General features: G+C 61.1%; 54 protein-coding genes (2 of these 54 only partly in view). 16 read left to right on the top strand and 38 right to left on the bottom strand.

Annotated elements, in window-relative coordinates; translation table 11 throughout:
• Positions 1-158 carry the 5' portion of a siroheme synthase CysG gene (gene cysG, locus ACQKP1_RS10115; RefSeq protein WP_427275123.1) on the bottom strand. The gene continues 1,285 nt to the left of window position 1, outside the view, so the window shows 158 of its 1,443 coding nt (coding positions 1-158); its start codon is at positions 156-158; its stop codon lies beyond the left edge, outside the window.
• A gap of 269 nt (positions 159-427) precedes the next feature.
• On the opposite strand from cysG, the gene ACQKP1_RS10110 reads away from it, so the two are divergent.
• From ACQKP1_RS10110 to ACQKP1_RS10100, 3 genes are read left to right on the top strand one after another with little or no spacing between them, the layout of a single operon-like run.
• Positions 428-1,015, top strand: coding sequence for a deaminase (locus ACQKP1_RS10110; protein WP_427275122.1), 588 nt, complete (start codon positions 428-430; stop codon positions 1,013-1,015).
• Between the two features lie 19 nt (positions 1,016-1,034).
• Positions 1,035-1,868: a nucleoside triphosphate pyrophosphohydrolase gene (gene mazG, locus ACQKP1_RS10105; protein WP_427275121.1), complete on the top strand. Its 834-nt coding sequence runs from the start codon at positions 1,035-1,037 to the stop codon at positions 1,866-1,868.
• 6 nt (positions 1,869-1,874) lie between these two features.
• On the top strand, positions 1,875-3,092 hold the full coding sequence (locus tag ACQKP1_RS10100; protein ID WP_427275120.1) for an FAD-dependent oxidoreductase: 1,218 nt from the start codon (positions 1,875-1,877) through the stop codon (positions 3,090-3,092).
• On the opposite strand, the gene bchJ is transcribed toward ACQKP1_RS10100, so the two are convergent.
• The 11 genes from bchJ to dusB form a co-directional block, all read right to left on the bottom strand.
• Positions 2,992-3,753, bottom strand: coding sequence for a bacteriochlorophyll 4-vinyl reductase (gene bchJ / locus ACQKP1_RS10095; RefSeq protein WP_427275119.1), 762 nt, complete (start codon positions 3,751-3,753; stop codon positions 2,992-2,994). The genes ACQKP1_RS10100 and bchJ overlap by 101 nt on opposite strands.
• Positions 3,740-5,365: a magnesium-protoporphyrin IX monomethyl ester anaerobic oxidative cyclase gene (gene bchE / locus ACQKP1_RS10090; protein ID WP_427275118.1), complete on the bottom strand. Its 1,626-nt coding sequence runs from the start codon at positions 5,363-5,365 to the stop codon at positions 3,740-3,742. Before bchE ends, bchJ begins: the two co-directional genes overlap by 14 nt.
• 84 nt (positions 5,366-5,449) lie before the next feature.
• Positions 5,450-6,784 (bottom strand): GTPase HflX, encoded by a 1,335-nt coding sequence (gene hflX / locus ACQKP1_RS10085; RefSeq protein WP_427275117.1) that lies wholly within the window; start codon positions 6,782-6,784, stop codon positions 5,450-5,452.
• Positions 6,785-6,851: 67 nt separating this feature from the next.
• A complete protein-coding gene (hfq, locus tag ACQKP1_RS10080; protein ID WP_006728386.1) occupies positions 6,852-7,103 on the bottom strand; it encodes an RNA chaperone Hfq in 252 nt (83 codons plus the stop codon).
• Between the two features lie 111 nt (positions 7,104-7,214).
• Positions 7,215-8,078, bottom strand: a complete 864-nt coding sequence (locus tag ACQKP1_RS10075) for a D-amino-acid transaminase (RefSeq protein WP_427275116.1) — start codon at positions 8,076-8,078, stop codon at positions 7,215-7,217.
• A gap of 13 nt (positions 8,079-8,091) precedes the next feature.
• Positions 8,092-9,468, bottom strand: a complete 1,377-nt coding sequence (trkA, locus tag ACQKP1_RS10070; RefSeq protein ID WP_203016069.1) for a Trk system potassium transporter TrkA — start codon at positions 9,466-9,468, stop codon at positions 8,092-8,094.
• A gap of 49 nt (positions 9,469-9,517) precedes the next feature.
• A complete protein-coding gene (locus ACQKP1_RS10065) occupies positions 9,518-10,882 on the bottom strand; it encodes a sigma-54-dependent transcriptional regulator (RefSeq protein ID WP_427275115.1) in 1,365 nt (454 codons plus the stop codon).
• A complete protein-coding gene (locus ACQKP1_RS10060) occupies positions 10,872-13,139 on the bottom strand; it encodes a sensor histidine kinase NtrY-like (protein WP_203016065.1) in 2,268 nt (755 codons plus the stop codon). Before ACQKP1_RS10060 ends, ACQKP1_RS10065 begins: the two co-directional genes overlap by 11 nt.
• Positions 13,140-13,319: 180 nt before the next feature.
• Positions 13,320-14,771: a nitrogen regulation protein NR(I) gene (gene ntrC / locus ACQKP1_RS10055; RefSeq protein WP_203016063.1), complete on the bottom strand. Its 1,452-nt coding sequence runs from the start codon at positions 14,769-14,771 to the stop codon at positions 13,320-13,322.
• A complete protein-coding gene (locus ACQKP1_RS10050; protein ID WP_427275114.1) occupies positions 14,771-15,904 on the bottom strand; it encodes a two-component system sensor histidine kinase NtrB in 1,134 nt (377 codons plus the stop codon). Before ACQKP1_RS10050 ends, ntrC begins: the two co-directional genes overlap by 1 nt.
• Positions 15,901-16,917 carry a tRNA dihydrouridine synthase DusB gene (gene dusB, locus ACQKP1_RS10045; RefSeq protein WP_427276433.1) on the bottom strand — a complete coding sequence of 339 codons (1,017 nt, stop codon included), beginning with the start codon at positions 16,915-16,917 and terminating at the stop codon, positions 15,901-15,903. The genes ACQKP1_RS10050 and dusB overlap by 4 nt, the downstream gene beginning before the upstream one ends.
• A gap of 158 nt (positions 16,918-17,075) precedes the next feature.
• On the opposite strand from dusB, the gene ACQKP1_RS10040 reads away from it, so the two are divergent.
• Together ACQKP1_RS10040 and ACQKP1_RS10035 are read left to right on the top strand one after the other, a co-directional pair.
• The gene (locus ACQKP1_RS10040; RefSeq protein ID WP_427275113.1) at positions 17,076-18,284 is read left to right on the top strand and encodes a bifunctional 2-C-methyl-D-erythritol 4-phosphate cytidylyltransferase/2-C-methyl-D-erythritol 2,4-cyclodiphosphate synthase; all 1,209 of its coding nucleotides are present in this window, start codon (positions 17,076-17,078) and stop codon (positions 18,282-18,284) included.
• Complete coding sequence (locus ACQKP1_RS10035) at positions 18,284-18,790, top strand: CinA family protein (protein ID WP_427275112.1); 507 nt, start codon at positions 18,284-18,286, stop codon at positions 18,788-18,790. The genes ACQKP1_RS10040 and ACQKP1_RS10035 overlap by 1 nt, the downstream gene beginning before the upstream one ends.
• On the opposite strand, the gene ACQKP1_RS10030 is transcribed toward ACQKP1_RS10035, so the two are convergent.
• The 15 genes from ACQKP1_RS10030 to ACQKP1_RS09960 form a co-directional block, all read right to left on the bottom strand.
• Positions 18,775-19,227, bottom strand: a complete 453-nt coding sequence (locus ACQKP1_RS10030) for a type II toxin-antitoxin system RatA family toxin (RefSeq protein ID WP_006728396.1) — start codon at positions 19,225-19,227, stop codon at positions 18,775-18,777. The two genes, ACQKP1_RS10035 and ACQKP1_RS10030, sit on opposite strands and share 16 nt — an antisense overlap.
• 9 nt (positions 19,228-19,236) lie before the next feature.
• Positions 19,237-19,806: an AAA family ATPase gene (locus ACQKP1_RS10025; protein ID WP_427275111.1), complete on the bottom strand. Its 570-nt coding sequence runs from the start codon at positions 19,804-19,806 to the stop codon at positions 19,237-19,239.
• 71 nt (positions 19,807-19,877) lie between these two features.
• Positions 19,878-20,870: a lipoyl synthase gene (gene lipA, locus ACQKP1_RS10020; protein WP_203016046.1), complete on the bottom strand. Its 993-nt coding sequence runs from the start codon at positions 20,868-20,870 to the stop codon at positions 19,878-19,880.
• Between the two features lie 38 nt (positions 20,871-20,908).
• Positions 20,909-21,163: a GlsB/YeaQ/YmgE family stress response membrane protein gene (locus ACQKP1_RS10015; RefSeq protein WP_040300877.1), complete on the bottom strand. Its 255-nt coding sequence runs from the start codon at positions 21,161-21,163 to the stop codon at positions 20,909-20,911.
• A 76-nt stretch (positions 21,164-21,239) separates the two neighbouring features.
• The gene (gene lpdA, locus ACQKP1_RS10010) at positions 21,240-22,685 is read right to left on the bottom strand and encodes a dihydrolipoyl dehydrogenase (RefSeq protein ID WP_427275110.1); all 1,446 of its coding nucleotides are present in this window, start codon (positions 22,683-22,685) and stop codon (positions 21,240-21,242) included.
• Between the two features lie 74 nt (positions 22,686-22,759).
• Complete coding sequence (locus tag ACQKP1_RS10005; protein ID WP_203016034.1) at positions 22,760-23,026, bottom strand: YdcH family protein; 267 nt, start codon at positions 23,024-23,026, stop codon at positions 22,760-22,762.
• 109 nt (positions 23,027-23,135) lie between these two features.
• Entirely contained in the window at positions 23,136-23,774 is a 639-nt protein-coding gene (locus ACQKP1_RS10000; protein WP_427275109.1) for an SGNH/GDSL hydrolase family protein, read from the bottom strand.
• Between the two features lie 16 nt (positions 23,775-23,790).
• Complete coding sequence (locus tag ACQKP1_RS09995; protein ID WP_427275108.1) at positions 23,791-25,128, bottom strand: pyruvate dehydrogenase complex dihydrolipoamide acetyltransferase; 1,338 nt, start codon at positions 25,126-25,128, stop codon at positions 23,791-23,793.
• Positions 25,129-25,140: 12 nt separating this feature from the next.
• Positions 25,141-26,547: a pyruvate dehydrogenase complex E1 component subunit beta gene (locus ACQKP1_RS09990; RefSeq protein WP_427275107.1), complete on the bottom strand. Its 1,407-nt coding sequence runs from the start codon at positions 26,545-26,547 to the stop codon at positions 25,141-25,143.
• A gap of 15 nt (positions 26,548-26,562) precedes the next feature.
• Entirely contained in the window at positions 26,563-27,609 is a 1,047-nt protein-coding gene (gene pdhA, locus ACQKP1_RS09985) for a pyruvate dehydrogenase (acetyl-transferring) E1 component subunit alpha (RefSeq protein WP_006728405.1), read from the bottom strand.
• Positions 27,610-27,758: 149 nt separating this feature from the next.
• A complete protein-coding gene (locus ACQKP1_RS09980; RefSeq protein WP_203016026.1) occupies positions 27,759-28,076 on the bottom strand; it encodes an FtsB family cell division protein in 318 nt (105 codons plus the stop codon).
• Positions 28,077-28,214: 138 nt separating this feature from the next.
• A complete protein-coding gene (gene eno / locus ACQKP1_RS09975) occupies positions 28,215-29,489 on the bottom strand; it encodes a phosphopyruvate hydratase (protein WP_006728407.1) in 1,275 nt (424 codons plus the stop codon).
• 213 nt (positions 29,490-29,702) lie between these two features.
• Positions 29,703-30,551, bottom strand: coding sequence for a 3-deoxy-8-phosphooctulonate synthase (kdsA, locus tag ACQKP1_RS09970; protein ID WP_427275106.1), 849 nt, complete (start codon positions 30,549-30,551; stop codon positions 29,703-29,705).
• Positions 30,548-31,441, bottom strand: coding sequence for a VOC family protein (locus tag ACQKP1_RS09965; RefSeq protein ID WP_427275105.1), 894 nt, complete (start codon positions 31,439-31,441; stop codon positions 30,548-30,550). Before ACQKP1_RS09965 ends, kdsA begins: the two co-directional genes overlap by 4 nt.
• 20 nt (positions 31,442-31,461) lie before the next feature.
• A complete protein-coding gene (locus ACQKP1_RS09960) occupies positions 31,462-32,010 on the bottom strand; it encodes a DUF1003 domain-containing protein (RefSeq protein WP_427275104.1) in 549 nt (182 codons plus the stop codon).
• A gap of 208 nt (positions 32,011-32,218) precedes the next feature.
• Between ACQKP1_RS09960 and lexA the strand changes: the two genes are divergently transcribed.
• Positions 32,219-32,935, top strand: coding sequence for a transcriptional repressor LexA (gene lexA, locus ACQKP1_RS09955; RefSeq protein ID WP_054148058.1), 717 nt, complete (start codon positions 32,219-32,221; stop codon positions 32,933-32,935).
• On the opposite strand, the gene ACQKP1_RS09950 is transcribed toward lexA, so the two are convergent.
• The gene (locus tag ACQKP1_RS09950) at positions 32,929-35,298 is read right to left on the bottom strand and encodes a ComEC/Rec2 family competence protein (protein WP_427275103.1); all 2,370 of its coding nucleotides are present in this window, start codon (positions 35,296-35,298) and stop codon (positions 32,929-32,931) included. The two genes, lexA and ACQKP1_RS09950, sit on opposite strands and share 7 nt — an antisense overlap.
• 371 nt (positions 35,299-35,669) lie before the next feature.
• Between ACQKP1_RS09950 and gltA the strand changes: the two genes are divergently transcribed.
• The 6 genes from gltA (at position 35,670) to ACQKP1_RS09920 (ending at position 42,650) form a co-directional block, all read left to right on the top strand.
• Complete coding sequence (gene gltA, locus ACQKP1_RS09945) at positions 35,670-36,959, top strand: citrate synthase (RefSeq protein ID WP_054148057.1); 1,290 nt, start codon at positions 35,670-35,672, stop codon at positions 36,957-36,959.
• 219 nt (positions 36,960-37,178) lie between these two features.
• Positions 37,179-39,068: a peptidylprolyl isomerase gene (locus ACQKP1_RS09940; RefSeq protein ID WP_203016015.1), complete on the top strand. Its 1,890-nt coding sequence runs from the start codon at positions 37,179-37,181 to the stop codon at positions 39,066-39,068.
• 25 nt (positions 39,069-39,093) lie between these two features.
• Positions 39,094-40,110 (top strand): anthranilate phosphoribosyltransferase, encoded by a 1,017-nt coding sequence (gene trpD, locus ACQKP1_RS09935; RefSeq protein WP_427275102.1) that lies wholly within the window; start codon positions 39,094-39,096, stop codon positions 40,108-40,110.
• Between the two features lie 16 nt (positions 40,111-40,126).
• Positions 40,127-40,942, top strand: coding sequence for an indole-3-glycerol phosphate synthase TrpC (gene trpC, locus ACQKP1_RS09930; RefSeq protein WP_427275101.1), 816 nt, complete (start codon positions 40,127-40,129; stop codon positions 40,940-40,942).
• A complete protein-coding gene (gene moaC / locus ACQKP1_RS09925; RefSeq protein WP_203016009.1) occupies positions 40,939-41,436 on the top strand; it encodes a cyclic pyranopterin monophosphate synthase MoaC in 498 nt (165 codons plus the stop codon). The genes trpC and moaC overlap by 4 nt, the downstream gene beginning before the upstream one ends.
• Positions 41,433-42,650 (top strand): molybdopterin molybdotransferase MoeA, encoded by a 1,218-nt coding sequence (locus ACQKP1_RS09920; protein ID WP_427276432.1) that lies wholly within the window; start codon positions 41,433-41,435, stop codon positions 42,648-42,650. Before moaC ends, ACQKP1_RS09920 begins: the two co-directional genes overlap by 4 nt.
• Positions 42,651-42,662: 12 nt before the next feature.
• Here the strand turns inward: ACQKP1_RS09920 and ACQKP1_RS09915 are convergent, their stop codons facing one another.
• The 5 genes from ACQKP1_RS09915 to ACQKP1_RS09895 all read right to left on the bottom strand — a co-directional run bounded on the left by ACQKP1_RS09915 (position 42,663) and on the right by ACQKP1_RS09895 (position 47,259).
• A complete protein-coding gene (locus ACQKP1_RS09915) occupies positions 42,663-43,190 on the bottom strand; it encodes a hypothetical protein (protein ID WP_427275100.1) in 528 nt (175 codons plus the stop codon).
• 19 nt (positions 43,191-43,209) lie between these two features.
• Positions 43,210-44,847: a CTP synthase gene (locus ACQKP1_RS09910; protein ID WP_083872989.1), complete on the bottom strand. Its 1,638-nt coding sequence runs from the start codon at positions 44,845-44,847 to the stop codon at positions 43,210-43,212.
• Positions 44,848-44,980: 133 nt separating this feature from the next.
• Positions 44,981-45,361 (bottom strand): preprotein translocase subunit SecG, encoded by a 381-nt coding sequence (secG, locus tag ACQKP1_RS09905; protein ID WP_076396349.1) that lies wholly within the window; start codon positions 45,359-45,361, stop codon positions 44,981-44,983.
• A gap of 108 nt (positions 45,362-45,469) precedes the next feature.
• A complete protein-coding gene (tpiA, locus tag ACQKP1_RS09900) occupies positions 45,470-46,240 on the bottom strand; it encodes a triose-phosphate isomerase (protein WP_427275099.1) in 771 nt (256 codons plus the stop codon).
• A gap of 143 nt (positions 46,241-46,383) precedes the next feature.
• The gene (locus ACQKP1_RS09895) at positions 46,384-47,259 is read right to left on the bottom strand and encodes an alpha/beta fold hydrolase (protein ID WP_427276431.1); all 876 of its coding nucleotides are present in this window, start codon (positions 47,257-47,259) and stop codon (positions 46,384-46,386) included.
• 223 nt (positions 47,260-47,482) lie between these two features.
• Here ACQKP1_RS09895 and parE point away from each other — a divergent pair, with 223 nt between their 5' ends.
• The 3 genes from parE to ACQKP1_RS09880 all read left to right on the top strand — a co-directional run bounded on the left by parE (position 47,483) and on the right by ACQKP1_RS09880 (position 51,384).
• Positions 47,483-49,537: a DNA topoisomerase IV subunit B gene (gene parE / locus ACQKP1_RS09890; protein ID WP_427275098.1), complete on the top strand. Its 2,055-nt coding sequence runs from the start codon at positions 47,483-47,485 to the stop codon at positions 49,535-49,537.
• A 58-nt stretch (positions 49,538-49,595) separates the two neighbouring features.
• Positions 49,596-50,834: an AI-2E family transporter gene (locus ACQKP1_RS09885; RefSeq protein ID WP_427275097.1), complete on the top strand. Its 1,239-nt coding sequence runs from the start codon at positions 49,596-49,598 to the stop codon at positions 50,832-50,834.
• A gap of 136 nt (positions 50,835-50,970) precedes the next feature.
• Positions 50,971-51,384 (top strand): hypothetical protein, encoded by a 414-nt coding sequence (locus tag ACQKP1_RS09880; RefSeq protein WP_427275096.1) that lies wholly within the window; start codon positions 50,971-50,973, stop codon positions 51,382-51,384.
• 4 nt (positions 51,385-51,388) lie between these two features.
• Here the strand turns inward: ACQKP1_RS09880 and ACQKP1_RS09875 are convergent, their stop codons facing one another.
• The 3 genes from ACQKP1_RS09875 to ACQKP1_RS09865 form a co-directional block, all read right to left on the bottom strand.
• On the bottom strand, positions 51,389-52,567 hold the full coding sequence (locus ACQKP1_RS09875) for a DUF2336 domain-containing protein (protein WP_427275095.1): 1,179 nt from the start codon (positions 52,565-52,567) through the stop codon (positions 51,389-51,391).
• Positions 52,568-52,673: 106 nt separating this feature from the next.
• Complete coding sequence (locus ACQKP1_RS09870; protein WP_427275094.1) at positions 52,674-53,282, bottom strand: flavin reductase family protein; 609 nt, start codon at positions 53,280-53,282, stop codon at positions 52,674-52,676.
• Positions 53,282-53,866, bottom strand: a complete 585-nt coding sequence (locus tag ACQKP1_RS09865) for a nitroreductase family protein (RefSeq protein ID WP_427275093.1) — start codon at positions 53,864-53,866, stop codon at positions 53,282-53,284. Before ACQKP1_RS09865 ends, ACQKP1_RS09870 begins: the two co-directional genes overlap by 1 nt.
• A 110-nt stretch (positions 53,867-53,976) precedes the next feature.
• Here ACQKP1_RS09865 and ACQKP1_RS09860 point away from each other — a divergent pair, with 110 nt between their 5' ends.
• The gene (locus ACQKP1_RS09860; RefSeq protein ID WP_427275092.1) at positions 53,977-54,930 is read left to right on the top strand and encodes a hypothetical protein; all 954 of its coding nucleotides are present in this window, start codon (positions 53,977-53,979) and stop codon (positions 54,928-54,930) included.
• A 6-nt stretch (positions 54,931-54,936) separates the two neighbouring features.
• Here the strand turns inward: ACQKP1_RS09860 and ACQKP1_RS09855 are convergent, their stop codons facing one another.
• Together ACQKP1_RS09855 and thrS are read right to left on the bottom strand one after the other, a co-directional pair.
• Positions 54,937-55,776, bottom strand: a complete 840-nt coding sequence (locus tag ACQKP1_RS09855; protein ID WP_427275091.1) for a lysophospholipid acyltransferase family protein — start codon at positions 55,774-55,776, stop codon at positions 54,937-54,939.
• A gap of 102 nt (positions 55,777-55,878) precedes the next feature.
• A protein-coding gene (gene thrS / locus ACQKP1_RS09850) for a threonine--tRNA ligase (protein WP_427275090.1) crosses the window boundary here: on the bottom strand, positions 55,879-56,637 show its 3' end. It continues 1,239 nt past the right edge of the window; 759 of the gene's 1,998 nt are visible here — the last part of the coding sequence; the start codon falls outside the window, past its right edge; its stop codon occupies positions 55,879-55,881.

Genomic DNA, 56,637 nt, shown 5'->3' with positions numbered 1-56,637 from the left:
TCCGGGGCATCAGCATAGGCGATGATGCGGGCTTCGGTGTTCTTCAGCAGGCGCGCCTTGGCATAGGCCTCGTCACCGTTTCCGAAGACGGCGGCGACCTTACCCTCGACCTTGAAGAAGGCCGGGAAGACCGAAAGCTGTTTGTCCTGCTGTGCCATGAATCATCCGTTCAAAGTAAGCCTCATCATCGCGTTTCGGCTTTGAGAATTGAAGAAACAGGAATCCCTTCGCCCCCGCACTGAGGTATTTCTGTCCTAGTCTCCTCGCCCTTGCGAGCAAAATGCACCGTTGTGTTCAAAGTCTGACGCGATCGCTCTCGCCCTCGCCTAAATGGCTGGGAAAACCGAAGTGGGTGCATCATTTCCCTTTCGGCCGCTGCTCGGCAAGCGCTAAGATTGCATTGCACAAGACTGCGGAGCGCGCCACCTTGACCACACCCGAACTTACCCGTCGCCTTCTCGACGTGATCGAACATGACATCCTGCCGCTGACTGCCAAAGGCGTCGCTGCCGGCAACAAGGTTTTCGGCGCCGCGATCCTCCGCAAGTCGGACCTGTCCCTCGTGCTCGCCGAGACCAACAACGAGCTGGAAAACCCACTCTGGCACGGCGAGGTTCATACATTGAAGCGCTTCTACGAGCAGGGCGAGCGACCTGATACCAGGGACCTGATCTTTCTGTCGACCCATGAACCCTGCACGATGTGCATGTCGGCGATCACCTGGGCCGGTTTCGACAATTTCTACTATTTCTTCAGCCACGAGGACAGCCGCGACGCCTTTGCCATCCCCCATGATCTCAAGATTCTGAAGGAGGTCTTCGGCCTGGAGCCCGGCGGCTATCGGCGGCAGAACGCCTTCTGGCTGAGCCATGCGATGATCGAAATGGTGGCCTCCGCCAGCGATGCCGATCGCCCCGCACTCTTCGAACAGGTGAGCCGCATCAAGGCCCGGTATGACCTGTTGTCGGACACCTACCAGTCGTCCAAGGGCGACAACGACATTCCGCTCAACTGAGCGAGTATACGGGATTACAATGGAAGCTTCCACCGACATCAACCGCCTGCTCGAGATCATGGCGGCGCTGCGCCAGCCCGAGACCGGCTGCCCCTGGGACATCGTCCAGACCTTCGAGACGATCAAGCCCTATACGATCGAGGAGGCGTATGAAGTCGCTGACGCGATTGAGCGCAAGGATCCGGACGATCTCTGCGAGGAGTTGGGCGATCTGTTGTTACAGGTGGTCTTTCATGCCCGTATTGCTGAAGATGAAGGCCTGTTCTCTTTCGGAGACGTGGTCGAATCCATCACGTGCAAAATGATCCGGCGGCATCCGCATGTGTTTGCGCGATCCGATGCCGACACGCCTGACGCTGTGAAGGCGCAGTGGGACAAGATCAAGCAGGAAGAGAAAGCTGAACGTCTCGCACGCCGCGCGGCCCGTGGATCCGCTGCCGATCCCGACACCGGCTATCTCGGCTCGGTACAGCGGTCGTTTCCGGCGCTCACAGAAGCGTTAAAGCTGCAAGAGCGTGCCGCCAAGGTCGGGTTCGACTGGTCGGAGGCCACGCCCATCCTCGACAAGATCGAGGAGGAAATCGGCGAATTGCGTGAGGCGCTGGCCGAAAACAAACCTGACAAGGTCAAGGACGAACTCGGCGACTTGATCTTTGCCCTTGTCAATATCGGTCGGCATGTGGGGACGGAACCGGAACAGGCACTGCGCGGCACAAACACGAAGTTCCGTAATCGTTTCAGACATATAGAAACTTCTCTTCATGCATCAGGCGAAACGCTGGAAGCGGCTTCACTGGAACGGATGGAAGAACTCTGGCAGGCCGCCAAGAGCCTCACGCGACCTATCGGCTGAACCAGCATGAAGCTCCATGGATTCGATGTGGCCATTGCAGGCGCGGGTGTAGGTGGACTTGCGCTCGGCACGATGCTGGCCCGGTTCGGCGCCTCTGTGACACTCTACGACCAGATGGATGCGCCACGTCCGGTGGGCTCCGGCTTCGTGCTGCAGCCGACGGGAGCTCAGGTCCTTTCGGCCATGGGGCTTCTCGATCTTGTCGCCGCGCGCGGGCGACGGATCGATCGGATGGTCGGACGCCTGAAGGACGGCGGCAAGCCGGTGCTCGACGTGCGCTACCGGTCGGGCGAATTCGGGATCGCTGTCCAGCGGGTGGCGCTGTTCGACACCTTGTTCGAAGCGGCTCGCACCGCCGGTGTGGCTTTCGAGGCATCGGCGCGGATCAGCGGTATTGAGCCGGGGCCTCGTGCTCGTCTCGTCTTCCAAGATGGTTCGCGGTCATTGCCGGCAGACCTTGTGATCGATGCCATGGGCGCCAATTCCCCGATCGGCAGTCGGCCTGATACCGAACTCAGTTATGGGGCGCTCTGGGCAACGGTGCCCTTCCCCGATGGCGGGCCATTCCAGGAGAACTTGCTCGAACAACGCTATGACCGTGCCTCGCGGATGGCCGGTGTGCTGCCGGTCGGGACCGCCCGCGAAGGGGCGCCCACCATGGCGACCTTCTTCTGGAGCCTGCGCACCGCGGATCATCCCGAATGGGTCAAGGCTGGCCGCGACGCTTGGCTGGAGGCGGTGGCCAAGCTCTGGCCGAAGGCGCTTCCGCTTGCGGCCGTCGCGGAGCCGGTTCATGCGCGCTATCGCCACCAGACGCGTCCGCCGGTGATCGGGCGCCATGCGCTGAAGATCGGTGATGCGTGGCATGCGACCAGCCCACAACTCGGCCAGGGCGCAAACATGGCGCTGCTCGACGCTGCATCGCTCGTCTCCGCGCTGGTTCACGCACAGGATGTGGAAAAAGCCATCGCGCGGCATTTGCGGCAAAGGCAGATGCATGTGCGCAGCTACCAGTTTCTCAGTCGGGTGCTGACACCCTTCTACCAATCGGACAGCCGTCTCCTGCCTGCGTTTCGCGATCACCTGATCGCGCCCGTGACGACCTTGCCGGGCGTGCGATCCATCATCTCGACGCTTGTGACGGGCGATCTTCTCGATCCGGTCGGTCAGCTGCGGCTCTCCGAGACATTCGGGCAGGACACCGTGAGCCGGTCGCAGCCGTAATCGTCCATTCGCAACAGTCATCGCCCCTGGCTTGGCAGCGAGGGTGTAGCACCGAAACTTGGGTTGCGGTCAAGGTTCCGAAGAGGCGTTCGAAGACGGCTCCATGCCAGGGGCAGCCGGGCGTTGCCAAGGGGTTATTCTTGATCGCCAGGTGAATGACCGGTTGGCGCCAGCCACGGACCTCGGCTGAGAACCGGCCGCTCCCGGCAAACGTCCAGGCGTGAGCCGAGATGGCAAGGACAAGCAGGCGAGAAGAGACGGCGGTTGGCAGGTGTGGCAACAGGCGGCGTGCCGGTTTTGGGATGCGATTGGCCAGCAGATAGTGGCCGGTACGGTGTCCGGCTTCCGCCAGGACGTGGGTGGCATCCTGATCCGACAAGGTGTCGCAAAGCATGGCGAAGAGCCGCTGCGGCTCTCGTTCATCCAGCATCGTGCCGGGTGGATTGGCGTAGCGATGGCCGATGCCGGCGCGGTCGAAGATCATGCGCGCCGTCTCTTCGCCAAACAGCGCCGCGAGCGCCTGTCCCGTCTGGATCAGGCTGTTAGGCCCGATCCGGGCGCCGTTGCCGTCAGAGATCGGCGTGCCGCTGCGGGCAAGTTCCGTCTCTCCATCAGAGCCCTCAGCTTCCCTTCCCGAAAGGCGGGCCTCAGACGTGGGCATCGTGGCTCTCCGGCCCTCCGCCGCAGGCAAGCACGGGTGTCCGCGCTTCTTCCGCGGCACCAGCCTTGCGGGCGCGCAGCTGGCTTGCGCGGTCGGAGGCCGCCTGCCAGTCGGCCATCTGGGCTGGTGCGATCTTGCGGCTCATGTCGAAGCCGAAATCGACCTTGTCCTTCGATTGCGGCCCCCAGTAATTGTGCTTGCCGAGATCGTAGAACTTGCGCTCGAAGCCAGCCTTCATGAAGGCCTTGAGGCAACCCAGCAGATAGCGGCGGCGAAAACCCTTGCCGCGCCAGGGGTAATGAAAGAGCGCCTTGATCATGTAGAAGCGGCGGTAATTGTTCATCACTCGGTCGAGCAGTTCGGCCCGGTCCATGGCATCTGGCTTCATGATCGGCGTGACGAAATTGTATTTCGAGAAGTCGAAGATCTCGACCTTGTCGCCCAATTCCTGAAACAGCGGCGAGAAGGGCCAGGGGGTGTACATGGCCCAGTTGGCGAGATCCGGGTTCCAGTCGCGCGCCATGCGATAGGTCTCTTCCAGCGTCTCCGCCGTCTCGTTCTCCAGCCCGACGATGAACTGCGCCTCGGTGAAGATGTCGGCTTCACGGAGCAGACGGATCGCCTTCTTGTTCTCAGCGACCTTAGTTTCCTTGTTGAAGCGGTCGAGCTTCAGCTGTGCAGCGGCTTCCGTGCCGAGCGAGACATGCACGAGGCCCGCCTTCCGGTAGAGTGCCAGATATTCCTCGTCTCTGATAATGTCGGTGACGCGGGTGTTGATACCCCATTTGACCTTGTCCGGTAGACCACGGGCGATGAGCTCCTCGCAGAAGGCGATGAACTTCTTTCGGTTGATGGTGGGTTCCTCGTCGGCCAGGATGAAGAAGCCGACCTGGTGGTCGTTGACCAGCTTTTCGATCTCGTCGACCACCTTTTTCGGATCGCGGATGCGATAGTCGCGCCAAAACTTCCACTGCGAGCAGAAGGAGCAGGTGAAGGGGCAGCCACGCGCCATATTGGGAATCGCGACCCTGACGCCGAGGGGCACGTAGATGTATTTTTCCCATTCGAGCAGCGTCCAGTCCGGCTCGACGGCATCGAAATTCTTGACGGTGGGTGCAGCAGGTGTGGCGATGATCTTGCCGTCGTCGGTGATATAGGCGAGGCCCTTGATCCCTGCCCTCGCCTTCTTCCAGTTGCCGGCGGCAAAGGCGCGGGCGAGTTCGACGATGATCTCCTCGCCTTCGCCACGAACGATGACGTCGATATGGGGCGCCTCGGTCAGCACCTGCTGGTACATGAAAGTGGCATGGATGCCGCCGAGGACACGGAGCGCCTGTGGGCAGACCTCCTTGGCGATCTCCAGGCAGCGCTCGGCCATGTAGATCGACGGGGTAATTGCGGTGCAGCCGATCAAATCCGGCTGTAGACTGCGCAATTCCTCGCGCAGCCGATCCTCGGTCATGTCGTTGGTCATGGCATCAAGGAAATGGATGTCAGTGAAGCCTGCGGACTTCAGCGCGCCGCCGAGATAGGCGACCCAGGCTGGTGGCCAGTTGCCGGCAATCTCGGCGCCGCCGGAATGATAGTTCGGATGAATGAAGACGACGCGCATGACCACCTCCCATGTGTGTAAACAAAAGTTGACACACATGGTCGAGCGATCAGTTGACCTGGATCAAGCGGTGAAGACGCGCTTTCAGCGCTCCCAGTCTTCCCTGACGGGGGGCTTCAGGCCGCCGAGCTTCCGCTCCAACTCGTTGGCCTGCCGATCGGTCAGGCGCACGTCGAGGCTGACGGAGCCGTCCTCGTGATCTTCACGGCCATCGACGATGCCGTTTTCATAGAGCCAGGAAATCACCGCATGCTTGTCGCTGGGAATGGTGATTGTCGCTTCGGTCAGCACGCCCGAGAGGCGCTGCGAGATGACGTCGAGAAGGGTGTCGACGCCCTCGCCCGTGACGGCGGAGACCGGCAGGACGTTTTCGCGACCCGCCGCCTTCTGCAGAAGGCCGTCGTGGTTCTCAGGGTCGAGACGATCGATCTTGTTCCAGACTTCGAGGATGCGCTCGGCGCGTTCCTTGTCGTCAATGCCGAGATCGTCGAGGATGCGCAGGACATCTGCCGACTGGGCGCCGTTATCCGGATCCGACATGTCACGGACATGCAGCACCAGATCGGCTTCCAGCACCTCTTCGAGTGTCGCGCGGAAGGCGGCAACGAGGTGCGTCGGCAGGTCGGAGATGAAACCGACGGTGTCCGACATGATCACGGTTCGACCATGCGGCAGCTTCATGCGTCGCAGCGTCGGATCGAGCGTTGCAAACAGCATGTCTTCGGCCAGAACACCCGCACCGGTGATGCGGTTGAACAGTGTCGACTTGCCGGCATTGGTGTAGCCAACCAGGGCCACGATCGGATGCGGCACCTTGCGGCGCTTGGCGCGGTGCAACTGGCGGGTACGAACAACCTGCTCAAGCTCGCGCTCGAGCTTGATGATCTTCTCCTGCAGCTGGCGGCGGTCGGCTTCGATCTGGGTTTCACCCGGACCACCCATGAAGCCCGCACCACCGCGCTGACGCTCAAGGTGGGTCCAGGACCGCACGAGACGGCCCTTCTGGTAGTTCAGGTGGGCGAGTTCGACCTGCAGCGTGCCTTCCTTGGTGGAGGCGCGACGACCAAAAATTTCGAGGATGAGGCCGGTGCGGTCGATGACCTTGGCGCCCCATTCCTTTTCGAGATTGCGTTGCTGAACCGGAGTGAGCGGATGATCGACAATGACGAGACCGGCATCATGCTCGTCGAGCAGTGCCTTGACCTCAGCGATCTTGCCGGACCCCATCAGCGTTGCCGGACGCGGCTGGTTGATCTGGACGATCAGACCCTGAACGATGGTGAGATCAATGGCGCGGGCAAGGCCGATCGCCTCTTCGAGACGCGCTTCGTTGGAGCGGCTCGGTGCCGGTGGAGCGCCTTCGGGCAGCGGTTGCGCCTTGGCTTGCTTCAGGACCGGCACGAGCACAAGCGCCCGCATGTCATCCCGGCCCTTTTCGTCCTCCGGGATGATTGAATCGTTTGTTGTATCGCGGCTGGTTATGATCTCAGTCCTGTCCGGAGGAGGCTTCGTCGTTCTCGAACATCGTCATCGGCTGGCCGGGCATGATGGTCGAGATGGCGTGCTTGTAGACGAGCTGGGAATGGCCGTCGCGACGCAGGAGAACGCAGAAATTGTCAAAGGATGTCACAACACCGGTGAGCTTCACGCCGTTGATCAGGAAGATCGTCAGCGAAATCTTCTGCTTTCTTACGGTGTTGAGGAAGAGATCCTGCAGGTTCTGAGAACGTTCCGCCATGGCGCCGCTTCTTTCTTTCTTGCCGGTGCTTTGCGACCGGTGTGATTATTGTTTGGTAACTGATCAGCGCAGGGAAAATGCCCCTCGTCCCTTCGCCGAAAAAACGTGGTATCAAATCACCGTCTTCTCCGCAACGTCGAAAAAGGTCGAACGGATGCGCTCGGCCATGGCGCCGGGATGGCCGTTTCCGATCGGCTGGCCGTCGACTTCGACGATCGGAAAACAGATACTGGTGGCGGCGGTGATGAAGACCTCGCGCGCGGTGAGCATTTCCTCGCGGGAAAATTCTCGCTCCTCGACGCGGATGCCAAGCTTTTCGGTCACGTCCATCAAGCCGGTACGGGTAATTCCGCGAAGGATGCCGTGTTCTGCGGGTCGGGTGACAAGCACCCCATCCTTGTCGACGATCCAGACATTGGTCGCCGCCCCTTCCGTCACCATACCGCGCGAATCGACATAGATCGCTTCCTGCGCACCCTTCTCCTTGGCCGCCTGACGGGCCATGGCATTTGGCAAAAGGCCGACAGTCTTGATGTCGACGCGATCCCAACGGTTGTCCGGCAGAGTGATTGCCTTCAGTCCCGTCTCGTTCTTCTTCGCGATGACAGAGGGATCGGTGATCTTGGCTGTGATCACCAGGCTCGGCGGCGTGTCGGCTGAGGGGTAGACATGGTCGCGCCGGGCCACACCGCGCGTCACCTGGAGATAGAAGAGACCATTCTTCACACGATTGCGGCGTGCCACTTCACGGATGACCTGGGTCAGGGCCGCGCGGCTCATCGGGGTCTTCATCTGGAGTTCGGACAACGAACGGTCAAGGCGATCGAGATGCCGGGTGAGATCGACGATCACACCATGGCGGATTTCGCAGACCTCGTAGACCCCATCGGCGAATTGGTAGCCGCGATCCTCGATGTGCACCGCCGCGTCGGCATGAGGCAGGTAACGGCCATTGACATAGGCGATGCGTGGCATGGGATTGGGACCTTCAGAAATACTGGATCGAAACGCGGAAGAGCTGCTCGACATGGCGCACGGCGTCGGCGGCTGCGAACATGACCACGCGATCCTTGGCCTTGATTTTGGTTTCACCATCCGGGCGGATCACGGTCTTGTCGCGCAGGATTGCGCCCACGCGCAGGCCGGGCGGAAGCTCGAGTTCACGGAAAGGTTTGCCGACGAGCGGCGAGGTCTCAAGCGCCTCGGCCTCAATCACCTCGGCCTTGCCCTTCTGGACCGCATAGACGGCGCGGATACGGCCCTTGCGCACATGTTGGAGTACGCGCGAGATCGTCACGGCACGCGGGTTGATATGGGCATCGATGCCGATCGAGGTGGCCAGATCATGAAAGGACGGGCTGTTGATCAGCGCCATACCCGACTTGCAGCCCAGGCGCTTGGCCATGGCGGCACTCAGGATGTTCGTCTGGTCATTGTTGGTGAGCGTCACCATCAGGTCGGCATCCTGGATGTCGGCCTGCTGAAGGATGTTCTGGTCGAGCGCCGATCCGTGCAGCACAATGCCGTCCTGCAGCTGATCGGATACGGATAGCGCGCGCTCGCGGTCGTTCTCGATGATCTTCAGACGCGTCTTTGGCTGCATCTGCTCGATGGACTTGGCGACGTAGTAGCCGATGTTACCGCCACCGGCGATGACGATACGAGCGGCTTCCTGTTCCTCATGGCCGAAGAGGCCAAGGGTTCGACGGGCATGGTCCCGCTGGCAGATGACATAGGCGAGGTCGCCTACCTGCAGGTGGTCCTGCGAGCGAACGACATGCAGGCGGCCATTGCGCCAGATGGCGCAGACGGTGGCCATGAGATCGGGAAAGAGTTCACTCAGCTGATTGAGTGGCGTGTCGACAACAGGGCAGTCTTCCATGCACTCGATGGCGAGCATCGCAATATGGTCGTCGGCGAAACGGACGATATCGGTGGCGCCGGGGAAGGAAATCCGGCGCAGGACCATCTTGCCGACCTCGATCTCGGGCGAGATCGTGACGTCGATCGGCAGATTATCGCGACTGAACAGATCCGAGTATTCGGGACGCAAATAGTTTTGCGAGCGAATACGGGCAATCTTGGTCGGCACGTTGAAGAGCGAATGCGCGACCTGGCAGGCCGTCATGTTGATCTCGTCATAAAGCGTGACGGCGATCAGCATTTCTGCCTGGTCGGCACCTGCGCGCGCCAGCACGTCCGGATGGGCGCCGTGCCCGACATAACCGCTGACATCGAGCGTCTCGGTGATGTGCGAGACGAGCGACGCCGAAGTGTCGATTACCGAGACGTCGTTGCCTTCCTGGGAGAGGCGTTCGGCGATACCGTAACCGACCTGGCCCGCGCCGCAGATGATGACTTTCATGGCAAGCTTCCTGCCCCAGGTTCGCGTCTACCGGATTCGTTTCGCCCGCTTATACGCCAAGCGATTTCAGTTTGCGATGGAGGGCCGAGCGTTCCATGCCGACGAATTCCGCGGTCCGTGAAATATTGCCGCCAAAGCGGTTGATCTGGGCAATCAGATAGTCACGTTCGAACATCTCGCGCGCTTCGCGCAACGGCAGGGTCATGATGTGGGTATCATTGCGCGCGGACACCTTCGGCAGCATGTCGGAGAGATCCTGCGGCAGCATTTCGGCGCTGATCGGCGAGTCGGGACTGTCGCCCTGCGCCAGAATCATCAACCGCTCGATGTTGTTGCGCAGCTGGCGGATATTGCCCGGCCAGTCATTGGCCTGCAGAACCGCCATCGCGTCGTCGCCGATCTTGCGCTGGCGGATGCCGGCCTGCTCGGAAACCTGACGCATGAACATGTCGACGAGGAAGGGGATATCCTCGCGGCGCTCGGCAAGTGCCGGCACCTTGACCGGGACCACGGCCAGACGATGGAACAGATCCTCGCGGAACCGGCCTTCGGCAATCAGGCTTTCCAGATTGTAGGCGCTCGACGAGATGATGCGCACATCGACCTTGACGCGCTTGGATCCGCCGACACGCTCGAACTGCTGTTCGACGAGCACGCGCAGGATCTTGTTCTGCGTCTCGCGTGGCATTTCGCCGATTTCATCAAGATAGAGAATACCGCGATGGGCCTCTTCAAGCGCACCGATCCGGCGCGGTTGGCCCGGCGTGCCCTCGGTGCCGAACAGTGCCATCTCCATGCGATCAGGCGTGATCGCCGCCGCGTTCAGCGAAATGAACGGTCCGCCCGAGCGGGCCGAGCGCTTGTGAATCATGCGTGCGACGAGTTCCTTGCCCGAACCGGAAGGGCCGAAGATCATGATGCGGCTGTTGGTCGGCGCAATCTTTTCGATCGTCTGGCGCAATTGCGAGACGGCGACTGAAGTACCGATCAGTTCGATCGCGTCACCCGTGCGGCGCTTCAATTCGGAGACCTCGCGTTTCAGCTTGGAGTTCTCCAGCGCGCGCTCGGCGATCAGGATCAGGCGGTCGGCCTTGAAGGGCTTCTCTATGAAGTCGAAGGCGCCCCGCTTGATGGCGGAGACGGCGGTTTCGATGTTGCCGTGGCCGGAGATCATCACGACCGGCAGTTCCGGATGGCGGGTCTTGATCTCGTCGAGCAGCGACAGGCCGTCGAGGCGGCTGCCCTGCATCCAGATATCGAGGAAGACCAGCCGTGGCACGCGATCCGAAATGGCGGCCAGCGCGCTATCGGCGTCATGCGCCGTCCGGGTTTCATGCCCTTCGTCGCTCAGAATGCCGGAGACGATCTCGCGAATGTCTTCTTCGTCGTCGACTACGAGAATATCAGAGGCCATGGACCTTTTCCTTATCGCTTTCAGTCTCGATGGCGGCAGTGTCTGCGCGCGGCAGGATGATGCGGATCATCGCGCCCCTGCCCCGGTCGAAATCGGCCGGTGCGTCGTGCAGCTCTAGCTGCCCGCCATGCTCTTCAATAATCTTCTTCACGATGGCGAGGCCGAGGCCGGTGCCCTTCTCGCGCATCGTCATGTAAGGTTCGAGAATCCGGTGGCGGTTCTCGCTCGGCAGCCCACGGCCGTTGTCGATGACATCGACAATGAACCGGTCCTGGTCACCGTCGAAGGCGGACCTGACGAGGATCTTGCCGCCCTCGCCAAGTTCGTCCTTCGGCACGGCTTCGATCGCTTCCACGGCGTTCTTGACGATGTTGCCGACCGCCTGCGCCAGCATGCGTGCATCAAAGTTTCCTTCGAGCGGCTCATCGCCGAAATCACGCTGGAATTCGATTTCAGCACTGCCTATTTCGCGCAGGAAGACGGCGTCCGTCAGGATTTCGCGCAGGTCGGAACGCTGCTTCGTCGGCTTCGGCATGCGGGCAAAGGCCGAGAACTCGTCGACCATGCGGCCGATGTCTTCGACCTGGCGGACGATGGTATCGGTGCACTGGTTGAAGACGGCCTTGTCATCCTCGGCAATCTGCTTGCCGTAACGACGCTTGAGGCGTTCGGCCGACAGCTGGATCGGTGTCAGCGGGTTCTTGATTTCATGTGCGATACGCCGGGCAACGTCGGCCCAGGCGGTCGAACGCTGGGCCACGACCAGATCGGTGATTTCGTCGAGGGTGATGACATAGGAATCAACCGAGCCGCGTGTCTCCTCGCGCGTGACCTGCACATTGAGCGTCCGCTCCTTGCCGCCGCGGATCATGTTGATCTGCTCGCGGTAACCACCGCGATGGCGGACGGCTGCTTCTGCGAGAACACGATCCACTTCTGGCGCCACCAGGGCGAGTTTCTGTCCGATCAACTGCTCGGCCGGCAATGCCAGGAAATACTCGGCCGATGGGTTGACGATGGTGATGATGCCATCGTCCTCGACGCCGATGACGGCGGCCGTGACACCGGACAATACGGCCTCGATGAAGCGGCGACGGTCGTCGACCTCGTCCTTGGCCTCAAGGATCTCGTCACGCTGCGAGCGGATCTGCGAGACCATCTTGTTGAAGGTCCGCGACAGGCTGCCGACGTCGCCATCGGCGGCGCGTACCGGCACGATGACGTTGAGGTTCCCCGAGGCGATGCTGTCGGCCGCGCCGATCAACAGCCGGATCGGTCTTACGATCCGGTCGGCAACCGCGATTGCCGTCCAGATCGCTGCGAGCAGAACGATCAGCGCAAAGCCGAGATAGAGAATGGCAAAAGCGATCTGCAGCGTCGTTCGGCCATCTTCCATCGACTGGTATTCGGCGGTGTTCTCCTCCATCAAGCGCATGGCCTGCATGACCTTCGGATCGACGGCGCGTATCGTATAGAGGAAGGTGCCGGAGATACTGTCCAGCTTGATGATGGCGCCGACGAGGTTCGTGATGCCAGGCGGGATCAGCGTCGGCTGGCCGGAAGCAGCGCTGCCAAGGGCATCGCGCGGAATGGCCGGAAGTGGCTTGTCCGTATCGATATCTGCCTGGCTGATTGCCGATCCGTCCTCGCGCACCAGAAAGGCGCCCAGCATGCCGCGGCCCCGGGCCTGACGCGTCATCAGATCCACGAAGCCCTGGCGATCAAGATAGAAGAGGGAGCGATTGCGCTCCAGATCGTTGGCCATCGAGATCGTCTGACCCTGCAGATAGCTTGCGCTTTCCAACATATAGGCCTGGGCGACATTCATCGACGAGGAGACGATCGACTGCGTTCTGATCGAAAACCAACGGTCGAGACCGACATTAAGGGTGATTGACGCGAAAATCGCGACCAGGATCGCCGGCGTGATCGCGATGATCGAGAACAGGGCGACGATTCGAACGTGCAGACGCGCAGCGGCACGGCCTCGGTTGCGCGCCTTGAAGAGACGCATCACTTCGCGCCCGATCAGGAACATAAGCCCGACGATAAACAGCGAATTGATGACGGCAGAAGCAACGAGGACCTCTGAGGTCGGCTCGATCGACGTGAGGCCCAGCAAAATCGGCAAGGTCAGAGACGCACACAGGAGCGCGCCGCCAGCCAATAAAAGGCCCGGCAGTGCGAAGGATGCGCGCCGATCTTGCGCTAGCGCGCTGTCGACGTCCGCTGCGGAGGCAGTCCTCACGCGTGCCATCATCTTCCCCCGGATCCGCGTAACCGGATCTCGTTAATGCGGCGATCTCTCGATCGCGGCAAATTGTATGCTGCAAAACTCCGACGAACCTGGCTCACGCCAACAGCGGGTCAGGCCACGAAGCAACGTGGCTTTTGAGCAACGCATTGTGGCGAAATTGCAACGGCGGCTTGGGCCTTGTCAAGCCGAGCGGGAACTGCGGTAAACCGACACACCGAGTTCGCGGATCTTCTTGCGCAGCGTGTTGCGGTTCAGGCCGAGCAGATCGGCCGCCTTGATCTGATTGCCACGGGTGGCGGTCAGGGCGGCGAGGATCAGCGGATACTCCATCTCGGTCAGAACGCGGTCGTATAGACCTGAGGGCGGAAGCGCATCGCCGAAGGATGCGAAATAGGTCCGCATGTTTTCTTCGACAGCCTGGGAGATCGTCATCGTGCCCGAGGGCATCCCGACTTTGGCGATCGGGCTGTCGGCGACATCAGCGCGCAGTTCCTGCTCGACGATTTCACGGGCAATCACGTCCTGTGGGTAGAGCGCCATCAGGCGGCGTACCACGTTCTCCAGCTCGCGCACGTTGCCGGGCCAGGCATAGGCCTTCATCACCTCCAGCGCCTCGTGGTCGAAACGCTTGGAATCGAGGCCTTCTTTTTCGCCCTGCTGGATGAAATGTCGGACCAGATCGGGGATATCTTCGGCGCGATCGCGAAGCGGCGGCAGGCGAAGCGGCACGACATTCAGTCGGTAATACAGGTCTTCGCGGAAGAGCCCCTGATTGATCGACTGTTTCAGGTCCTTGTTGGTTGCCGCGACGATACGGACATCAGTGCGTATCGGGGTGCGGCCGCCAACGGTCGTGTACTCGCCCTGCTGCAGCACGCGGAGCAGACGGGTCTGTGCATCCATCGGCATATCACCGATTTCATCGAGGAAGAGCGTGCCGCCTTCGGCCTGTTCGAACCGTCCGGTGGAACGGTTCTGCGCGCCGGTGAAGGCGCCCTTCTCGTGGCCGAAGAGCTCCGATTCGATCAGGTCCCGCGGGATGGCCGCCATATTGATGGCGACGAAAGGACCGTTCCGGCGCTTGCCGTAGTCGTGCAGTGCCTTGGCGACCAGCTCCTTGCCGGTACCCGATTCGCCGGTGATCATCAGCGTCAGGTCCGTCTGCATCAGACGCGCAAGTACGCGGTATATTTCCTGCATGGCTGCCGAACGACCGACCAGCGGCATGCCATCCTGCGTGTCGTCGTCGAGACGGGCGGGTCGCTTTTTCGGTTCCGACAGCGCGCGACCGATGATGGCGATCAGTTCGGTGAGATCGAAGGGCTTGGGCAGGTAATCATAGGCGCCCTTCTCGGACGCCTTGATCGCGGTCATGAAGGTGTTCTGGGCGCTCATGACCAGCACCGGCAGATCCGGCCGCGCCTTCTTGATGCGCGGCAAAAGATCGAAAGCGTTTTCGTCGGGCATGATGACATCGGTGACAACGAGGTCGCCCTCGCCCGCAGAAATCCAGCGCCAAAGGGTCGCCGCATTGGAGGTGATCCTGACATCGTAACCCGCGCGGCTCAGCGCCTGGTTCAGGACCGTGCGGATCGCAGCATCGTCATCTGCAACAAGGATCGTCGCTGTCATCAGTTCGTTCCCGTGGATTTTGGCAAAGGCGCATCTTCGAGCGCCGTCTCTTTCGACATGGGCATCAGGACCCGGAAGGTGGTACGGCTCGCCTGGCTGTCACATTCGACGATCCCGCCATGGGCACCGATGATCTTGGCGACGAGCGCCAGACCGAGACCCGAGCCATTCGTCTTCGTCGTGATGAAGGGGTCGAAGAGATGCGGGAGCAGGTCGGATGGCACGCCGGGGCCATTGTCATGGACGCAGAATTCGAGCGGCAGGGAGATCTTTTCGCGGGAGCCGGCGACCGAGAGGCGAATGCCGGGGCGATAGGCCGTTGTCAGCTGGATTTCGCCGTCGGAGCGCTCGCCGATGGCCTCCGATGCATTCTTCACCAGGTTTAGGTAGACCTGCACCAGCTGGTCCCTATTTGCGTAGACCGGCGGCAGCGACGGGTCATAATTCTCGGTGATCCTGATGTTGCGGGCAAAGCCTGCTTTCGCCACCGCCTTCACCTGATCGAGCACCGAATGGATGTTGATCGACTGACGGTCGACCGGCCGCTCGTCGGAAAAGACCTCCATGCGATCGACCAACGAGACGATACGATCCGTCTCGTCGCAGATCAGGCGGGTCAGCGCCCGATCTTCATCGGTGACGGCTGTCTCCAGCAATTGCGCAGCACCGCGGATGCCGGAGAGCGGGTTCTTGATCTCATGCGCCAGCATGGAGGCAAGGCCGGTGACGGATCGGGCCGCTGCGCGATGGGTCAGCTGCCGGTCGATCTTGTCCGCCATCGAGCGTTCCTGGAAAACGACCACGACATTGCCGGGCTGGCTGAGGACCGGTGCCACATAGAGGTCGACGAGCTTTTCCTGGCCGAGACGCGGCGAACTCAAATCGACGCGGTATTCGTTGACCGGCGCGCGGCGTTCGCGCACCTGTTCGATCAGCGACAGCAGCGGACTGCCGAAAGGGATGAATGTCGAAATACGGTAGCGGGCGAGATGGGTGGCGCTCGCGCCAAAAAAGGCCTCGGCCTCCCAGTTGGCGAAAGCGATATGCCCATTGGCATCCACCATCACCACCGGGTTCTGGATGGCGTTGAGCACGGCCATGGCAAGGCCACCGCTCTTGTCATTCGCCGTCATGCGGCCTCCTGTCTGGCGCGTACGCCATCGTTCTCCGAGAGTGCCCGCTGCAAGGCCCCGACAACGAAGCCCTGATCTTTCGATGTCATGATGGATGCCTTCGCCTCCGGTGCGAGACCCGGCGCATGGCGATCGAGATACCAGCCGAGGTGCTTGCGGGCGTGGCGCACGCCGACTTCGGCACCATAGTGATCCAGCATCGCACGATAGTGGTCCACGACGACATCCGACATCTCAGATGCAGCGGGGCCCGCATGACCTGCGAGAACGCCGGCATGCCATGGGCGGCCCTGGCAGCCGCGACCGATCATGACGGCATCGGCGCCGGAGCGGCGCAGGATCTCATGGGCATCCTCGACGGTTTCGACGTCGCCATTGGCGATCAGCGGAATCCGGATGGCGTCACGGACGGCGGCGATCGCATCCCAATTCGCCTTGCCTTCGTAGAACTGCATTCGGGTGCGGCCATGCACGGTAATTAATTGTACGCCGGCGGCTTCGGCGCGTGCAGCAATATCGGGTGCATTGATCGAGGTGTCGTCCCAACCGAGGCGCATCTTGACCGTCACCGGAATCTTCACCGCCTTGACGGTCGCCTCGATCAGAGACAGGGCGTGGTCCGGTTCGCGCATCAGGGCGGAGCCGGCATAACCACCGATCACCTTCTTGGCCGGGCAGCCCATGTTAATGTCGATGATATCGGCGCCATTGGCCTCGGCGATCACAGCGGCTTCGGCAAGCCATTTCGCCTCACGTCCGGCAAGCTGCACCATATGCGGGGTGAGCCCTGCCCCTTTCAGCCGTGACCAGCTTTCGGCTGCGTTGAAGACCAGTTCGCGGCTCGCCACCATTTCGGTGACCACGAGGCCGGCGCCGAAGCGGAAGGCGAGCTGGCGGAACGGCAGGTCCGTGACGCCCGACATCGGCGCAAGCACGACACGGTTCCGAACGGGAACCGGGCCAATGCTGAAGGGCGTGTCCAACGCGACGGAATTCAAATGATTATCTTTCAGGCATAGAGCGCATTTGCACTATTTTTAGCCAGCGTTCTCTGGCTTGCCAAGAGGCAAAGCTCACCGTTCGACAAAAATTCGTGCAAATGCTGGAAAAGCCGATGGCGAGCCGATAGAGCACGGTTGCGAAGAAAATGTGTCATGGACCAGGCGAGGCAATGGAGCAAGAGCGGAGCGGAACAATCGGGATCGTCGTGGTTGCCGCTGGCCGAGGTGAACGCGCCGGCGCTTCCGTCGAAGGGCCGAAGCAATACAGGCGCATTGGCGGCAAACCTGTCATCTGGCATACGCTGAAACGCTTTCTCGACTGGCCCAGGAGCGGCCCTATCGTCCTCGTCATCCACCCGGAGGATCATGGGTTGCTGGAAACCGCCCTTGTCGATCTCTCTTCCCGGGATTCTTTGATCGTGGTCGAGGGCGGCGCCACCCGCCAGGCTTCAGTGCTCAACGGGTTGAAGGCCCTGCACGATCGGGGCGTTCGGCATGTGATGATCCAGGACGGTGTGCGTCCCTTTGTCGACGAGGCTCTTCTGGACCGGATCGCACTCGAACTCGATGCGGGAAAACCGGCCGTGCTGCCCGCCATACCCGTCTCGGACACGATCAAACGGGGCGACACCTCGGGCGTCGTCACAGCCACCGTGCCCCGCAACGATCTTTACGCTGCGCAGACACCACAGAGCTTCCACTACGAGACTATCCTGGCCGCCCACGAGCGCGCCGCGACCGAGCAAGCAGTGGACTTCACCGACGACGCCTCGATCGCCGAATGGGCGGGCATACCTGTCCAGCTCGTCGCGGGCTCGATCGACAATGTCAAACTGACCGTAAAGAAAGATATCGCCATGGCCGACGAGAAACTGAAGGCTAGCGCCCTCCCCGACGTTCGCACTGGAAACGGCTATGATGTGCATCAGCTCGAGCCCGGCGACGGTGTCACGCTCTGCGGCATCTTCATTCCGCATGATCAGAAGTTGAAGGGCCATTCCGATGCCGATGTCGCGCTACATGCCCTGACAGACGCACTGCTTGCCACCTGCGGTGCCGGCGATATCGGTGATCACTTTCCGCCTTCGGACATGCAATGGAAGGGCGCTCCATCGCGCATCTTCCTTGAACACGCAGCAAGGGTCGTGCGCGGTGCCGGCGGCACGATCATGAATGCGGATATTTCGCTAATTGCCGAAGAGCCTAAGATCGGGCCGCATCGTCAGGCGATGCGGGAGAAGCTCGCCGAGATCCTCGACATCTCGCTTGATCGCTGCTCGGTGAAGGCGACGACCAACGAGAAGATCGGCTTTGTCGGCCGTGGGGAAGGCATCGCCGCAATCGCAACGGCAACCGTCGTCTTCCGGGGAGCGGACTGATGGGGATCTATCCGGCGGATATCGAGCAGCAGGCCGCAACGGTCATCGCGGCCTATCGGGATCTCGGCTGGATGATTGCGACGGCCGAATCCTGCACCGGTGGCCTGATCGCCGGTGCGCTGACGGAGATTGCCGGCTCTTCAGCGGTCGTCGATCGTGGCTTCGTCACCTATACGAACCAGGCAAAGATGGAATTGATCGGCGTTTCGAGTGTAACGCTTGCAGCTTTCGGGGCCGTCTCGAAGGAGACAGCATTGCAGATGGCGCAAGGCGCACTGATCCGTTCAGACGCCCATGTGGCGGTCGCCGTGACCGGCATTGCTGGCCCGGGTGGCGGATCGGCTGACAAGCCTGTCGGATCGGTGCATGTGGCGCTTCGGAGCCGCAGCGGGCATATCGATCACCGGGAGATGCGCTACGGCGATATCGGCCGCGATCAGGTGCGGCTCGCAACCGTCAGGACAGCACTCGCCATGCTGGCTGGCGCCGCTCAGACGCCTGCGTAAATCTTGTCGGCGCGCGCCTCGAAGGCTTCCGAAAACATGCGGAAGGCGCGGTCGAACATCGAGCCCATCAGCGCGCCCAGGATGCGGTTCTTGAACTCGTAGTCGATGTAGAAATGAACCGAGCAGGCGCCCTCGCCGGCTTCTTCGAACCGCCAGCGATTATCGAGATACCGAAACGGACCTTCGATGTATTTGACATCGATGGCGCGCTCGGCTGCCGTCAGCAGAACCTGCGTCGTGAAGGTCTCGCGGATCGCCTTGTAGCCCACGGTCATGTCGGCGAGCAGCAGTTCCTTGCCGTCGCGTTCGCGGCGCGAGCGAATGGTTAGCGCTTCGCAGAGCGGCAAAAATTCCGGGTAGCGCTCAACGTCGGCGACGAGGGCATACATACGTTCGGGTGAGTGCTTGACGAGGCGGCGGGTTTCAAACTGTGGCATGCCAGCGACTTAATGAGGAAGCCCGGCAAGATCAAGCAGGTGCGCCATTTCGCCGTGGGATTTGAGGGTGACTACGGGCACGTTCGGACCGTGACGCTCGATTTCCTGGATGATGCGGGGCGAGAAGCGGCGCTCGAAGTGCCAGATGTAGGAAACGAATTCGCGGTCCGGCCATTTCTCGACACAGCCATCGGCCATGTCGGGCCGGTGCTTGCCGACAAACTTCGCCGCCCGGCGATAAACACCAAGCAGACAACGCCAACGCGGCAACCGCACCCAGATAACAAGATCGGTGCGATGCAGGCGGATGTCGAAGCTCGAGGGATTGGTGCCGTCAAGGATCCATCGCTCGCGACCGACGATGTCGGATATGATGGCGCGCTGCTCGGCTCTCGGGCGCTGTACCCATGCGGGAAGCCAGAAGACTTCGCGATCCATCGAGTGGTTGGGGAGATCGAGTGCGGCGGCGAGCTTGCGGGACAATGTGGACTTGCCGCCGCCGGAGCAGCCGATGACCATGATCCGCCGCGCCTGACGCAATTGCGCGGCTCCATCTTCCAACGATTTAGTGAACATCATCACAACCACACACTCCTTGCGTGTGGTTGCTTTAGCGCCGTCTCACTTCGTTTGGAAGTTTGGAGACGTCTTCAGACCTTTGCCACCAACTTCTCCCGCGCTGCCTTCAGCCTTGCAAAGTCATCGCCGGCATGGTGCGACGAGCGGGTCAGCGGGCTCGACGAGACCATCAGGAAGCCCTTGGTATAGGCGATGTCCTCGTAGGACTTGAATTCTTCCGGCGTGACGAAGCGCTCGACCTTATGATGCTTGCGGGTCGGCTGGAGATACTGGCCGATGGTCAGGAAGTCGACGTCGGCGGAACGCAGGTCGTCCATCAGCTGCAGGACTTCATTCCGCTCTTCACCGAGGCCCACCATGATGCCCGACTTGGTGAACATGGTCGGGTCGAGTTCCTTCACCCGCTGCAGAAGACGGACGGAGTGGAAATAACGGGCACCCGGGCGAACCGTTAGATAGTTGCCGGGAACGGTTTCCATGTTGTGGTTGAAGACGTCGGGCTTGGCGGCGACAACGCGCTCAAGGGCACCGGGCTTCTTGAGGAAGTCAGGCGTGAGGATTTCGATCGTGGTCTCGGGTGATGCTTCGCGGATGGCCCAGATCACCTTTTCGAAGTGTTCGGCGCCGCCATCGGCGAGATCGTCACGGTCGACGGAGGTGATGACAACGTGTTGCAACCCCATTTGGCGGACGGCCTTGGCGACATTGGCCGGCTCATCGAGATCGAGCGGGTTCGGTTTTCCGGTCGCGACGTTGCAGAAGGCGCAGGCGCGGGTGCAGATCTCGCCCATGATCATAAAGGTCGCGTGCTTCTTGTCCCAGCACTCGCCGATATTCGGGCAGCCAGCTTCCTCGCAGACCGTTACCAGCTTGTGGGAACGCACGAGCTCGCGGGTCTCGTGATAGCCCTTCGAGGTCGGTGCCTTGACGCGGATCCATTCCGGCTTGCGCAGCACTTCGGTGTCGGGCTTGTGGGCCTTTTCCGGATGGCGGATGCGCTTCTCGTCTGCAGGCACCAGGGGTGCCGCATTCGAAAGATTGGTCCTGTCGAGAATGGTGACCATAATCAAACCCTATGTGCCGCCTGACGCGGCCTTTCTGGTTATCGCCGGACGAGCCGGGCGACGAAAAGGAGGATGCTTGCGCCGACAAAGCTGGTGATCAGATAGCCCAGCCAGTCACCTTCGACAAAAATGCCAAGGCGGCGGAATATGGCAGCTGCGATCGCGGCACCGACGATGCCGATCACGATGTTCATGAAGACGCCGAAGCGCATATCCATGAGCTTGCCGGCAAGCCAGCCTGCGAGACCGCCGAAAAATATCGTCGCGATGATGCCGACTTCGAAACCAGCCATGTCGAGCCCCTTTCGGACCATTCAGTTGGAACCTGCCGCCCATATAGGCGGCAAGGCCCCGTTTCACAACCTGACTTTAGGCGTTGAGGACGCGACCATAGGCGTCGAGGACGCTTTCCTTCATCATTTCGGAGAGCGTCGGGTGCGGGAAGATCGTATGCATCAGCTCCTCTTCCGTCGTCTCGAGGTTCATCGCGACAACGAAGCCCTGGATGAGTTCGGTTACTTCCGCACCGACCATATGGGCGCCGATGAGTTCGCCGGTCTTCTTGTCGAAGATCGTCTTGATCATGCCCTGGTCTTCGCCAAGCGCGATCGCCTTGCCATTGGCGGCGAAGGAATAGCGGCCGACGCGGATGTCGCGGCCCTGTTCTTTCGCCTTGGCTTCCGTCAGACCGACCGAGGCGACCTGCGGGTTGCAATAGGTGCAGCCCGGGATCTTGGCCTTGTCCATCGGATGAACGTTCGGCAGACCAGCGATCTTCTCGATGCAGATGACACCTTCATGCTCGGCCTTGTGGGCGAGCATCGGCGGGCCGGCGACGTCGCCGATCGCGTAAAGGCCCGGCACATTGGTCTTGCCATAGCCGTCGATGACGATGCAGCCGCGATCGGTCTTCACGCCGAGCGCTTCGAGGCCGAGGTTCTCGATATTGCCCTGAACGCCGACGGCGGAGATCAGGCGGTCAGCGGTGATCGTCTGAACCTTGCCATCCTTGGTTTCGACATGGGCGGTGATCGAGTTTGCGCCCTTTTCGACCTTGGAGACCTTGGCTTCGGTGATGATCTTCAGGCCGCGCTTTTCCAGCTGCTTGCGGGCGAAGGTGGAGATTTCCACGTCCTCGACCGGCATGATGTTGGCCATCAGCTCGACAACGGTAACGTCAACGCCCATGGAGCGGTAGAAGGAGGCGAATTCGATCCCGATCGCGCCCGAGCCCATGACGACGAGAGACTTCGGCATGAAGTCCGGCTTCATCGCCTCGAAATAGGTCCAGATCAGCTTGCCATCCGGCTCGATGCCGGGCAGTGCGCGCGGCCGCGCGCCGGTCGCAACGATGATGTGCTTGGCGGTGTAGGTGCCCTCGCCCTTGACGCCCTTCGGAATCGGGTTCTGCGGCTCGACGACGGGCTTGGTCATCTTGCCGACGACGACTTCGCCTGGCTTCGTCAGCTTGGCTTCACCCCAGATCACGTCGATCTTGTTCTTCTTCATCAGGAAGGCGACGCCGCCGTTCAGACGGGCCGAGACGCCGCGCGAGCGGGCGACCACGTCCTTGACGTCGGCGGTCATCGTGCCGTTGAGCGTCAGACCATAAGACTTGGCGTGATTGGCGTGGTCGAGGATTTCGGCCGAGCGGAGCAGCGCCTTGGTGGGGATACAACCCCAGTTGAGGCAGATGCCACCCAGATGTTCGCGCTCGACGATCGCGGTTTTCAGGCCGAGCTGGGCGGCACGGATGGCAGTGACGTAACCGCCGGGGCCGGAGCCGATGATAATGACGTCGTAAGCATTCGACATGGGGCTTCCACTCCTCGGTTTCCTCAGAGCCTCCGTTTTCACGGAGGCCCGTTTCGGGACTGGAAGCGAAACCCTCAGGCTGCGGGTGTCTCGGCTTCCGGTTCGTGACGAACCAGCATCCCGTAGATTTCATCCTTGAGCTGCATCCGCTTCTTGCGCATTTCCACGATGTGGAAGTCGTCTGCAGGCTCGATATCGGTCTCGGCGCGGTGGATGGCCCGGTTCACCTCGTGATAGGCTTCGAACAATCTCGCGAAATGGCCATCCGTTTCTTTCAGATGACGCATCAGCGCAACGTGTTCCGGGAATTCCACTGCCAGTTCGTGCGGTGTGTTCGACATGATCCCATCTCCTCTGTCGGGGTTGATGGGTTCAAGTTAGACGCAGCGCACAAGACCTCCTTGATTTTGATCAACGCGGCCCGTCAGAGGATGCAGGCCACGGCATTTTTCAAAGTCCGAGCATCATGCGGACGATCGGCTCGAGGCCGCGTCCGATGGCACGGGTGTGTTCAGCGTCGAGATGGATTCCGTCGAGCGGCGTGGTTTCTGCGACCGATCCTGCATCGAAGAAGGCGCATCCGGCCTCGTCCGCCGCGTCGCGATACATGCTGGCAAGCATCGCACCTTCTTCCACCGAGTGGTTGAACATGGCGCCGAAGACCGAATTGGCCGTTTCGCGGATCGCCGGCGGCGCGACGATCAGGATTTCGGGCTCGTCGAACTCGAAACCCCAGTCGTGCTTCTGAACCTGCTTGACGAGACGCTTCACACCGCTGGTCGCGCCGATGGCCGTGCCCTGAATACCACGCTTGAGGTCATTCGTTCCCAGCATGATAACAACGAGATCGATCGGCTTGTGCGTCGCGAGAAGCGTCGGCAGCACCTTCGTACCGTTGCGCTCGCAATCACCGAGATGATCGTCATAGGCGGTGGTGCGGCCGTTCAAGCCTTCGGCGATCACCCGGACACCATGGCCGAGCGCCTTCTGCAAGACACTCGTCCAGCGGTCTTCATAGGCATGCCGACCCAGATTTACCGGGTCGTATCCCCATGTCAGGCTATCGCCATAGGCGAGAACGGTCTTCATCTCAACCGCCCCCAGATCAGACCAACATGCCCATCGGATTTTCGATGTAGCGCTTGAAAGCACCGAGCAGTTCGGCACCGAGCGCGCCATCGACGCAACGATGGTCGGTCGAGAGCGTCACCGTCATGACGTTCGCCACCTTCATCTCGCCCTTCTTCACCACGACCCGCTCTTCGCCGGCGCCGACCGCAAGGATCGTCGCATGCGGCGGGTTGACCACGGCCGAGAAGCTCTTCACGCCCATCATGCCCATGTTGGACACGGCAGTCGTACCGCCCTGGTATTCTTCGGGCTTCAGCTTGCGGTCCTTGGCGCGCTTGCCGAGGTCCTTCATCTCGTTGGAGATGGTGGACAGGCTCTTCTCCTCGGCCTTGCGAATGATCGGTGTGATCAGGCCGCCGGGGATCGAGACAGCCACGCCGACATCGGCATGCTTGTGCTTGACCATGTTGGTGTCGGTCCAGGAGACGTTGGCATCCGGCACGTCGCGCAGTGCGAGAGCCAGCGCCTTGATCACCATGTCATTGACCGAGAGCTTGTAGGCCGGCTTGCCGTCCTTTTCAGGTGCAGCAGCATTGAGCTGGGCACGAAGCGCCATAAGGGCATCCAGTTCGCAATCCACGGACACGTAGAAATGCGGAATGGTCTGCTTCGATTCCTGCAGGCGCTTGGCGATCGTCTTGCGCATGCCGTCATGCGGCACGAGCTCGTAGGAGCCTTCGGCGAAGTTCTTGAGAACGGCTTCTTCCGACGCACCCTTGGCCATAACCGGGGAAGGCGCGGCCGTCGAAGCAGCTGCTGCCGGAGCGGCCTTGGCACCACCGGTGCTGACGGCCTTTTCGACGTCGCTCTTGACCACGCGGCCCTTCGGACCTGAACCCGATACGGCCTTCAGGTCGAGACCGGCTTCCTTGGCGAGGCGACGCGCGAGCGGCGAAGCAAAGACGCGCTCACCGGTCGAGGCAGCAGGTGCAGCCGATGCGGCTGCGGGAGCCGGCGCTGCAGCTGGTGCCGCGGCAGGTGCAGGTTCTGCTTCCGCCTTAGGGGCAATAGCCGCCTCAGCCTTCGGGGCGGTCGAACCGCCACCGGCAGCAGCGGCTGCGACGTCTTCGCCTTCCTCGGCAAGGATCGCGATGAGCGCATTGACCTTCACAGCCTCTGTGCCGGCGGGAACGACGATCTTGGCAACGACGCCTTCATCGACGGCTTCCACTTCCATGGTCGCCTTGTCGGTTTCGATCTCGGCGATGACATCGCCGGACTTGACCTTGTCGCCTTCCTTGACCAGCCACTTGGCCAGATTGCCCTCTTCCATCGTCGGAGACAGGGCCGGCATGGTGATATTGATCGGCATGACCTTGCCCCCTTACTTGTAGCAGACGGTTTTGACCGCCTGAACGACTTCGGCAACGCTCGGCAGCGCCAGCTTTTCAAGGTTGGCCGCATAAGGCATCGGCACATCCTTGCCGGCGATCGTCAGGATCGGCGCATCGAGATAGTCGAAGGCCTGCTGCATGACGCGGGTCGCAATTTCGGTGCCGACGGAGGACTGCGGATAGCCTTCCTCGACGGTCACCAGGCGGCCGGTCTTCTTGACGGATTCGATGACGGTCGGCAGATCCATCGGACGGATGGTTCTGAGGTCGATCAGCTCGACGTCGATGCCTTCCTTCGCCAGTTCCTCGACGGCCTTGACCGAGTAGGTCATACCGATGCCGAAGGAGACGATGGTCGCGTCCTTGCCGGTCTTGTGAATGCGTGCCTTGCCGATCGGCAGGACGAAGTCATCCATCTTCGGCACTTCGAAGGAGTGACCGTAGAGGATTTCGTTTTCCAGGAAGATGACCGGGTTCGGATCGCGGATGGCTGCCTTCAGCAGACCCTTGGCGTCGGCTGCCGTGTAGGGCATGACGACCTTGAGGCCCGGGATCTGGCTGTACCAGGCTGCATAGTCCTGGCTGTGCTGGGCGCCGACGCGAGCCGCTGCACCGTTCGGCCCACGGAAGACGATCGGCGCGCCCATCTGGCCACCGGACATGTAGAGCGTCTTGGCAGCCGAGTTGATGATATGGTCGATCGCCTGCATGGCGAAGTTGAAGGTCATGAACTCGACGATCGGCTTCAGGCCGGCCATTGCCGCACCGACGCCGAGGCCGGCAAAGCCATGCTCAGTGATCGGGGTGTCGACAACGCGCTTGGCGCCGAATTCCTGCAGCAGCCCCTGCGTGATCTTGTAGGCGCCCTGATATTCGGCGACTTCCTCACCCATGATGAAGACGTCAGGGTTGGCGCGCATTTCCTCGGCCATGGCTTCGCGCAGCGCTTCACGCACCGTCATCGTCACCATTTCGGTCCCGGCCGGAACGTCCGGATCGGAGGCCACTTCGACCTTTGGAGCGGCCGGAACCTTGTTGTCTGCGGAGGATGCAGGCTCATCTGCAGCGGCGCGAGCCTTGCCGCCAGCGTCACCGGCTGCGGCAGCCGGCGTGTCGGCATCTGCCTTGGACGCGGGCATCGCATCTGCACTTTCACCATCCTGAAGCAGAACGGCGATCGGCGTGTTGACCTTGACGTTCTCGGTACCGGCCGCAATCAGCAGCTTTCCGAGCACGCCCTCGTCAACGGCTTCCACTTCCATGGTCGCCTTGTCGGTCTCGATCTCGGCGATCACGTCGCCGGACTTTACGGTGTCGCCTTCCTGCTTGATCCACTTGGACAGCGTGCCTTCTTCCATTGTCGGAGAAAGGGCGGGCATCAAAATTTCGATCGGCATGGGTTCCCTCCCCGATTACAGAAGAATGTCGGTGTAGAGCTCGGACACATCCGGCTCCGGATCGGCCTGGGCGAAATCGGCACTGTCCGCAACAATGTCGCGCACGTCCTTGTCGATCGCCTTGAGCTGGTCTTCTGAAGCCCAGCCATTCTCGAGGAGACGAGCCTTGACCTGTTCGATCGGATCCTGCTCCGACCGCATCTTCTGCACTTCTTCCTTGGAGCGATACTTCGCCGGGTCGGACATCGAGTGGCCGCGATAGCGATAGGTCAGCATTTCAAGAATGATCGGACCCTTGCCGGAACGGCAATGCTCGAGCGCCTCATCGGCGGCCGCCTTCACCGCGCGCACATCCATACCGTCAACCTGGACGCCGGGGATGCCGAAGCCGGAGCCGCGCAGCGAGTAGTTCGACTGCGCCGTGGCGCGCGCCGTCGACGTGCCCATGGCGTAGCGATTGTTTTCGACGATGTAGATGATCGGCAGCTGCCAGAGGGCAGCCATGTTGAAGCTCTCGTAGACCTGACCCTGGTTTGCAGCCCCGTCGCCGAAATAGGCAACCGCAACATTGTCATTGCCGCGATACTTGTTCGCGAAGGCGAGACCGGTTCCGAGCGAAACCTGCGCGCCCACGATGCCGTGGCCACCATAGAAATGCTTCTCTTTCGAGAACATGTGCATTGAGCCGCCCTTGCCCTTCGACAGGCCGCTGCGGCGACCCGTCAGCTCGGCCATGACGCCGCGCGCGCTGAGGCCCGCTGCCAGCATGTGACCGTGGTCGCGATAGGCGGTGATAACCTGATCACCTTCCTTCTGCGCCATCTGCATGCCGACAACGACCGCTTCCTGGCCGATATAGAGGTGACAGAAGCCGCCGATGAAGCCCATGCCGTAAAGCTGGCCGGCCTTTTCTTCGAAACGGCGGATAAGCAGCATTTCACGATAGGCGTGAAGTTCTTCGTCTGCACCAAATTCAGGCGTGTTTTTTCCGGTGAATTCCTTGCCGGCTGACTTGGCGGAAGACTTCCGACCGTTCGCAGCTGCTGGCTTGCGAGGCGCCATGCATCCCTCCCATGGGTTTATTATAGTCCAAAGTTGGGCACAGAATAGGGAAGAAAGAGCACGGCGGCAATGCCATAAATGCATGGCTATCATTCGCCGCAAGCAACTGTAATGACTAAAAAATTTACGATTAACTGAATTCAGGTTAATCAGAAATAGGTGTTGAAGATTACGATTTCGTCCGGGCGCGACATGTTGAGCTGATAGCGCGCCTTTTCGTCTATGATGTCCTCATCGAGAGAGCCATCACTCAAGAGACTGACATCCTTTTCAAGGACGGTCCGCTGGGCCACGAGCCTATCAAGCTCCGATGCACGCTCTTGCCGGATGCGCTCGAATTCCTGCCCCGCCCTTAGGCCGTAGTCACCATGGATGGAATGGTAGCCGAAATAGGACAGGAAAGCGACGGTAATAGCGGGAAGAATGAGACGGCCGTATTTCTTCTTCTTGTGATGCCTGGTCCACATGCCGACAATGCCCTGAAACGCGAAACTTGTCGCAAGAGTAACCGTCAGATCTTAACCGACCGTTGACCCTAATCGCAGTGCAAAAGAAAAAGCCCGCGCCGGGGAACCGGCACGGGCTTCGAAGGAATTCGACCGAGATCAGCCGCGCAGGATCGAGGCGCCGGCGTAGACGGCCTGCGGCCCCAGTTCTTCCTCGATGCGGATCAACTGGTTGTACTTGGCGGTACGGTCGGAGCGGGCCAGCGAGCCGGTCTTGATCTGACCGCAGTTGGTGGCAACCGCGAGATCGGCGATCGTCGAGTCCTCGGTTTCGCCCGAGCGGTGCGACATGACGGCCGTGTAGGCTGCGCGGTGCGCGGTCGAGACGGCGTCGAGGGTTTCCGACAGCGAACCGATCTGATTGACCTTGACCAGGATGGAGTTGGCCACGCCCATCTTGATGCCGTCGCGCAGACGGGCCGAATTGGTAACGAAGAGGTCGTCGCCGACGAGCTGGATCTTCTTGCCGACCTTGTCGGTCAGTGCCTTCCAGCCGTCCCAGTCGTCTTCGGCCATACCGTCTTCGATCGAAAAGATCGGGTACTTGGCAGCCAGCTCGGCGAGGTATTCGGCCATGGCTTCCGGCTCAAGCGTGCGGCCTTCACCTTCCAGAACGTATTTGCCGTCCTTGAAGAATTCGGTTGAGGCACAATCGAGCGCGATATGCATGTCTTCGCCCGGACGATAGCCGGCCTTTTCGATCGACTTCATGATGAAATCGAGAGCGGCAGGAGCAGATGCCAGACCCGGGGCGAAGCCGCCCTCGTCACCGACATTGGTGTTGTGACCGTCGGCGGCAAGCTGCTTCTTCAACGTGTGGAAGACTTCTGAGCCCATGCGGACTGCATCGCGGATGGTCTCGGCGCCGACCGGAACGATCATGAATTCCTGGAAGTCGATCGGATTGTCTGCATGCGCGCCGCCATTGATGATGTTCATCATCGGGACCGGCAGGACATGGGCGTTCGGGCCGCCAACGTAACGATAGAGCGGCAAGCCAGAGGACTGCGCGGCAGCCTTTGCAACGGCGAGCGATACGCCGAGGATGGCATTGGCGCCGAGGCGCGCCTTGTTCGGCGTGCCGTCGAGCTGGATCATCAGATTGTCGATCTGGATCTGGTTCTCGGCATCGTGACCGCCGATCGCATCGTAGATTTCGCCGTTGACCGCTTCGACCGCCTTTTCGACGCCCTTGCCGAGATAGCGCGAGCCGCCGTCACGCAGCTCGACGGCCTCATGTGCGCCGGTCGATGCGCCCGAGGGAACGGCTGCGCGGCCCATGCTGCCATCTTCGAGATAGACGTCGACTTCGACGGTTGGGTTGCCACGGCTGTCGAGAATCTCGCGGCCGATGATGTCGGTGATGGCTGTCATGTTCGCTCCCTGTAGACGGAAATTGGACAAGGCTCGGTAGGCCGATCGCAAGCCAGAAGCCAGCGGACCCGCCCGTTGAGTCATCCTCTCTTATCCGATGATCGGGAAAATACAATGACGGATAGGACGCGAAACGAATGAAATCTAATCGATTTAAATCACAATGATTGGCGGCGCTTCCAGTTCAACCGATTGAAGCGCCGCCAGAGAGGCTCAAGCAGCCTTTGCGATATCGTCGAAGGCGATCAGCTTTTCGAGCAGACGGCGCATGTCAGTGATCTTGACCATGTTCGGGCCGTCGGAGGGCGCGTTGTCCGGGTCCTGATGCGTCTCGATGAAGAGGCCACCAACACCGACCGCAACCGCTGCACGGGCCAGCGTCTCGACGAATTCACGCTGGCCGCCCGACGAGCCGCCCTGCCCGCCCGGCTGCTGGACGGAATGGGTCGCGTCAAACACCACGGGCGCGCCCATGGCCGCCATGATCGGCAGTGAGCGCATGTCGGAGACCAGCGTGTTGTAGCCGAAGGAGGCGCCGCGTTCGCAAAGGAGAACGTTCGGATTGCCGGAACCGGTGATCTTGTTCAGGACATTCTTCATATCCCAGGGCGCGAGGAACTGGCCCTTCTTGACGTTGATGACTCGGCCGGTCTTGGCGGCAGCAACAAGCAAGTCCGTCTGGCGGCAGAGAAAGGCCGGGATCTGCAGGACATCGACGGTCGGGGCAACGGCGGCGCATTGCTCTTCCGTGTGGATGTCGGTCAGGACCGGAACGCCGAACTCCTTCTTGATGTCGGCAAACACCTCCATCGCCGTTTCAAGGCCGATGCCGCGCTCGGCAGACAGCGAGGTCCGGTTCGCCTTGTCGAAGGACGACTTGTAGACGAGGCCGAGGCCAAGTTCGCGGCAGAGCTCGACGAGCTGGCCGGCGATCATGAAGGCGTGGTCACGGCTTTCCATCTGGCAGGGGCCTGCGATCAAGGCGAAACGGCCCTTCTGAGAGAAGACGGCCTTGGCCACACCTTCGCCAACGACGACTTCCGAATTGGGAGAAACGCTCATTTGAACTCCTCAAAGGCAAAGGTCACACCCTGCCCCTTTTCCGGCGCGACAACGACGCGTGCGCCCATTTTTTGATAGCTGACGCCCTTAGCAGCGAGGCAGGCTTCTGTCACGCCGAGATCATCAACCGCAATAACCACGGCCGCCCCGACGAGCCCCCTTTCCGAGACCAGCAATTCCTGGCCGAAGTGGAGCCGGAAACCCTCCGGTGTCAGCACGTCGACGGCGACGTTGGCGGTCTGAATCGAGAGCCCGAAGGAATGGGCGGTGACATCCCGCTGATCAACAACCGTTTCCAGGAGATATTGGAAGTCGCTCGGGTTCTCTTCGACCAGCACTACGCGCCGGAGCCCTGTCGCGCCGTTGGCATGCACAAGCAGGGAATCCCGATCGGTCGGAAGCGGGTTGATGCGCTGGCAGGCGAAGGCGAAGAAATCGGGCGCACGGAGATCTGCTGCAAAGGCGAGTCGGAAAGCCCCCTCCGCGGTTTGGCCATCCGGAAAACGAAACTGGCGCGCGAAATCGAGCACAGAGCCAGCGCTCATCCCGTCCTCGCGGTAGGCCGCATCGTCCGCCAATGCATCTTCCGTCTTCACGACGATGGCGGAGAGCCCCTCGACGCGCCGAAAGCGGAAGGCCTGATCGCGAGCGACAAAGACATTGCCCGTGCGCGCAGCCTCCAGACAGTCTTCCCGACTACCGACGGCCAGCGGCTCCAAATAGGTGTCATCGGCGAAGAAAACGCAGGCATTCTCGGTGCCGAAAGGGTGGCGGGCATCCGCCGCGACGGTGAATCCGAGGTGAGTGAGCCGCTCGCGGGCGGTTTCGAGATCGGTGATCGGCAATACGAGATGATCGATAGCGCGGGGTGAGGAAATGGAATTGGACATGTTTGCTCTCGGTTTCTGCATCAATTCTGAGAATTGGACGCCTGAATGGAAAGGCCTTCGACCGCCTGCCGCAAGGCATCGATCTGCTCGCGGGTTTCGCGCAGTTCCTTTAACACCTGCTCGTCGATCTTGTGATGCAGGGCCAAGACTTCGATCTCCGCCTTGAGATTGATCTCGTAGTCCTTCGCCGCCATGAAGCGATCGCGCTCCGCCTGCCGGTTCTGGCTCATCATGATGATCGGCGCCTGGACGGCGGCAAGCATCGACAGGATCAAGTTCAGGAAGATGAACGGATAGGGATCGAGCGCACCTGTTGCAAGAATCACCGCGTTGAGGATGACCCAGGCGACCAAAAACAGCATGAAGCCGATGATGAATCCCCAGGAGCCGCCGACCCGTGCAATGCCGTCTGCGAGCCGCTGACCGAAGGTCGCATGGGCCAAAAAGTCCTCGCCGGCATTGGTCGACACCGTGCGGCGCTCCCGCGCCCGCTTCAGCACTTTTTGCTCTGCTGACGAAAGATCAGATGACAACTTCCCCAGAACGAGTTTCTCAATATCCTTCAACATATACAGCCCCCTCGAAGGCGGTTTTGCCCGATACCGGACCAGATCTGCACTCAGCACTGCAGCACGTCAAAATCGGACGGTTTCAATACCCTTGCAGGCGGCTATCGCATTTTCTCACCGGCTCTTCACGAAAATTTATACCCTTGCGGAACACAACTGGAACATATAGTGTCTGTTCTGTATTTGTTTCACTCCGAGGGCACCGCATATGCTGACGCGCAAGCAACAGGAACTGCTTCTCTTCATCCATGAACGGATGAAGGAATCGGGTGTCCCGCCGTCCTTCGACGAGATGAAGGATGCGCTGGACCTCGCATCGAAATCCGGGATCCACCGCCTGATCACGGCGCTCGAGGAGCGCGGCTTCATCCGACGCTTGCCGAACCGGGCGCGTGCCTTGGAGGTCATCAAGCTTCCGGAAGCCTATTCGCCGAGCATCCAGCCGCGCCGCGGCTTTGCACCGAGCGTGATCGAGGGCAGTCTCGGCAAGACGCCACCGGCGCCAGCGCTGACCAAGCCGCCGGTCGAGGACAACGGTTCGTCTGTCTCCGTGCCGGTCATGGGCCGGATTGCAGCCGGTGTGCCGATTTCAGCGATTCAGAACAACACTCATGACATCACGGTACCGGCTGAGATGATCGGCGCGGGCGATCACTATGCACTTGAGGTCAAGGGCGATTCGATGATCGAGGCCGGTATTCTTGACGGCGATACGGTCATCATCCGCAATGCCTCGAACGCCAATCCCGGTGACATCATCGTGGCGCTCGTCGACGACGAGGAGGCGACACTCAAACGCTTCCGCCGCCGCGGTGCATCGATTGCACTGGAAGCCGCCAATCCGGCATACGAGACCCGCATCTTCCCGCCGGATCGCGTCAAGATCCAGGGCAAGCTGGTGGGCCTCATTCGCCGCTATCACTGATCAGCATCGGTCTCCAGCTTTGGTCGGACAGTGCCAGTTGGACCCGCAAATTCATGCGTGCTTTCGGAAGAGGCTGTTCGCCAGTCGTAGAGACGGTGCGCTGTCCATGGCCTGGAGGGTCCGTCGAGCGCGGACCTGACCGTCATGGCTTGCGAGGTGGCGGCTAGGCCCGCGATCTCGAGGGAGCCGGTTGCGCGCTGGCTCGCCTCCGAAATAAGGAGCGCGCCAGAGCGGCAGGCTTTGACGCGTGTGCGCGCCGACAGAACGACGATATCAGCGCGGTCGCAGGCTGTGCCGATGAGATCCGGGCGTTCCAGCGTCAGCAGCGTGTTGCCGTTCTCCAGTCTGATGGCACAGGCCTGCTTTACACAGGTGAACTGTTCTCTCCCGGCGGCCTTGAGTAGGCTGTCAAATACAGCCTCTGCCAGTTTGCTCTGCTTCTCCGACAGGGTTTGCCCAGTACGCCGGTCTGGCGCCGGTGGCAGGGGTACCGTGTCGAGCATGACCGGATGCCTTGGCTCATCGATACCGAGCACCGGCCGCCATTGATCGAAGATGAAGGCTGCCGGGCGGGCTCGGTTGATGGCAATGATGGACGTGTCGCCACTTGCCACCCGAATCGCGACCAACCGTGCGTCCTCGCTGACCATCAGTTCGCCACCCGGGGAACGTGGAGCGAGGAAGGCAGCAGCGAGCGTTGCGACGATGAGAGCCGTGCCGACATGCCTGATCGGGGTTCTGAGGAGCATCAGCAAGAGCATGCCGGCGATTGCGCTGGGCATGAACCATGATGGCAGACGCGGGAAGACGTAGCCGCCGCCCCAGCCGGAGACGGTGTGAGCGACAATGAGCACCATTTCCAGGCCCTTCCCCATGATCCAGAAGAACGGGCCGTCGAGGCCAAATGGCATGAGCAGCATGGCAATGAAGCCGGACGGCATCACGACCAGCGAGATAAGCGGCATGGCGGCGAGGTTTGCCTCGAGTCCATGGGTCGACAGCCGGTGAAAATGGCTAATGGCAAAGACGGCGGTCGAGACCCCGCCGATGAACGATGTCGCCAGGGTGCCGCCGACGAACTTGGCAAACCCGGCAGCAATCCGCATGGTAAGCGAGCGCGCACGAGGCAGGATCGCGCGCGGTCGCGCCCGCCACCCCGCGTAACCGGCAATCAGGGCTGCAGTCGCCGCGAAAGACATCTGGAAACTCGGCCCCATCACCGTCGAGGGCTGGACCGCGAGGATCGCGGTTGCCGCAAGGGCCAGATTGTGGAGGCTGACAGCCGGGCGGTCGAAGAGGACAGCTCCGAGCATGACCGCTGTCATCAGATAGGCCCGCAACGCGGTGACTTGGTAGCCGGATATAAGCACATAGCCGGTCGTCGCCAGAAGCGCGCCGGCGGCTGCAATCTTCTTCACCGGATAACGGTGGGCAAAAGTCGGCATGAGGCTCAGAAGCGCTCGCAATCCGACGAAAAAGATGCCGGCGGCAAGCGCCATGTTGAGGCCCGAAATCGCTGTGATATGGGCGAGGCCCGAGACGCGCAGCGCCTCCGTCGCCTCTTCCGACATCGATCGGCGTTCGCCGGTAATGATCGCAGCGGCGAAGGCGCCGGGATCTCCGGGCAGTATGCTGCGAATGCGACTTGAGATGCGATCCCGGAGCGAGAACAGGGATGCGTCGAAGCGATCCCATAGACCTTGTTTCTCCAATGAAGCGGAGGTTTTGGCCTGGGGCGGACCGAGGAAGAAGCCGACAGCGCCAATGCCGGCGAAGTAGCTTCGGAAGCTAAAGTCGTTCAATCCCGGCAAAGCCGGACCTGAAGGTGGTGAGAGACGGGCGCGACCGCTCAATTGCTCGCCGATGGCAGCTGGCACATGCTTGCTTCGGGCCAGAAGGGACACGCGTGCCGGCGACCGGCGGATGCTCGGCTCTGCGGTCTGGATCACGCGCAACACGTAACGCCATTCACCGCCCGCCCCCTCCTCCCGTCGCTCGACAAGCCCGGTGACCGTGGTGACAAGTGGCTGATCAAGGATCACGGTGGACGCTCGCCTTGTCTCCCATTCGGCCATCAGCATGCCGAGAAGGATCAGGCACAAACTCCACAGGACCACATGCGCCACGGTGTCGCGTATCGCCCGCGAAAGCGCGAAAGCCAGGCAAGCAAGGAGCAGTCCGAGGACCAAGGCCGGCGGTGGTTGGCCAACGGAAAACCAGATTGCAGCACCGGCGCCGAGCCAGACGGGCACGAAGAGGAAAAAATGCCCGTGCCGACTTTCGTCTGAGACGTCCTGTCGAACCTGCCTGAGAATGCGATGCAAAACAGCGCGAGCGGCGACAGCACGGCCGATCGTCGTCAAACCGGGTGTTGCGCGTTTTTCGAGTGGTCGAGGCAAGTCTCGCCGGACCAGTACATCACCGGACCGGAGGCGCCCTTCCCCCTGAATTTCCGCAGTTTCTCCCATCAGCCACACCCGGCCGGATCGACCCCATATGCCGACAGAATAAGCGAAATCCGTCAGCAATCAATGCGTGCAACGAATCGTGTTTTTGCCGCCTATTCGGGCTTCAAACGATTAGAACCGTTCGGTTCGATTGTTGCTGTTTTCGCGACGCACAATTTGCCCTTTGGATAGCTTGGCATTAACTTCGGTATCATATAGCTACATCACACGCTTAACCGATGGCGGCTTTTTTCAAGACGCCTTCCCGCCAATTCCGGAGGATCAGCATGACGGACAAAAGCGCTTCTTTGAAACTCGGTGACAAGACGGTCGACCTGAGCGTCAAGGCCGGCACGATCGGCCCTGACGTCATCGACATCGGCGCCCTTTACAAGCACACGGGCACGTTCACCTACGATCCGGGCTTCACGTCCACGGCATCCTGCGAGTCCAAGATCACCTATATCGACGGGGACGAAGGCACGCTTCTGCATCGCGGCTACCCGATCGAACAGCTTGCTGAAAAGGGCGACTTCCTCGAGGTCTGCTACCTGCTGCTCTACGGCGAATTGCCGACGGCTGCGCAGAAGAAGGACTTCGACTATCGCGTCACGCACCACACCATGGTGCATGAGCAGATGAGCAAGTTCTTCTCCGGCTATCGCCGTGACGCCCATCCGATGGCGGTCATGGTCGGCACGGTCGGCGCGCTCTCCGCCTTCTACCACGACTCGACCGACATCACCGATCCGCATCAGCGCATGGTCGCTTCGCTGCGCATGATCGCCAAGATGCCGACGATCGCGGCCATGGCCTACAAGTATCACGTCGGCCAGCCCTTCGTTTACCCGAAGAACGATCTCGATTATGCGTCTAACTTCCTGCGCATGTGCTTTGCCGTGCCCTGCGAAGAGTACCAGGTGAACCCGGTTCTGGCGCGCGCCATGGACCGCATTTTCATCCTCCATGCCGATCACGAGCAGAACGCCTCGACCTCGACCGTGCGTCTCGCCGGCTCTTCAGGCGCCAATCCGTTCGCCTGCATCGCGGCCGGCATCGCGTGCCTTTGGGGCCCTGCCCATGGCGGCGCCAACGAGGCTGCCTTGAACATGTTGCAGGAAATCGGCTCGGTTGACCGCATTCCGGAATATATCGCCAAGGCGAAGGACAAGAACGACCCGTTCCGTCTGATGGGCTTCGGCCACCGCGTCTACAAGAACTACGACCCGCGCGCCAAGATCATGCAGAAGACCATGTACGAAGTCCTCGAAGCGACAGGCCATGCCGATGATCCGCTGATGAAGGTAGCACTCGAGCTCGAAAAGATCGCGCTCAACGACCCCTACTTCATCGACAAGAAGCTCTACCCGAACGTCGACTTCTATTCGGGCATCACGCTGCGTGCGCTCGGCTTCCCGACGACCATGTTCACCGTTCTTTTCGCGCTCGCACGCACCGTCGGCTGGATCGCGCAGTGGAACGAGATGATCGAGGATCCGCAGCAGCGCATCGGTCGTCCGCGTCAGCTCTATACCGGTGAGCCGAAGCGCGATTACAAGGCGCTCTCGGAGCGCTGAGACTTTCTTCCATCTTCGAGTATCGAGAAGGCCGGCTTTGTCCGGCCTTCTTTCGTTCTGCGCGGGCCGACTGCGTCCCTTATCGAAGGCAGCGATCAAACTCCCCGTGATGGTCGCGCATTTCGCCGTCCGATGCCTTCAATTCCACGGAGCTTTGTTCTAAGGAAGTCAACCTGCTTCGTCCCCGACGAAGATTTACAATGAGGTTTATGCGTCCCGATGCTCGTCTTCTTGAGAAAAGCTTCCCGAACCCTGTTCGCCAAGATCTTGCTTCTGCTGCTCGTCCTGTCCTTTGGCGTCTGGGGCGTTTCAGCTTCGCTGTTCAGCAACACGTCCGACACTGTCGTTGCGGTTGGCGATCAAAGCGTCTCTTCGGCCGACTTCGCCTTTGCCTATCAGCGCCAGGTCGCCGACATGAGCAACCGTTTCGGGATGCAGCTCACAACCGAACAGGCCCGCGCCTTCGGCATCGAGTCCCAGGTGTTCTCGCAGCTTGCCGCCGGTGCTGCCCTCGACCAGCTGGCCGCTGACATGAACCTCGGTCTTTCCCAGGATCGGCTTGCACAGCTGATTGCCGATGATCCGGCCTTCAAGAACTCTGCCGGCAACTTCGATCGCGCACTGTTTTCCTCCCGTCTGCGCAATGCCGGTCTTCGCGAAGACGACTATATCGAGGAACGCTCGAAGGTCGCCATCCGCAGCCAGATCGTTGACGCCACAGCCGACGGCTTCGTTGCGCCGAAGGTGCTGATCGACGCGATCAAGGCCTATCGCTACGAAAACCGCGACATCAACTACATCCTGCTCACCAATGCCAATATCGAGCTCATCAAGGCACCCGATGATGCGACCCTGGCAGCGTGGTTCGAGACGACGAAATCCGGTTACCGCGCACCGGAATATCGCAGCTTCAACTATGTGAAGCTGGAACCCTCCGACATTGCCGATAAGGCCTCCATCACCGACGAACAGATCCGTGAAGACTACGAGCGCCGCAAGTCCTCCTACGAGATTGCCGGGACACGCACGATCGAGCAGTTGAGCTTCGAAAACCGCGAAATGGCGGAAGCAGCGGTTGAAGAACTGCAGAAGGGCACGAGCTTCGACCAGCTCGTCACCGATCAGGGCAAGACCGCCAGTGACGTGCTGCTCGGCGACTTCACCCGCGACCGCCTGCCTGATCCGGCCCTTGCCGCGGCAGCCTTTGCCGTGACTGCCGAAGGCGGCACCACCGATGTCGTCGACGGCGCTCTCGGCCCGGTCATCCTGCGCGTCACCAACATCAAGGAAGGCCGCACCCAGAGCCTCGACGAGGTGAAGGAAGAGATCCGCGAAGCGCTGGCCGAGCAGGCGGCGATCGCCGATCTCACATCGGTCCACGACCAGTTCGAAGATCTGCGGGCCGGTGGCTCGACACTCAAGGAAGCGGCCGACCAGTTGAGGCTCCAGACTGTGACTGTCACCGATATCGACCGCCGCGGGCTCGACAGTCGCGAAACGGAAGTTGCCGGCATTCCTGAACGGGACAAACTGCTCGCAGACGTCTTCCGCACCGAAATCGGTATCGAGGCCTTGCCGGTCACCATGGGCAATAACGGTTTCATCTGGTTCGATGTCACCGACATCAAGGCCGAGCGCGATCGCGAACTGGCCGAAGTGCGTGAAAAGGCGATTGCCGACTGGACCGCAGAACAGCAGCGCATAGCACTCGGTGCGAAGGCGGAGAGCCTGCGCCAGCGCGTCGCAGACGGTGGCACTCTGGAAGAAGTCGCCGCCGAACTGGGCCTTGCGGTCGAAAGCAAGGCCGGCATCACCCGCCGTACTGAAGATGCGGTTCTCGGCCCGACGGCGGTGACCGCCGCGTTCTCCGGCCCGCAGGGCATCGTGGTGACTGCGTCCGGCGGTGATCCTTCGACGCAGATCCTGCTGACGGTCACGGCCGTCCGTGACCAGCCTACCGGCGGCGTGCCGCTCAATGAAGATGAGCAGATCGCTCAGGTCGCGAACTCCGCAGGCGACGACATCCTCGACCAGATGGTCGGTCAACTGCAGTCGGAATATGGCGTGACGATCAATCAGGCGCTGGCCCAGCAGGCCATCGTCCGATAAGCATCGGCCAGAGGGGGAGTTGAGAATGTCCGGGTTGAAGCCCTTCATCGCCAAGATCGCCACGCGCCAGCCGCTTTCGCGGCAGGAAGCGAGCGACGCCTTCGAAATCCTGATGTCGGGCGAAGCCAGCATGGCGCAGGTCGGCGGCTTCCTGATGGGGCTTCGGGTCCGCGGCGAAACCGTTGACGAGATTGCCGGGGCCGTGTCGATCATGCGCCAGAAGATGGTGCCGGTCGATGCTCCCGAAGATGCCATCGACATCGTCGGCACGGGCGGTGACGGGACGAATACCTATAACATCTCGACGCTGGCAGCCCTGATCGTAGCCGGAGCCGGCGTGCCCGTTGCCAAGCACGGCAACCGGGCGCTGAGCTCGAAGTCGGGCACGGCCGATGCGCTATCGCAGCTCGGTGTCAAACTCGACATCGAGCCGGACATGATCTCGCGCTGCATCCGCGAGGCAGGGATCGGCTTCATGTTCGCGCAGCTGCATCATCCGGCCATGCGCCATGTAGGCCCCGCCCGCGTCGAACTCGGGGCCCGGACCATCTTCAACATCGTCGGGCCGCTTTCGAGCCCTGCCCGCGTCAAGAAACAGCTCTTCGGTGTGTATTCGCCGGAATGGCTCGTTCCCGGGGCGGAAGCTTTGCGCGATCTCGGCCTCACCAGTGCCTGGGTCGTGCATGGCAGTGGACTGGACGAAATCACCACGACCGGACCGAGCCAGGTGGCAGAGCTGAAGGACGGCGAAATCCGGACCTTCGAGCTGACACCGGACAATTTTGGCGTGGAGACCGTTTCTCTCGACGCGATCAGGGGTGGAGATGGCACTGTCAACGCAGCCGCTTTGCGCGACGTGCTTGATGGCGCCAAGACCGCCTATCGCGACGTGGCACTGTGCAACGCCGCAGCCTCGCTGATCGTCGCCGGCAAGGCCAAGGACGTGACCGAGGGCATGCATCTCGCCAGCCAGTCGCTGGACACAGGTAGTGCAGCACGGGCACTCGACACGCTGATCGCCATTTCCAACTCTGCCGCTTGAGGGTAAACTTCAGACCATGACCGATATCCTGAAGCGCATCGAAGCCTACAAGCGGGAAGAAATCGCGGCCGCCAAGGCTGCCGTCTCGCTGTCGGAACTCAAGGACCGGATCGCGAGCCAGGACGCGCCGCGCGGCTTTTACCGCTCGCTCTTGCGTGCCCGGGACGAAGGCCGGTTCGGCCTCATTGCCGAGATCAAGAAGGCGAGCCCCTCCAAGGGGCTTATCCGTCCCGATTTCGATCCGCCGGCACTGGCGGCCGCCTATGAGGCCGGTGGGGCCGCCTGCCTTTCCGTACTCACGGATACACCGAGCTTTCAAGGGGCGCCCGAATACCTGACGGCCGCTCGCAAGGCCTGCTCCCTGCCGGCGCTGCGTAAGGACTTCATGTTCGACGCCTATCAGGTCTACGAGGCCCGCGCCTGGGGTGGCGACTGCATCCTGCTGATCATGGCCTCGCTGTCTGATACAGAGGCCTCGGAACTGGAAAACGTCGCCTTCGACCTCGGCATGGATGTATTGATCGAAGTGCACGATGCCGAGGAAATGGAGCGGGCGCTGAAGCTCAAGTCGCCCCTCGTCGGCATCAACAACCGCAATCTGCGGACCTTCGACGTCAGCCTCACGGTCAGCGAAGACCTCGCGGCCATGGTTCCGGCCGATCGCCTCTTGGTCGGTGAGAGCGGCATCTTCACCTATGAAGACTGCCAGCGGCTGCAGAAATCGGGCATCACGACTTTCCTCGTCGGCGAGAGCCTGATGCGCAAGGACGATGTCGCTGAGGCGACCCGCCTGCTTTTGACCGGCAAGACCGGCGCGCTGGCTGCGGAATGACTTCCGGGTCCAGCGGTCTGACGCATATCGGCGCCTCCGGCGAGGCGCATATGGTGGATGTCTCGGCCAAGGATGACACGGTTCGCATTGCGGTCGCCGAAGGCTTCGTGAAGATGAAGCCGGAGACGCTTTCCACGATACGCGAGGGCAATGCCAAGAAGGGCGATGTGATCGGCACCGCCCGCATTGCCGGCATCATGGCGGCCAAACAGACGAGCAATCTCATTCCGCTGTGTCACCCGCTGATGCTGTCCAAGGTGACTGTCGATATCGAGGAGGACCCGGATCTGCCGGGGCTGCGCGTCGCGGCGACCGTCAAGCTAACCGGCAAGACCGGCGTCGAGATGGAGGCGTTGACGGCCGTCTCTGTCACCTGCCTGACGATCTACGACATGGCCAAGGCCGTGGACAAGACGATGGAAATCGGTGGGATCCGCGTGATGGAGAAGAGTGGCGGCAAATCGGGCGATTTCTGCCACCCGGAGCGCGGCTGATGTCGCTGCTGCCGGTCGACGACGCCCTTGCAAGGCTGCTTGCCGCGGCCCATCCGGTCAACGATCTCGAACAGGTTTCGCTGCATGAGGCCAATGGGCGCGTGCTGGCGGCTGATCTTGCGGCCCGCCTCACACAGCCTCCTTTCAATGCCTCCGCCATGGATGGCTATGCGCTGCGTGCAGCCGATGCGGCAGAGGTCGGCAGTCTCCTTACGGTGGTTGGGGAGTCGGCGGCCGGCCATGGTTTTCACGGAACGGTAGGGCGTGGCGAGGCTGTGCGGATCTTCACCGGCGCGCCCGTTCCTGAGGGAGCCGATAGCGTTCTTCTGCAGGAGGATGCTGAGACGCTCGGAGACGGCCGGATACGGACGACCTATGCCGTGACGGTCGGGCGACACATTCGCCCGCGCGGACAGGATTTCGCCGAAGGCGATGTCGCGCTGTCTGCGGGGTTGCGCATGGACTTCAGCCACCTCACGCTGGCTGCGGCGATGAACCATGCGACACTGCCGGTCTATCGCCGCCCGCGGATTGCGGTCCTTGCGACGGGCGACGAGTTGCTGCCGCCCGGAAAAACGCCTGGACCCAGCCAGATCATCGGTTCGAACAGCTTCGGGATCGCAGCGCTGGCGCGCGACAATGGCGCGGAGGTGATTGACCTCGGGATCGTGCCTGATGATCGGGACTTGTTGCGACAAGCTGTGGAGCGGGCACGCGTACTCGGCGTCGACGTGCTCGTCACGCTCGGAGGCGCATCCGTCGGTGACCATGACCTGGTGCAATCCGCGCTGGTTTCCGCCGGCATGGAGCTCGATTTCTGGCGGATTGCCATGCGGCCAGGCAAGCCGCTGATGGTAGGCCATCTCGAAAACATGCATGTGCTCGGACTTCCGGGCAACCCGGTGTCGAGCCTCGTCTGCGGCCTTCTCTTTCTTGAGCCTCTGCTGTGCAAGCTTGGTCACAGGAAGCCACGCCGACGCATGGCGCAAGCCCGACTGCAGGCCGCCCTGCCCGCCAATGACAAACGGCAGGATTATGTGCGCGCAAAGCTGACGGAACAGGACGACGGTATCCCGCTGGTCGAAAGCTTCGGCAAGCAGGATTCGTCGATGATGCGAATTTTCTCGCAATCCGATTGCCTGATCGTCAGGCCGCCCCATGCCCCGGCGGCCGAGGCAGGAGATACCGTGCCAGTGATGCTTCTACGCCTCTGAAGGATCGTGAGATCAGACCCCAGTCGCGGTCGTCTTGCCTTCCTCGGCTGTGGTATCTTCCATTCCATATTGCCGTTTGATCAAGGCTGCGATTTCCTCTTCGACAGCCTTGCGATCCTCCTCCGGCATCTCGGCGAGCATCTCTTCCGTCAGGCCGTGCTCCTCCAAATAGAGGTCACGGATCCGTTCGGCCGGCGTTTTGGCGCTTTCCTCCAGGAATTCGGCACGCAAATCATTTCGCTTCATGGCAGCCTCTGCGGCGTCCTTGCTGGAATACACACCCGTCTGGAGTTGCCAGAGGTTCGAGGCAAGGCCTGAGGCCGATTGATCTCGCTCCAGGGTGCGTTGTGCGGTTGTTTGGGACCCGGCCGCTGTGGTCGGCAGTTGTTCCTGGGCAGGCTTGCTACGGGTGGTGTAGGTCGGCACATAAAGCCCTGTGTCTGAAATGCGCATAGCGAACTCCTTCTCGACCTGAAGTAGACGTTGTTCCTTGCGCAGGCCTTGAACGAAAAAAACCCGGCACTCGGCCGGGTTTCTCAAACACTATCGAAGGCAAAGGTCAGACGAGGCGGCTCTGCTCGAGGGCCGCACCGATGAAGCTTGCGAAGAGCGGATGCGGGTCGAGCGGGCGTGACTTCAGTTCCGGATGGTACTGAACACCAATGAACCACGGATGGTCAGGATATTCGACGGTTTCCGGCAGAAGGCCGTCCGGCGACATGCCCGAGAAGACCAGACCGCAGGCTTCCAGCCGGTCCTTGTAGTCGACATTGACTTCGTAGCGGTGGCGATGGCGCTCAGAGATGTCGGTCGAGCCATAGATCTCGGAGATCTTGGTGCCCTTCTTCAGCGAGGCCTTGTAGGCGCCGAGACGCATCGTGCCACCGAGGTCGCCGACAGCCGAACGCTTTTCAAGCTCGTTGCCCTTCATCCATTCGGTCATAAGGCCAACGACCGGCTCTTCGGTCTTGCCGAATTCGGTCGAAGACGCGTTCTCGATGCCAGCGAGATGACGCGCCGCTTCGACGACGGCCATCTGCATGCCGAAGCAGATACCGAAGTAAGGCACCTTCCGCTCGCGGGCGAACTGCGCTGCGAGGATCTTGCCTTCCGAACCGCGCTCGCCGAAGCCGCCGGGCACCAGGATGCCGTTGACCTTTTCGAGCCATGGCGACGGATCTTCCTTTTCGAAGATTTCCGACTCGATCCATTCGAGCTTCACCTTCACCCGGTTGGCGATGCCACCGTGATAAAGCGCCTCAATCAGCGACTTATAGGCGTCCTTGAGGCCGGTGTACTTGCCGACGATTGCAATCGTCACTTCGCCTTCCGGTGTGCGGATGCGATTGCAGACCTCTTCCCAGGCATCCAGACGTGGCTTCGGGGCCGGCTCGATACCGAAGGCCGCCAGAACCTCGTTGTCGAGGCCTTCCTTGTGATAGGCCATCGGCACGTCATAGATGTTGGCGACATCGAGAGCCTGGATCACGGCGCTTTCACGCACGTTGCAGAACAGCGAGAGCTTGCGGCGTTCCGCCTGCGGGATTTCGCGGTCGGCACGAACCAGAAGAATGTCCGGATGGATACCGAGCGCCTGCAGTTCCTTGACGGAATGCTGGGTCGGCTTGGTCTTCAGCTCGCCGGCCGCCGGGATGAAGGGCATCAGGGTCAGGTGAACGTAGACGGCCGTGCCGCGTGGCAGGTCGTTGCCGAGCTGGCGGATCGCTTCCATGAAAGGCATAGCTTCGATGTCGCCGACGGTGCCGCCGATTTCGCAGATTACGAAATCATAGTCGTCATTGCCCTCGATGACGAAATCCTTGATCTCGTTTGTCACGTGTGGAATGACCTGAACGGTTGCGCCGAGATAATCGCCGCGACGTTCCTTGTCGATGATGTTCTTGTAGATGCGACCGGTGGTGATGTTGTCGGTCTTGGTGGCCGACCGCCCCGTGAAGCGTTCATAGTGACCGAGATCAAGGTCGGTCTCGGCGCCGTCGTCGGTGACGAAGACTTCGCCGTGTTGAGTCGGGCTCATGGTGCCCGGGTCAACGTTGAGATAGGGGTCAAGCTTGCGAAGACGTACGCGGTAACCGCGAGCCTGCAACAATGCCCCGAGAGCTGCGGCCGCAATTCCTTTGCCAAGAGAGGAAACCACGCCGCCAGTGATGAATACATATCGCGCCATGGGCTTCACCGGATACCGTTTCAGATTCGATTCCGCCAGCCCTAATCGGGTTTGTCCCACATTTTTCGTGGAATCGGCGGAATATGGACAAAAGAAAACCGGCGGACCCTGGAGCCCGCCGGAGTGATGGAAGTCGTTCCGATCAGTTGTTCGGAACGGCGTTGGGGTCTGCTGCAGGAGCTGCAGGTGCCGCAGGCGTCGACTGAGCCGGTGCGGTGCCCGGGAGCTGGTCGAGTACGCTGCCGCCGCCCTGGGTCGTGCCGTTGCCTGCCGGGATTCGGTCAAGGATGTCGGTCGGACGCGATTCATGACGAGCCAGGATGCCGAGCGCCAAGGAGATCACGAAGAACAGCGTCGCGAGGATTGCTGTGGTGCGGGTCAGCGCATTGGCCGTGCCGCGTGCCGACATGAAGCCCGAGCCGCCGCCGACACCGAGGCCGCCGCCTTCGGAGCGCTGGATGAGGACGACGCCGATCAGGGCGACGACGACCATGAGATAGATAACGAGCAATACGGTCTGCATGGAATGTCCATCCTGCCCGATAAGGGCAAAATCAATGAGGTTGGCGGCTCTTTACATGAGAGGAACGGGCATTGAAAGCCCCTCTTCCGCATTTCGGGACTTTGCCTCTCAGGCGGTTAGTTCCTCATAGACCTGATATATGGCGAGGAAATCGGCTGCCTTCAAGCTGGCGCCACCGATCAGGGCACCATCAACGTTGTCGACCGCCATGAGTTCCTTCGCATTCGATGGCTTGACCGAGCCGCCATAGAGAAGGCGCATCTTCTTGCCGACGTCGCCGAAACGTTTGACCAGTTCGGCACGCAGGAAAGCATGCGCTTCCGCAACGTCGGCAACGGTCGGCGTCAGGCCGGTCCCGATCGCCCAAACGGGCTCGTAGGCGATCACAGTGCGTTCTGCCGTAGCGCCATCCGGAACGGAACCGGCAAGCTGACGCTTAAGGATGTCGAGCGTCTGACCGGATTTGCGCTCATCTGCCGTCTCGCCAATGCAGATCACGGCTGTCAGGTCCGCCGCATAGGCGGCTTCAGCCTTGGCGCGCACAAGATGATCGGTTTCGGCATGGTCGGTGCGGCGCTCGGAGTGGCCGACGATGACATGCGTGCCGAAGCAGTCGGCGATCATCTCGGCCGAGAGATCACCGGTATGGGCGCCCGAGGCATTCTGATGGCAATCCTGTGCACCGATCTGCAGAGGACTGTCGGTGCACAGCGCGGTCGCGACATAAAGCAGCGTTGCCGGCGGGCAGATCAGGGTTTCGACCTTCTCGGACAATGGTCCCTGGACACCTTCAGCAATCGCCTTGATCTGATCGAGCGAGGCTCGTGTGCCGTTCATCTTCCAATTGCCCGCAACAAGCGGGCGAACATCCGGTGTCATATCGTCTCAACCCCTATTTCGCTTGTGCGAAGTAGCAAATCTGAGCCCGGAAGGAAAGATTGCGCTATCCAATTGGCCCGTTTATCGGGCGACATGGTGAAAATGTGAACCTTTGGCGCCCGAATAACCGGCAGACCAACCGTTCAACGGATCAGCCAATTGAGAAGTGCGCGCCAATCCGACATGCGCACCGGAGTCCCGTGCGATCCGGTCTCGAACAGAGTAAAGCGAACCGGCTGACCGGCGGCGCGGAGCTTCCTGTAAATAGAAACCTGGCCTTCGGCTGCGTAAACACTGTCGCGGCTGCCATGGGTGAACCAGATCGGCAGCCTGGCCTTGGCTGCAGCACTCTTCGGCAGCGCCGGATCCGGCGCCCCGCCGAGGATCGCCATGCCTGAGAGCTTCGCCACGGTTGCCGGATCACGCGACAGGCCCGAGCAGATGAAGCTGCCCATGGATGCACAAGCCAGAACCACCGGCTTGCCACCCGATTGGGCCGAGGCGTAGCCAACAAGGGACGCGATCTCGCTTACGCCCTTGTCGTCGAAGCTTCTCACAGAAGGCGCGTAATAGGTGCCGCCGTTTTCGGCGGCAAGGTTCTTCAGGCGATTGAAATTGCCGCCGAAGCTGATGTCATTCAGCCCAAGGCGCCTGTCCCCGCCCCTGCCGTGAATAAAGATCACGGTGAAGGCCTGGCCCTGATCACGGCCGACCCGTCCGACCTCCATCGGCCCGGTCGGGAGCTGCAGTGTCTGGTTCTCCTGGACCCGTCGAACTCTCAGCGAAACATAGCGATCCTTCACGCGACGCTCAGGGACACTGTCGCGACCGTTGATATCGCGCATCTCATCATAATCGATGCGGGTGAAATCGCCGCTGTCTCCGGTTTCCAGCACCGTCTGGCTCGAAAACAGCTCATCCTTGTAAGGTGCGATGGTCGCGGCGCTGGCGCTCGACAGGAACAGAAACGGAAAGAGAACGCAGGAAATCGCCGCAGTGCGGAAATGAGCTGTGGACATCTGCATGGAAGATGGGTTTCCTCTCGGCTCACGCTTGCCTTCGCGAAATGCGCCACGCAAAGCTGGCCCGAATTCAACATGCGCCGGCTCTCTGGCCCTTCGCGCCTGCCCTGCCTTTCTGGCACAATCCGACCGATTCGCAGATGCGACTGGCCTGATGCGGCGGCTTTATGAAGGTGCCGCGAAGCCGGCATCGAACAGCAACAGAGTATCGAACGACGCCATGGACGACAACGATCTCTTTTCCGGCATGCCGCTCGCCCAGAAGGTCGAGGCGGAAACCGTGACGACACCGACCCCGGCGCCTACGCCCGCCGCGCGACCGGCTGCCCCTGCTTCGAGTGCGGGTGGCGAGGAATATGGTGCGTCCTCCATTCGTGTTCTCGAAGGCCTCGAGCCGGTGCGTATGCGTCCGGGGATGTATATCGGCGGCACGGACGAAAAGGCGCTGCACCACCTGTTTGCTGAAGTCATCGACAACTCGATGGACGAAGCGGTGGCCGGCCACGCCAATTTCATCGACGTGCATCTGGACACCGAGGGCTTTCTGACCGTCACGGATAACGGTCGCGGCATCCCGGTCGAACTGCATCCGCAGGTGCCGGGCAAGTCGACGCTCGAAGTGATCATGACCAAGCTGCATGCCGGCGGCAAATTCGACGGCAAGGCTTATGAGACTTCAGGTGGTCTGCACGGTGTCGGCGTCTCCGTCGTCAACGCGCTCTCCGACCTGCTCGAGGTTGAAGTCGCCCGCAATCGCAAGCTTTACCGCCAGACCTTCTCGCGTGGCGTGCCGCAGGGCGGGCTCGAAGAACTGGGCGAAGTGCACAACCGACGCGGCACGCGGGTGCGCTTCCATCCCGATCCGCAGATCTTCGGCGATCATGCGAAGTTCGACCCGGGTCGGATCTTCCGCATGGCGCGCTCCAAGGCCTATCTTTTCGGTGGCGTCGAGATCCGCTGGTCCTGTGACCCGGGCATGGTGCCGGAAGGTGGAGACATTCCTGAAAAGGCCGTCTTTCACTTCCCCGGCGGCTTGAAAGACTATCTCGCCGCGACGCTCGGCAAGGAGTTCACCGTCACCCGCGAAATCTTCGCCGGGAAGACCGAGAAGACCGGCGGCCATGGCGCGATGGAATGGGCCGTCACCTGGTATGGGGGCGATCCGGCACTGCACTCCTACTGTAACACGATCCCGACGCCCGAGGGTGGCACGCACGAGGCGGGCCTGCGCATTGCGCTCACCAAGGGCCTCAAGAACTATGCCGAACTGACGCAGAACAAGCGCGCCAAGGAAATCACCACCGACGACGTGATGATTTCTGCTGTCGGCATGCTTTCGGTTTTCATCCGCGAGCCGGAATTCGTCGGCCAGACCAAGGACAAGCTCGCGACCGTCGAGGCCCAGCGTCTTGTCGAAAACGTGCTGCGCGACCCCTTCGACCATTATCTCGCCGACAATCCCAACGAAGCGGCCAAGCTGCTCGACTGGGTGATCGAGCGCGCGGAAGAGCGTCTGCGCCGCCGCAAGGAAAAGGAAGTCAATCGCAAGACGGCCGTGCGCAAGCTGCGTTTGCCAGGCAAGCTTGCCGACTGCTCCCAGAACACGGCGGAAGGGGCTGAACTCTTCATCGTCGAGGGTGACTCGGCCGGTGGCTCGGCCAAGCAGGCGCGCAACCGCGCCAACCAGGCGATCCTGCCGCTGCGCGGTAAGATCCTCAACGTTGGCTCAGCCAGCCGCGAGAAATTGATGGCCAACCAGCAGATCGCCGATCTCATTCAGGCGCTCGGCTGCGGCACCCGAACAAAGTATCGTGAAGAAGACCTGCGCTACGAACGCATCATCGTGATGACCGATGCTGACGTGGACGGCGCGCATATCGCTTCGCTGCTGATCACCTTCTTCTATCAGGAAATGCCCGAACTCATCCGCGGCAACCATCTCTATCTCGCGGTGCCGCCGCTTTACGTCATTCGCCAGGGCGCCAAGACCGTCTACGCCCGCGACGACGCCCACCGGGCCGAGTTGATGGAAACCGTCTTCAAGGGCAAGAAGGTCGAGATCGGACGCTTCAAAGGTCTCGGTGAAATGATGCCGGCGCAGCTCAAGGAAACGACCATGGATCCGAGCAAGCGGACGCTGCTCAGGGTCGGGATCGATGACGTCGATTTCGAGGGCACGCGGGACGCGGTCGACGCCTTGATGGGAACAAAGCCTGAGGCCCGCTTCCGCTTTATCCAGGAGCGTGCTGCCTTCGCCGAGAACCTCGACATCTGAGGGGTCTGGATGATCACCTCCGGGGCCGCCGCTTGTTTCCAGCGCTAGAATGCTCCATATGCTGGGCAGCTTTAACGGGATAGTCCAGAACGTGAGTCAGGCTGAAATTCAGACCCCGTCGAAAGGGCCGCGTTGGCTCGGTCAGGCAACGGCCAATCGCATCGCCCTGATCACACCGATCTCCGTGGCACGCTGGCTGCTGGTGCTCATCGGGATTGCCTCGATCTACTTTTTCCACGGTTTCGTCGTGCCTGTGCTGGCGGCGCTCGTCATCGCCTTTGCAAGCTGGCCACTTTACCGCCGGCTTCTTGATCAGATCGGCGGCAACACCACGCTTGGCGCAACGCTGGCACTGTTGTTCATTCTGACATTTCTGATCGTGCCGATCGGCATCGCCATTTCTTACGCCGTTGAAGAAATCCGGCAGTGGATCACCTGGGCCGTCGAAGCAAACACAACGGGCACCCCGCCTCCTTCCTGGATTGCCGCACTGCCGCGCGTCGGCGACTGGCTGGCTCAGAAGTGGACGGAGCATGTTGGGCAGCCCGGTGCCATCGGCGAACTGATCCAGATCGTCAGCGGCGCCAATATCGGCAATATCTACCGTGCCGTGATCGCAGCCGGCGATGGCCTGTTCCATCTGGTCTTGACCCTTCTCTTTATGCTGATCGCGCTTTTCTTCGTCTACCGCGACGGCAAGAGCTTCGCGCGCCAGTTGGACTTGCTCGGCGAGCGCATTCTTCCTGATCGCTGGGAACGAATTTCGCGTGTCGTACCAGCCACCATCAGCTCCACCGTCACCGGCATGACGCTGATCGCGATTGGCGAAGGCATCATTCTCGGCATCGCCTATTGGTTGGCAGGCGTCCCCTCCCCGGTCACCCTCGGGGTGATCACCGGCGTCATGGCACTCATTCCGGGCGGCGCGCCGCTCTCGTTCACGCTGGTCTCGATCTATCTCGTCGCCAGCGGCGCAACGATCGAGGGCGTCGCTCTCTTCATCTGGGGCTCGGTCGAACTCTTCATCGTCGACAAGACGGTCCGTCCCCGCCTCGTCGGCGGCCCGATCAAGCTGCCGTTCCTGCCGACCTTCTTCGGTCTGGTGGGGGGCGTGAAAACCATGGGCTTCCTGGGTCTTTTCATCGGCCCGGTCCTGATGGCGCTGCTCGTCTCCATCTGGCGGGAATGGATCCGCGAGGTTGAACTTGCGGACGACGTCCTTCCCGTGGACGAGCAAGGCGAACTCGATCTCTTCACCGAATCGGAGCTTGAAGCCAAGCGGGTCTCGATTGCCTAGCGCGAGCTGCGGATCCAAGCAGTCACTCCGCGCACCTTGAGGCCTATGTCGATGAGCCATCTGCCTCCTGCCTTGCTTCGGCTCCAATCATTCTGTTTCGTCTGACCGCCAACGACCCCGACGGGAGCCCCTTGCGATGAAGACTGCACTGATCATGATGACGATTCTCGGTTGCGACGACAGTGTCAGCCAATGCGAGTTCGTCGAGACGCCGGCAGAACGCTTTGTGTCGATCGAGCTGTGCAACGCCGCATCGGAGCAGGTGCTCGGACGCTACGGCAACATCGGCTACCCCACGGCCGTTGCCGTCTGTCAGATGCCTCCACCTGACATTACCGAGGCACTGGCAGCTCAATCAGCGGAGAATGAGGACAGTGCTGCAGCGGTTGCAGCGCCGACGCCAGAACAGGAGCGCACGCTGAAGGACCGTGCGGTCGACGCCGTCCGTGAGGTGTTGCCCGGCAAGGCCGCTATCAAGATGATCTTCGAAAAGCCGATCCACGTCGTCTCGGAAAGCTATTCGTGGGTTGCGAAGAAGATCGTGCCCTGATGCCTCAGGCGGCAGCGAGCGCGAAGCCAGAGGCGTAATCCCGCGCCAGACGACGTTCTTCCGCGATGGCGAGCCGTTCGATCATGTCGACGAGCGCTGTTGCGGGTTCACTCAGAGTGCTGTCCCCGCGATAACGCTGCACCAGGCGGTGGGCGATGTGATCGAGGTCGAAACCGCTCGCCGACTGGATGAGCCCCCGCCACAGCATGACAGCCTCGACGAAAAGCGGGCTGACATCTCGACCGAGGCCTGCAGATTCCAAAAGTGCGCGCACGGCATGGAATCGACCGGTTGCCAGGATTGAGCGCACGCGGCGCTCCTCGAGACCGGAAATCGCAACGATGGCACTGGAGAAGAAGTCGGTGCGGCCAGCACACAGCGCATGCATCAGGAAAGCGGGCGTCAGGCGCCCAGCGACGCGAAGCTGTTCTGTCAGACGCACGAGTTCGTCGCCATGAACGTCGGCGAGCAGGGCAATGGTGGCGCTGTCGCCCGCCTCGCGGGCGATGCGCTCGATACGACGGCTGCCGATGGCGCCGATCACGAGATCCGAGCCGGCAAGCGCTTCGGTGACGAACTGAACGAGGAGCTGCCGCACACCGCTTGTCAGATCGTCACGATCCAGAAGAAGGGCGCGGATGCGTTCGCTGTGGCCGTGACGTTCGGCAATGCGGCGCAGTGTGAACGAGGTGATGCGGGCACAGGGATTTTCCAGCAGCACCTCGAGTTCGGCTGCGTCGCCAATCTCGGCCAGCGCCGCAGCGACACCAACGCTCACCTCTCTGCGGGCAGCAATTAGAGCACGCGTCTCGACGGTGCCACGGCCGGCAATATCGACCAGGTCGGCATCCGACAGCACAGGCGAGCACAGAATGACGACCGAAGCAATTTCAGGCTGATCCTCAGCCAGGGACACCATCAATGCCCGTGGAGCCCGCTTTTCCGCCGCCAGAACGTCGGCGAGCGCGAGCCGCACCTGTGGTGCCGGATCATCGAGCAGATAGGTCATAGCCATCTGGGCAGCCTGGCGTTCGTCCGGCGCCATGTCGGACTTAAGGTAGGCCCGAGCCAGCGCGTTTGCCGCACGGGCACGCTCCTGCGTCTTTGCCGTTTCGACCCATCTGAGAAAAGCTGCAACGATCAAAGTCGAACCCACTCGCCACCTGTACAAAACCCGAAGCATTCGGTGTTTCGACAGTAGGTTCAAAGTGTTTAAGAAACGTTCACCACGTTCATTAACCACGAAGCCCGACACGGTTCAGCAGAGCGAAGACCGGGTCGAGGCTCGCTCAGGTTCTCTGGCTCGGTCGTTTCAACTCGAAGATGGGGCCTATGCCGGCATAGTCCATATAGCCCAGCCGCATGATCGGATCTGCGGCAGCCAGATCGAATCGTCCGTCGCGGATGACCTCATCGGCAATGTGGATGCCGACGACTTGGCCGAAGACGGCATGGCTGTCGGTGTCGTTCCCGTCCGTGTCGGGCAAGGTCAGAACCTTGGTCACCCGGCATTCGAGTGCTGCCACCGCCTCGCCGACAAAGGGGGCGTCGACGATACGGCCAGCTGCCGGGGTCAGACCCGCCAGCTCGAATTCATCCGTCTCATAGGCAACGGCGGCCGACGATTCGTTCATCCGGTCCATCAACGACCGGCTCACGAAGCTTGCCGTGAAGACGCCGGTTTCCTCGACGTTCCTTAAGCTGTCTTTGCGACCGCTGGACGAGAACATGATCATCTTCGGTCTGTCGCCAACGGCATTGAAGAAGGAATAGGGGGAAAGATTGCGGATGCCGTCCCTGCCCTTCGTGCCAATCCAGCCGATGGGCCTTGGCGCCACGATCGCCTTGAACGGATCATGTGCCATCCCGTGGGCATTCGTCTCCGTGTCGTAGAACATCAGTCTTCGCCACCCTGCCAGGAGACGAGATCTTCCAGCGCCGGACGAGGACGCTCGACGAGCGGAAACTCGGTTGAGCCAATATGGATGAAACCCGCCACCTTTTCACCAGCCTTTATGCCGAGAAGCGGATAGGCGCGCTCGTCGAAGGCGAACCATTCACTCAGCCAGTTCGATACATAGCCATGGGCATTGGCTGCCATCAGCAGATTGAGGCAGAGGGCACCGGCGGACATGACCTGCTCCCATTCCGGGATCTTCGCATGCGGGGCCGCCGTCGAGATCACCGCGATTACCACCGGCGCCCGGGTGAAACGCGCACGTTCGACCTGGATCATCTCCTCGGAAAGACCGGGGTTCTTCTCCAGCGCCAACTTCAGCAATTCTTCGCCAATGCGGGCGCGTTCCTCGCCACGGTAGATGATGAAGCGCCAGGGCGCGATCTTGCCGTGATCGGGAACGCGGACCGCCAGCGTCAGAATCGACTCGATTTCCGCCTTGTCCGGCCCCGGTTCGCACATCTGAAAAGCGGGCACGGAACGGCGAACTGCGAGATAATCGAGCAGCTTGATGTCTTTTTTCATTTTCTTGATACCTTCATAGGCCTTTGCGGTCGCGGCAGGTCTTGAAATTGCCATGCGGTTCGGTTTGAAGTTGCCGGCATTGGGAAGGAAGTCAACACACAGTGCATCGCATGTCCCGCCAATCTGGTCTTGTCCGGCTGCTGCTCTGGCTCCTTGTGGCCTCGGCTGCAACATCGCCGTCCTTTGCTCAGGAAGCCTTTGAAACCTTCAAACAGCTGAATGGCTCTACCAAGATGCCGAAGCTGAAGGCGTTTTCGGCTCCGGGTGCAGCCGCGATCGCCAATGTGACGCAAGGGCGCAGCGTCAAGCTGGACGCCAAGCTCACCGACAAGGGCGAACCGATGCAGCATGGGCTCTCCTGGCGCGTCTTCAGCCCCATCCCTGGTGACGACGGCAAGCTGCCGCTGCTGGCCAGCGCAGAAGGCGGATCTGCAGCATTTCAGCTTGCGCCCGGCGACTATTTCATCAACGTCTCCTTCGGCCGCGCTGGCGCCACCAAAAAGCTCACCGTGCCGGTCGAAGGCGAGGTTGCCGATCAGCTTCTGGTGCTCGATGCCGGCGGCATGTCGCTGAGCGCCATCTCCGGCGCCGACACCCATATCCCCGACAAGCAGCTGAGTTTCGACATCTACGCCTCCGAAGTCCGCGAAGATGGAGAGCGCGGTCTGGTGCTTGCGGATGTCAAGCCGAACACCATCGTCCGCCTGAACGCCGGAACCTATCATGTCGTGTCGGAATATGGCTCGATCAACGCCGTGGTGCGCGCCGATATTACGGTCGAAGCCGGCGAACTCACCGAAGCGACCATCCAGCACCGCGCCTCTCAGGTCGGCTTCAAGCTCGTCTCGGAAGAAGGCGGCGAAGCGATTGCCGATACCGCCTGGTCCGTGCTGACATCGGGCGGCGACATCGTGGCGGAAAGCGTCAGCGCTTTTCCGGTCATGGTGCTGGCAGAAGGTCAGTACACTGCGGTTGCCCGCAACAAGGACAAGCTCTTCCAGCGGGATTTCGAGGTCAAGGCCGGGGTCAACATGGATGTCGAGCTGATGCTCAACCAGTCCTGACACCTCTCAGGCAGCGCGGCGGACCTTGCTACGCTTGGCAGGTGCCATGCTGAACACTGCGCCGAAAAGCCGAGCGAGCAGGTCCTTGCGATCGGCATGCGTGCTCAGCTCCTCCCACGGAATCATCACACCGACACGCGCCCGGATCGTGGATCCGGACAGACGCCGGAATTCGCGGATCAGCAAAGACACGCGCAAGGTCAGGGAGATCTTGCTTGCGAGATGAAAGAGGCGGCCGTTCTGGCCTTCGAAGAAGACTGGCACGACATTGGCTTTCGCGGCTTGGATGAGCTTGGCCGAGAACATCTTCCAGGGAAGATCCTCTGCTCGGCCGAAGCCCTTTCTGGCGGTCGCGACACCGCCTGCCGGGAAAATCACGACGCTCACGCCTTCCTTCAGCAGACGCAGCGCTTCATGCCGGGTCTGCATGTTGATGGCGAGCGCCTCCTTGGTTTCCTCGAAGGAGACGGGCAAGGAGTAAGGCGCCATTTCCGGCACCTTCAACAGCTCGTTGTTGATCAGAACGCGGAAAGGACGGCCGAGCTGCTCTGCCAGCGCCAGGACGGCGACACCATCTCCGATGCCGAAGGGATGATTGGCGACGATGACGATTGGGCCTTCGGGGATGTTTTCAGGCGGCCAGGTGCCTTCGACCTTCAGATCGACATTGATCAGGTCGAGCATCTTGCCGAAGACGCGATCGGTCTTGCCGACGATGTCGTTGCGCCAGATTTCGTAGAGCCGGGTGAAGCGGTCGCGACCGGAGAGGCCTTCGATCGAGCGGATGAACCAGCGCTTGAGCTTCGGGTCGCGCTCGTTGGCATAGGAAAGTTCTTTGAACTTCACGGCAAGGCTCCGGTGATGCGGAAAGTCATCGGTCGGTCATATGCCGTTTCGATGACAGCCGTCTGACAATGCGACAAGACACTGTCAGACGGCCGATCTTGATCAGACTTTCCGGTTCGCCAGCTTGCGCTTGACGTCCGGAGGGGTCGCCTCGCCCGCAAGCACCGCTATGGCCTCAACGAGCGGCATCGAGACCTGCTCCTGCGAACCAAGGCGACGGATGTTGACAGTCTTTTCTTCCGCTTCACGCTTGCCGCAGACGATGATGACCGGCACCTTGGTCACGGAGTGCTCGCGAACCTTGTAATTGATCTTCTCGTTGCGGAAGTCGGTCTCGACCTGCAAGCCGACATCGCGCAGCTGTTCTGCCACTTCGCGGCCGTAGTCGTCAGCATCCGAGGTAATCGTTGCGACGACCACCTGAAGCGGCGCAAACCAGAGCGGCATGTGGCCGGCAAAGTTCTCGATCAGGATGCCGAGGAAGCGCTCCATCGAGCCGCAGATGGCGCGGTGGATCATGACCGGCTGAACCTTTTCCGAGTTCTGGTCGATGTAGAAGGCACCGAAGCGTTCCGGCAGGTTGAAGTCGACCTGGGTCGTGCCGCACTGCCACTCACGGCCGATGGCGTCCCGCAGGGTGTATTCAAACTTCGGACCGTAGAAGGCGCCCTCGCCCGGCAGAATGCCGGTCTTGATGCGGCCGCCCGATTGCTCCTCGATCTGCTTCAGCACGTCCATCATGACGCTTTCGGCGCGATCCCAGAGGTCGTCCGAGCCAACGCGCTTTTCCGGGCGAGTCGAGAGCTTTACGACGATCTCATTAAAGCCGAAGTCCTCATAGACCGAGAGGATGAGGTCGTT

This window comes from Allorhizobium sp. NPDC080224, from assembly GCF_050281005.1.
Taxonomy (GTDB): domain Bacteria; phylum Pseudomonadota; class Alphaproteobacteria; order Rhizobiales; family Rhizobiaceae; genus Allorhizobium.
This window is presented reverse-complemented; position numbering and strand designations above follow the sequence as displayed.

Excerpts from the sequence above, each read along its gene's own strand:
- ACQKP1_RS10030 (WP_006728396.1), bottom strand. The coding sequence starts at position 19,227 with ATGCCACAGTTTGAAACCCGCCGCCTCGTCAAGCACTCACCCGAACGT.
- ACQKP1_RS09870 (WP_427275094.1), bottom strand. The coding sequence starts at position 53,282 with ATGTTCTACGACACGGAGACGAATGCCCACGGGATGGCACATGATCCG.
- ACQKP1_RS09865 (WP_427275093.1), bottom strand. The coding sequence starts at position 53,866 with ATGAAAAAAGACATCAAGCTGCTCGATTATCTCGCAGTTCGCCGTTCC.
- moaC (WP_203016009.1), top strand. The coding sequence starts at position 40,939 with ATGACTTCCGGGTCCAGCGGTCTGACGCATATCGGCGCCTCCGGCGAG.
- lexA (WP_054148058.1), top strand. The coding sequence starts at position 32,219 with ATGCTGACGCGCAAGCAACAGGAACTGCTTCTCTTCATCCATGAACGG.
- ACQKP1_RS09980 (WP_203016026.1), bottom strand. The coding sequence starts at position 28,076 with ATGTGGACCAGGCATCACAAGAAGAAGAAATACGGCCGTCTCATTCTT.
- ACQKP1_RS10000 (WP_427275109.1), bottom strand. The coding sequence starts at position 23,774 with ATGAAGACCGTTCTCGCCTATGGCGATAGCCTGACATGGGGATACGAC.
- ACQKP1_RS09990 (WP_427275107.1), bottom strand. The coding sequence starts at position 26,547 with ATGCCGATCGAAATTTTGATGCCCGCCCTTTCTCCGACAATGGAAGAA.
- trpC (WP_427275101.1), top strand. The coding sequence starts at position 40,127 with ATGACCGATATCCTGAAGCGCATCGAAGCCTACAAGCGGGAAGAAATC.
- ACQKP1_RS10035 (WP_427275112.1), top strand. The coding sequence starts at position 18,284 with ATGGGGATCTATCCGGCGGATATCGAGCAGCAGGCCGCAACGGTCATC.
- ACQKP1_RS10025 (WP_427275111.1), bottom strand. The coding sequence starts at position 19,806 with ATGATGTTCACTAAATCGTTGGAAGATGGAGCCGCGCAATTGCGTCAG.
- hfq (WP_006728386.1), bottom strand. The coding sequence starts at position 7,103 with ATGGCGGAACGTTCTCAGAACCTGCAGGATCTCTTCCTCAACACCGTA.
- ACQKP1_RS10075 (WP_427275116.1), bottom strand. The coding sequence starts at position 8,078 with ATGCCACGCATCGCCTATGTCAATGGCCGTTACCTGCCTCATGCCGAC.
- hflX (WP_427275117.1), bottom strand. The coding sequence starts at position 6,784 with ATGCGGGCGCTTGTGCTCGTGCCGGTCCTGAAGCAAGCCAAGGCGCAA.
- ACQKP1_RS09995 (WP_427275108.1), bottom strand. The coding sequence starts at position 25,128 with ATGCCGATCAATATCACCATGCCGGCCCTGTCTCCGACGATGGAAGAG.
- ACQKP1_RS10050 (WP_427275114.1), bottom strand. The coding sequence starts at position 15,904 with ATGACGGCGAATGACAAGAGCGGTGGCCTTGCCATGGCCGTGCTCAAC.
- mazG (WP_427275121.1), top strand. The coding sequence starts at position 1,035 with ATGGAAGCTTCCACCGACATCAACCGCCTGCTCGAGATCATGGCGGCG.
- ACQKP1_RS10005 (WP_203016034.1), bottom strand. The coding sequence starts at position 23,026 with ATGTCGAACACACCGCACGAACTGGCAGTGGAATTCCCGGAACACGTT.
- ACQKP1_RS10065 (WP_427275115.1), bottom strand. The coding sequence starts at position 10,882 with ATGGCCTCTGATATTCTCGTAGTCGACGACGAAGAAGACATTCGCGAG.
- lipA (WP_203016046.1), bottom strand. The coding sequence starts at position 20,870 with ATGGTCACCATTCTCGACAGGACCAATCTTTCGAATGCGGCACCCCTG.
- ACQKP1_RS09940 (WP_203016015.1), top strand. The coding sequence starts at position 37,179 with ATGCTCGTCTTCTTGAGAAAAGCTTCCCGAACCCTGTTCGCCAAGATC.
- trkA (WP_203016069.1), bottom strand. The coding sequence starts at position 9,468 with ATGAAAGTCATCATCTGCGGCGCGGGCCAGGTCGGTTACGGTATCGCC.
- secG (WP_076396349.1), bottom strand. The coding sequence starts at position 45,361 with ATGCAGACCGTATTGCTCGTTATCTATCTCATGGTCGTCGTCGCCCTG.
- ACQKP1_RS09965 (WP_427275105.1), bottom strand. The coding sequence starts at position 31,441 with ATGTCCAATTCCATTTCCTCACCCCGCGCTATCGATCATCTCGTATTG.
- lpdA (WP_427275110.1), bottom strand. The coding sequence starts at position 22,685 with ATGTCGAATGCTTACGACGTCATTATCATCGGCTCCGGCCCCGGCGGT.
- ACQKP1_RS10040 (WP_427275113.1), top strand. The coding sequence starts at position 17,076 with ATGGAGCAAGAGCGGAGCGGAACAATCGGGATCGTCGTGGTTGCCGCT.
- pdhA (WP_006728405.1), bottom strand. The coding sequence starts at position 27,609 with ATGGCGCCTCGCAAGCCAGCAGCTGCGAACGGTCGGAAGTCTTCCGCC.
- parE (WP_427275098.1), top strand. The coding sequence starts at position 47,483 with ATGGACGACAACGATCTCTTTTCCGGCATGCCGCTCGCCCAGAAGGTC.
- trpD (WP_427275102.1), top strand. The coding sequence starts at position 39,094 with ATGTCCGGGTTGAAGCCCTTCATCGCCAAGATCGCCACGCGCCAGCCG.
- bchJ (WP_427275119.1), bottom strand. The coding sequence starts at position 3,753 with ATGCCCACGTCTGAGGCCCGCCTTTCGGGAAGGGAAGCTGAGGGCTCT.
- bchE (WP_427275118.1), bottom strand. The coding sequence starts at position 5,365 with ATGCGCGTCGTCTTCATTCATCCGAACTATCATTCCGGCGGCGCCGAG.
- ACQKP1_RS10060 (WP_203016065.1), bottom strand. The coding sequence starts at position 13,139 with ATGGCACGCGTGAGGACTGCCTCCGCAGCGGACGTCGACAGCGCGCTA.
- gltA (WP_054148057.1), top strand. The coding sequence starts at position 35,670 with ATGACGGACAAAAGCGCTTCTTTGAAACTCGGTGACAAGACGGTCGAC.
- kdsA (WP_427275106.1), bottom strand. The coding sequence starts at position 30,551 with ATGAGCGTTTCTCCCAATTCGGAAGTCGTCGTTGGCGAAGGTGTGGCC.
- tpiA (WP_427275099.1), bottom strand. The coding sequence starts at position 46,240 with ATGACACCGGATGTTCGCCCGCTTGTTGCGGGCAATTGGAAGATGAAC.
- ACQKP1_RS09895 (WP_427276431.1), bottom strand. The coding sequence starts at position 47,259 with ATGTCCACAGCTCATTTCCGCACTGCGGCGATTTCCTGCGTTCTCTTT.
- eno (WP_006728407.1), bottom strand. The coding sequence starts at position 29,489 with ATGACAGCCATCACCGACATCATCGGCCGCGAGATTCTCGACAGCCGT.
- ntrC (WP_203016063.1), bottom strand. The coding sequence starts at position 14,771 with ATGACAGCGACGATCCTTGTTGCAGATGACGATGCTGCGATCCGCACG.
- ACQKP1_RS09860 (WP_427275092.1), top strand. The coding sequence starts at position 53,977 with ATGTCCCGCCAATCTGGTCTTGTCCGGCTGCTGCTCTGGCTCCTTGTG.
- ACQKP1_RS09880 (WP_427275096.1), top strand. The coding sequence starts at position 50,971 with ATGAAGACTGCACTGATCATGATGACGATTCTCGGTTGCGACGACAGT.
- ACQKP1_RS09885 (WP_427275097.1), top strand. The coding sequence starts at position 49,596 with ATGCTGGGCAGCTTTAACGGGATAGTCCAGAACGTGAGTCAGGCTGAA.
- ACQKP1_RS09960 (WP_427275104.1), bottom strand. The coding sequence starts at position 32,010 with ATGTTGAAGGATATTGAGAAACTCGTTCTGGGGAAGTTGTCATCTGAT.
- ACQKP1_RS10015 (WP_040300877.1), bottom strand. The coding sequence starts at position 21,163 with ATGGCTGGTTTCGAAGTCGGCATCATCGCGACGATATTTTTCGGCGGT.
- ACQKP1_RS10100 (WP_427275120.1), top strand. The coding sequence starts at position 1,875 with ATGAAGCTCCATGGATTCGATGTGGCCATTGCAGGCGCGGGTGTAGGT.
- ACQKP1_RS09875 (WP_427275095.1), bottom strand. The coding sequence starts at position 52,567 with ATGCTTCGGGTTTTGTACAGGTGGCGAGTGGGTTCGACTTTGATCGTT.